Origin of the sequence: Stagnimonas aquatica (genome assembly GCF_003730135.1) — a bacterium.
Taxonomy (GTDB): Bacteria; Pseudomonadota; Gammaproteobacteria; order Nevskiales; family Nevskiaceae; genus Stagnimonas; species Stagnimonas aquatica.
The window spans coordinates 1-56507 of sequence record NZ_RJVO01000005.1 but is presented as its reverse complement, the minus strand read 5'-3'; the positions used below and the strand labels follow the sequence as shown (position 1 = coordinate 56507).

General features: G+C 69.2%; 47 protein-coding genes and 1 pseudogene (1 of these 48 running past the window's edge). 31 read left to right on the top strand and 17 right to left on the bottom strand.

Annotated features, from left to right (window positions below; genetic code table 11):
* The 5 genes from ED208_RS11570 to gshA form a co-directional block, all read right to left on the bottom strand.
* A protein-coding gene (locus ED208_RS11570) for a DUF3667 domain-containing protein (protein ID WP_158608529.1) crosses the window boundary here: on the bottom strand, positions 1-287 show its 5' portion. It extends 850 nt beyond the left edge of the window; the window shows 287 of its 1137 coding nt (coding positions 1-287); its start codon is at positions 285-287; its stop codon lies beyond the left edge, outside the window.
* Complete coding sequence (locus ED208_RS11565; RefSeq protein ID WP_123212065.1) at positions 284-853, bottom strand: YqgE/AlgH family protein; 570 nt, start codon at positions 851-853, stop codon at positions 284-286. The genes ED208_RS11570 and ED208_RS11565 overlap by 4 nt, the downstream gene beginning before the upstream one ends.
* Before the next feature lie 62 nt (positions 854-915).
* Positions 916-2346 carry a M20/M25/M40 family metallo-hydrolase gene (locus ED208_RS11560; protein WP_123212064.1) on the bottom strand — a complete coding sequence of 477 codons (1431 nt, stop codon included), beginning with the start codon at positions 2344-2346 and terminating at the stop codon, positions 916-918.
* Complete coding sequence (gene gshB / locus ED208_RS11555; RefSeq protein ID WP_199720602.1) at positions 2343-3302, bottom strand: glutathione synthase; 960 nt, start codon at positions 3300-3302, stop codon at positions 2343-2345. Before gshB ends, ED208_RS11560 begins: the two co-directional genes overlap by 4 nt.
* 10 nt (positions 3303-3312) lie before the next feature.
* Positions 3313-4668 carry a glutamate--cysteine ligase gene (gene gshA / locus ED208_RS11550; protein ID WP_123212063.1) on the bottom strand — a complete coding sequence of 452 codons (1356 nt, stop codon included), beginning with the start codon at positions 4666-4668 and terminating at the stop codon, positions 3313-3315.
* A 300-nt stretch (positions 4669-4968) separates the two neighbouring features.
* Here gshA and pilG point away from each other — a divergent pair, with 300 nt between their 5' ends.
* The 4 genes from pilG to ED208_RS11530 are packed head-to-tail and all read left to right on the top strand — an operon-like array spanning position 4969 to position 12574.
* A complete protein-coding gene (pilG, locus tag ED208_RS11545; RefSeq protein WP_123212236.1) occupies positions 4969-5328 on the top strand; it encodes a twitching motility response regulator PilG in 360 nt (119 codons plus the stop codon).
* A 7-nt stretch (positions 5329-5335) separates the two neighbouring features.
* Positions 5336-5884, top strand: coding sequence for a chemotaxis protein CheW (locus ED208_RS11540; protein ID WP_123212062.1), 549 nt, complete (start codon positions 5336-5338; stop codon positions 5882-5884).
* Positions 5871-12101, top strand: a complete 6231-nt coding sequence (locus ED208_RS11535) for an Hpt domain-containing protein (RefSeq protein ID WP_123212061.1) — start codon at positions 5871-5873, stop codon at positions 12099-12101. The genes ED208_RS11540 and ED208_RS11535 overlap by 14 nt, the downstream gene beginning before the upstream one ends.
* Positions 12098-12574, top strand: a complete 477-nt coding sequence (locus tag ED208_RS11530) for a chemotaxis protein CheW (RefSeq protein ID WP_123212060.1) — start codon at positions 12098-12100, stop codon at positions 12572-12574. The genes ED208_RS11535 and ED208_RS11530 overlap by 4 nt, the downstream gene beginning before the upstream one ends.
* 144 nt (positions 12575-12718) lie before the next feature.
* Here ED208_RS11530 and ED208_RS11525 read toward each other — a convergent pair whose 3' ends face one another.
* Entirely contained in the window at positions 12719-13300 is a 582-nt protein-coding gene (locus tag ED208_RS11525) for a uracil-DNA glycosylase family protein (protein WP_123212059.1), read from the bottom strand.
* 102 nt (positions 13301-13402) lie between these two features.
* Between ED208_RS11525 and ED208_RS11520 the strand changes: the two genes are divergently transcribed.
* From ED208_RS11520 to ED208_RS11465, 12 genes are all read left to right on the top strand, one after another.
* Positions 13403-14278 carry a helix-turn-helix transcriptional regulator gene (locus ED208_RS11520; protein WP_123212058.1) on the top strand — a complete coding sequence of 292 codons (876 nt, stop codon included), beginning with the start codon at positions 13403-13405 and terminating at the stop codon, positions 14276-14278.
* A gap of 118 nt (positions 14279-14396) precedes the next feature.
* On the top strand, positions 14397-15560 hold the full coding sequence (locus ED208_RS11515) for an OmpA family protein (protein ID WP_123212057.1): 1164 nt from the start codon (positions 14397-14399) through the stop codon (positions 15558-15560).
* A gap of 34 nt (positions 15561-15594) precedes the next feature.
* The gene (locus ED208_RS11510; protein ID WP_148044745.1) at positions 15595-16689 is read left to right on the top strand and encodes a hypothetical protein; all 1095 of its coding nucleotides are present in this window, start codon (positions 15595-15597) and stop codon (positions 16687-16689) included.
* A gap of 160 nt (positions 16690-16849) precedes the next feature.
* Positions 16850-17737, top strand: a complete 888-nt coding sequence (locus ED208_RS11505) for an ABC transporter ATP-binding protein (RefSeq protein ID WP_123212055.1) — start codon at positions 16850-16852, stop codon at positions 17735-17737.
* Positions 17734-18759: an ABC transporter permease gene (locus tag ED208_RS11500; protein ID WP_123212054.1), complete on the top strand. Its 1026-nt coding sequence runs from the start codon at positions 17734-17736 to the stop codon at positions 18757-18759. The genes ED208_RS11505 and ED208_RS11500 overlap by 4 nt, the downstream gene beginning before the upstream one ends.
* On the top strand, positions 18744-19151 hold the full coding sequence (locus tag ED208_RS11495) for a DUF4124 domain-containing protein (RefSeq protein ID WP_123212053.1): 408 nt from the start codon (positions 18744-18746) through the stop codon (positions 19149-19151). The genes ED208_RS11500 and ED208_RS11495 overlap by 16 nt, the downstream gene beginning before the upstream one ends.
* On the top strand, positions 19151-20218 hold the full coding sequence (locus ED208_RS11490; RefSeq protein ID WP_123212052.1) for an aminopeptidase: 1068 nt from the start codon (positions 19151-19153) through the stop codon (positions 20216-20218). Before ED208_RS11495 ends, ED208_RS11490 begins: the two co-directional genes overlap by 1 nt.
* Positions 20208-20729, top strand: a complete 522-nt coding sequence (locus tag ED208_RS11485; RefSeq protein WP_123212051.1) for a hypothetical protein — start codon at positions 20208-20210, stop codon at positions 20727-20729. Before ED208_RS11490 ends, ED208_RS11485 begins: the two co-directional genes overlap by 11 nt.
* 140 nt (positions 20730-20869) lie before the next feature.
* Positions 20870-21595, top strand: a complete 726-nt coding sequence (locus tag ED208_RS11480; protein ID WP_123212050.1) for a response regulator transcription factor — start codon at positions 20870-20872, stop codon at positions 21593-21595.
* Positions 21592-23079 carry a sensor histidine kinase gene (locus ED208_RS11475; RefSeq protein WP_123212049.1) on the top strand — a complete coding sequence of 496 codons (1488 nt, stop codon included), beginning with the start codon at positions 21592-21594 and terminating at the stop codon, positions 23077-23079. Before ED208_RS11480 ends, ED208_RS11475 begins: the two co-directional genes overlap by 4 nt.
* An 83-nt stretch (positions 23080-23162) precedes the next feature.
* Positions 23163-24491, top strand: coding sequence for a dihydroorotase (locus ED208_RS11470; RefSeq protein ID WP_199720601.1), 1329 nt, complete (start codon positions 23163-23165; stop codon positions 24489-24491).
* A gap of 42 nt (positions 24492-24533) precedes the next feature.
* Positions 24534-25130 (top strand): MarC family protein, encoded by a 597-nt coding sequence (locus ED208_RS11465; RefSeq protein ID WP_123212047.1) that lies wholly within the window; start codon positions 24534-24536, stop codon positions 25128-25130.
* Positions 25131-25425: 295 nt separating this feature from the next.
* Here ED208_RS11465 and ED208_RS11460 read toward each other — a convergent pair whose 3' ends face one another.
* Positions 25426-26412 (bottom strand): SDH family Clp fold serine proteinase, encoded by a 987-nt coding sequence (locus ED208_RS11460; protein WP_123212046.1) that lies wholly within the window; start codon positions 26410-26412, stop codon positions 25426-25428.
* A gap of 266 nt (positions 26413-26678) precedes the next feature.
* Entirely contained in the window at positions 26679-27383 is a 705-nt protein-coding gene (locus tag ED208_RS11455; RefSeq protein WP_123212045.1) for a response regulator transcription factor, read from the bottom strand.
* Positions 27384-27619: 236 nt separating this feature from the next.
* Here ED208_RS11455 and ED208_RS11450 point away from each other — a divergent pair, with 236 nt between their 5' ends.
* Positions 27620-28972, top strand: a complete 1353-nt coding sequence (locus tag ED208_RS11450) for a DcaP family trimeric outer membrane transporter (protein WP_233575054.1) — start codon at positions 27620-27622, stop codon at positions 28970-28972.
* Between the two features lie 144 nt (positions 28973-29116).
* Here the strand turns inward: ED208_RS11450 and ED208_RS11445 are convergent, their stop codons facing one another.
* Positions 29117-32278 carry a TonB-dependent receptor plug domain-containing protein gene (locus ED208_RS11445; protein WP_123212044.1) on the bottom strand — a complete coding sequence of 1054 codons (3162 nt, stop codon included), beginning with the start codon at positions 32276-32278 and terminating at the stop codon, positions 29117-29119.
* A 135-nt stretch (positions 32279-32413) separates the two neighbouring features.
* On the opposite strand from ED208_RS11445, the gene ED208_RS11440 reads away from it, so the two are divergent.
* On the top strand, positions 32414-33241 hold the full coding sequence (locus ED208_RS11440) for a 23S rRNA (adenine(2030)-N(6))-methyltransferase RlmJ (protein WP_123212043.1): 828 nt from the start codon (positions 32414-32416) through the stop codon (positions 33239-33241).
* Positions 33238-33762: an NUDIX hydrolase gene (locus tag ED208_RS11435; protein ID WP_123212042.1), complete on the top strand. Its 525-nt coding sequence runs from the start codon at positions 33238-33240 to the stop codon at positions 33760-33762. The genes ED208_RS11440 and ED208_RS11435 overlap by 4 nt, the downstream gene beginning before the upstream one ends.
* A 481-nt stretch (positions 33763-34243) precedes the next feature.
* On the opposite strand, the gene ED208_RS11430 is transcribed toward ED208_RS11435, so the two are convergent.
* The 5 genes from ED208_RS11430 to ED208_RS11410 form a co-directional block, all read right to left on the bottom strand.
* A complete protein-coding gene (locus tag ED208_RS11430; RefSeq protein WP_233575053.1) occupies positions 34244-35749 on the bottom strand; it encodes an Aq_1262 family (lipo)protein in 1506 nt (501 codons plus the stop codon).
* Positions 35750-36036: 287 nt separating this feature from the next.
* Positions 36037-36588, bottom strand: coding sequence for a hypothetical protein (locus tag ED208_RS11425; RefSeq protein ID WP_123212041.1), 552 nt, complete (start codon positions 36586-36588; stop codon positions 36037-36039).
* Entirely contained in the window at positions 36585-37718 is a 1134-nt protein-coding gene (locus ED208_RS11420; RefSeq protein ID WP_123212040.1) for an alkaline phosphatase family protein, read from the bottom strand. The genes ED208_RS11425 and ED208_RS11420 overlap by 4 nt, the downstream gene beginning before the upstream one ends.
* 38 nt (positions 37719-37756) lie before the next feature.
* Complete coding sequence (locus ED208_RS11415; RefSeq protein ID WP_123212039.1) at positions 37757-38281, bottom strand: DcrB-related protein; 525 nt, start codon at positions 38279-38281, stop codon at positions 37757-37759.
* On the bottom strand, positions 38282-39370 hold the full coding sequence (locus ED208_RS11410; protein WP_123212038.1) for a metallophosphoesterase: 1089 nt from the start codon (positions 39368-39370) through the stop codon (positions 38282-38284).
* Between the two features lie 286 nt (positions 39371-39656).
* Here ED208_RS11410 and thiC point away from each other — a divergent pair, with 286 nt between their 5' ends.
* The 3 genes from thiC (at position 39657) to ED208_RS11395 (ending at position 43830) form a co-directional block, all read left to right on the top strand.
* Complete coding sequence (gene thiC, locus ED208_RS11405) at positions 39657-41549, top strand: phosphomethylpyrimidine synthase ThiC (protein WP_123212037.1); 1893 nt, start codon at positions 39657-39659, stop codon at positions 41547-41549.
* Positions 41550-41716: 167 nt separating this feature from the next.
* Positions 41717-42778: an alpha/beta hydrolase family protein gene (locus tag ED208_RS11400; protein WP_158608528.1), complete on the top strand. Its 1062-nt coding sequence runs from the start codon at positions 41717-41719 to the stop codon at positions 42776-42778.
* Between the two features lie 146 nt (positions 42779-42924).
* Positions 42925-43830, top strand: coding sequence for an alpha/beta fold hydrolase (locus ED208_RS11395; protein ID WP_123212035.1), 906 nt, complete (start codon positions 42925-42927; stop codon positions 43828-43830).
* Between the two features lie 153 nt (positions 43831-43983).
* Here the strand turns inward: ED208_RS11395 and ED208_RS11390 are convergent, their stop codons facing one another.
* Positions 43984-46410 carry a TonB-dependent receptor gene (locus ED208_RS11390; protein WP_123212034.1) on the bottom strand — a complete coding sequence of 809 codons (2427 nt, stop codon included), beginning with the start codon at positions 46408-46410 and terminating at the stop codon, positions 43984-43986.
* The gene (locus ED208_RS11385) at positions 46407-47018 is read right to left on the bottom strand and encodes an ABC transporter substrate-binding protein (RefSeq protein ID WP_123212033.1); all 612 of its coding nucleotides are present in this window, start codon (positions 47016-47018) and stop codon (positions 46407-46409) included. Before ED208_RS11385 ends, ED208_RS11390 begins: the two co-directional genes overlap by 4 nt.
* Before the next feature lie 128 nt (positions 47019-47146).
* Between ED208_RS11385 and ED208_RS11380 the strand changes: the two genes are divergently transcribed.
* Both ED208_RS11380 and greB read left to right on the top strand, forming a co-directional pair.
* Complete coding sequence (locus ED208_RS11380; protein ID WP_123212032.1) at positions 47147-49738, top strand: MMPL family transporter; 2592 nt, start codon at positions 47147-47149, stop codon at positions 49736-49738.
* Positions 49735-50235: a transcription elongation factor GreB gene (gene greB / locus ED208_RS11375; protein ID WP_123212031.1), complete on the top strand. Its 501-nt coding sequence runs from the start codon at positions 49735-49737 to the stop codon at positions 50233-50235. The genes ED208_RS11380 and greB overlap by 4 nt, the downstream gene beginning before the upstream one ends.
* A gap of 12 nt (positions 50236-50247) precedes the next feature.
* Here the strand turns inward: greB and ED208_RS11370 are convergent, their stop codons facing one another.
* The gene (locus tag ED208_RS11370; RefSeq protein ID WP_123212030.1) at positions 50248-50613 is read right to left on the bottom strand and encodes a rhodanese-like domain-containing protein; all 366 of its coding nucleotides are present in this window, start codon (positions 50611-50613) and stop codon (positions 50248-50250) included.
* Between the two features lie 95 nt (positions 50614-50708).
* On the opposite strand from ED208_RS11370, the gene ED208_RS11365 reads away from it, so the two are divergent.
* The 7 genes and pseudogenes from ED208_RS11365 to ED208_RS17335 form a co-directional block, all read left to right on the top strand.
* Positions 50709-51500: an SDR family oxidoreductase gene (locus tag ED208_RS11365; protein ID WP_123212029.1), complete on the top strand. Its 792-nt coding sequence runs from the start codon at positions 50709-50711 to the stop codon at positions 51498-51500.
* A gap of 16 nt (positions 51501-51516) precedes the next feature.
* Positions 51517-52320 carry an alpha/beta hydrolase gene (locus tag ED208_RS11360; protein WP_123212028.1) on the top strand — a complete coding sequence of 268 codons (804 nt, stop codon included), beginning with the start codon at positions 51517-51519 and terminating at the stop codon, positions 52318-52320.
* A gap of 1 nt (position 52321) precedes the next feature.
* Positions 52322-53089: a DUF3450 domain-containing protein gene (locus tag ED208_RS11355; RefSeq protein WP_233575052.1), complete on the top strand. Its 768-nt coding sequence runs from the start codon at positions 52322-52324 to the stop codon at positions 53087-53089.
* Positions 53090-53340: 251 nt separating this feature from the next.
* A complete protein-coding gene (locus tag ED208_RS11350) occupies positions 53341-54711 on the top strand; it encodes a MotA/TolQ/ExbB proton channel family protein (protein WP_233575051.1) in 1371 nt (456 codons plus the stop codon).
* A complete protein-coding gene (locus tag ED208_RS11345; protein ID WP_123212026.1) occupies positions 54704-55240 on the top strand; it encodes a MotA/TolQ/ExbB proton channel family protein in 537 nt (178 codons plus the stop codon). The genes ED208_RS11350 and ED208_RS11345 overlap by 8 nt, the downstream gene beginning before the upstream one ends.
* Before the next feature lie 142 nt (positions 55241-55382).
* Positions 55383-55790 (top strand): ExbD/TolR family protein, encoded by a 408-nt coding sequence (locus tag ED208_RS11340; RefSeq protein ID WP_123212232.1) that lies wholly within the window; start codon positions 55383-55385, stop codon positions 55788-55790.
* A 172-nt stretch (positions 55791-55962) separates the two neighbouring features.
* Positions 55963-56507 (top strand): annotated as a pseudogene (locus tag ED208_RS17335) (hypothetical protein); the annotation flags it as partial.

Here is a 56507-nt window from a genome sequence, read left to right as displayed (position 1 = left end):
CTGCGTTCGCCCTCGATGTAGCGACGCGTGAGCTGTCCGGGCCGCCAGATCAGTTCCGGCAGCGTGCGCCAGACCTTGCCCTCGAAGTGAAAGACCCCGTGCAGGATGTCGTGACCGAGCCCGGCGAGACTGCGATGCAGATGTGCGGACTGGCCACAGGCGGCGCAGTAGGGGCCGGTCAGTGGCGCCTGGCAGTTGCGGCAGCGGGCGGCGGCAGGCTCTTCGCCGGCCGGCGAGGGCTCCGCTGGGATGGCGGCACCGGCCTGGTCGGTGGCGCTGTCGCTCAAGCGTGCCCGGCCTCGCCGCCCAGTTGGGTCACATCGACGCCGAGCAGGCGGGTCGCGAGCTTCCAGCGCTCGGAAGCCGGGGTGCGGAACAGGATCGCCGAATCCACCGGGGTGTTGAGCCAGGAGTTGGAGAGAATCTCGTTCTCCAGCTGGCCCGCGCTCCAGCCGGCATAGCCCAGCGCCACGAAGTAGTGCTTGGGGCCGCGCCCCTCGCCGATGGCCTTGAGGATGTCGCGCGAGGTGGTGATGTAGAGATTGCCGCCGACCGCCATGGTGGAGTCCCACTCGCCAGCGCCTTCGTGGATCACGAAGCCGCGCTCCGGCGCCACCGGCCCGCCCCAGTAGATGCTGCTGTCCTGGTCCAGCGCGCTACGCGGCAGGTCCATCTGGTCGAGCATCTCGGTGAGCTTGAGCTGCAGCGGGCGGTTGATGATGAGCCCCAGGGCGCCCTGGTCGCTGTGTTCGCAGAGCAGGGTGACGGAATGGTTGAAGTTCTCGTCCTCCAGCGCCGGCATGGCGATCAGGAACTGGTTGTTGAGGTATTCGGTGGTATCGGTCTCGGACATGCCGGCAGTATTCCGACCGCTTCCCAGCCCTGCAAGCTTGGCCGACGGCTTCTGACTGCCCATCAGGGCGCGGACGCCGGCAGTCGAGGCAGGGCCTCGCCCTCGGCCAGGGTGTAGGCGAGGGCGCTCAGCACCGCCGCGTTCTCGGCCAGATGGCGGGGATTGATCTTGTCCAGGGTGTCGGCTTCGGTGTGGTGGATGCGGAAGTAGTCGCGGCCATCGACCAGCGGCGCGAAGCCGGGCACGCCGGCCTTGGCCAGGGGGCCGATGTCGGCGCCGACGCCGTCCAGGCTGTGCTGCACCACCCCGGCGCCGATGCCGGCCAGCAGCTTGGCCAGCGGTGCCAGCATCGGCATGGCCTGCGGCGGTACCTGCGCCCGGAAGCCCATCGGGTGACCGGCGCCCATGTCCATCTCGATGGCGGCGACATGCTGACCCAGCTCGGCGGCGTGGGCGGCGGCATAGGCCTTGGCGCCGGCCAGGCCGTTCTCCTCGTTCATCCAGGCGATCACCCGCAGGGTGCGGCGCGGGACGAGGCCCAGGCGCTTCATGAGTTGCGCGGCCTGCATCGCCACCGCCACACCGCTGGCGTCGTCCTGGGCGCCGGTGCCGACATCCCAGGAGTCGAGATGGCCGGAGATCACCACCACCTCCTCGGGCCGCTCGCGGCCCTTGAGGTCGGCGACGACGTTGTAGCTGTCGGCATCGGGTAGGGTCCGGGGCGTCAGCTTCAGGCGAAGGCGCACCTCGCCCTGGGCGGCCAGGCGCTCGATCAGCATGGCGTCTTCGCTGCTCAGCGCCGCCGCCGGAATCTTCGCCACGCCTTCCGCGTACCTGAGGCTGCCGGTATGCGGCAGACGGTTGTCGCCCCAGCCGGCCGAGCGGTTGAGTGCGGCCACCGCGCCGAGTGCGGCGGCGCGGCTGGCGCCGTTGACCCGGTAGTCCACCGCGCCACCGTAGGCATTGCCGGCATAGCCGCCCTGATTGAGCGCCTCGTCGTAGGCGGCGGTGTAGAGCACGATGCGGCCGGCGACGCCGGCGCGGCCCAGGCGTTCCAGCTCGGCGTAATCGCGCACCGGCAGCACCGGTGCCACCAGGCCCTGGGCCGGGGTGGCGACGCTGCCGCCCAGGGTCAGCAGGGCCAGACGCTGTTCCAGGCCCTCGGGGCGGCCAGGCCAGGCGACCAGGGCGGCCTCCTCGGCGCCGCGCTGCCAGTGCGGCACTTTGACCGGCTCCAGGCGGGCCTCCAGGCCCAGGCGACGCAGTTCGGCGGCCACGTACTGCACCGCCGCTGCCGCGCCGGGCGAGCCGGACAGGCGGTGGCCGATGCCGTCGGCGAGCGCGGCGGTCTGCCGCCAGGCGTAGTCGGAGGCCAGCGCCGCTTCGACCAGGGCCTGCTGGGCCTCCGCCAGCGGCGGCGTGGCTGGCGCGTCGGCATGCGCGGCTGCGGCGCCGAGGGCCAGCGCGGAGAGCAGGAGCAGGGCGGGTTTCATGCGCGACGGGCGGCGAGGCGGGTCTGGATGGCCTCGATCAGCAGCCCGCCGATGTCGGTGCCGTAGGCGGCGTCGATCTCGCGGGCGCAGGTCGGGGAGGTGACATTGATCTCGGTGAGGCGGTCGCCGATCACGTCGAGGCCGACGAACAGCAGGCCGCGCTTCTTCAGCTCCGGCCCCACCACCCGGGCGATGTGTTGCTGCGCCGGGGTCAGCGGCCGGGGCTCGCCCTTGCCGCCGGCGGCCAGATTGCCGCGCGTCTCGCTGCCCTGCGGCACCCGCGCCAGGCCGTAGGGCACCGGCTCGCCATCGACCATCAGCACCCGGGTGTCGCCCTCGACGATGGCCGGCAGGTAGCGCTGCGCCATGATCGTGTGGCGGCCGTTCTGGGTCAGCGATTCGATCACGCTGCCGAGGTTGAGCGCGTCCTCGCGCACCCGGAAAATGCCGGTGCCACCCATGCCGTCGAGCGGCTTGTAGATCACGTCGCGCTGTTCGGCATGGAAGGCCTTGAGGCGCGCGAGGTCACGGCTGATCAGGGTCGGCGCGCACAGCTCCGCGAACCAGCTGATGAACACCTTCTCGTTGCAGTCGCGCAGCGAGGCCGGCCGGTTGACCACCAGGGCGCCGGCCTGCTCGGCGCGTTCCAGGATGTAGCTGGCGGTGATGTATTCGAGATCGAAGGGCGGGTCCTTGCGCATCAGGATCGCATCCAGCCGGCCCAGTTCCACTTCCTCGGGTTCGCCCAGCTCGAACCAGTGCTTCTTGTCGTCGAACACGGTGACCGGGGTGGCGCGGCCGTAGGCCACGCCGTCGCGCAGCCAGAGGTCGTGCATTTCCAGATAGCGCAGGGCGAAACCGCGCTTCTGGGCGGCGAGCATCAGCGCCAGGGTGGTGTCCTTGTATGGCTTGATGCCGGCGATGGGGTCCATCACCACGCCGAGGGTGTAGGTCATGGGGCTGGCCTCAGTTGGCGTCGCTGGCCAGTGCCGCCACGGTTTCCCGGGCGGCGGCCAGCAGGGCCAGGCGAGCCACCACGCCGTAGGCGTAGAAGCGGTTGGGTTCGGCGTCCGGCGCCTGGCTGGGCTCCGGGCAGTTGCAGGCGTTGTTGAACGCCAGCTGCCGGAACTGCGCACCCGGGGCGTTGAGGTTTTCGGTGTTGGAGCGGCCGGCGTGCACCCGGTAGAAGCCGCCCACCACGTAGTGGTCGATCATGTAAATCACTGGCTCCGCGACCATGTCGCTACGCTGCACCGGCTCTGTGGTCATCCCCTCTGTTTCGGGCGGCGCGTCGCGCCAAGTCTCGAAGGTGTAGACGCCCTCCTGGATGATCGCGCCGCTCACCTCGTTGCCCTCCTTGGCGCTGGCCATCTTCTTGCGGGCGTCGCGGTTCATGTTGCGGATCTCGTCGACCGATTTCACCGTCATCACGCCCATGCCGTAGGTGCCGGCATCGGCCTTGACGATCACGAAGGGTTCGTCGCTGACGCCGTACTCGGCGTACTTGGCCTTGATGTCCTCCAGCAGCAGTTCGACATTCGCGGCCAGGCATTCCTCGCCTTCGCGCTTGAGGAAGTTGATCTCGCCGCAGTTGCGGAACAAGGGGTTGACCAGCCAGGGGTCGATGCCGAACTGCTCGGCGAAGTCCTCGCAGACTTCTTGATAGATGGCGAAGTGCTGGGACTTCAGGCGGTCGCTCCAGCCCAGCTTGGGGTGCGGCACCACCGGTTGCTTCAGGCCTTCGAGGATCGCCGGCCGGCCGCCGGAGAGATCGTTGTGCAGCAGCACCACGCAGGGCTTGAAGCCCTCGACGTAGACGCGGTCGTCCTCGCGCTGGAGCGGCTCCAGCCGCAGGCTCTTGCCGGAGGGCAGGGCGATTTCCTGCGGCGCGGTCACCGCCGGGTTGATCGAGCCGATGCGTACCGCGTAGCCGGCCTTGGTGATGAGGTCACGCAGGGTGGCGACCGCTTCCAGGTAATACAGGTTGCGGGTGTGGTTTTCCGGCACCAGCACGACATTGCAGGCCGAGGGCATCAGCTTCTCGAACGCCGATTGCAGGGCGTGCACCGCCAGTGGCTCGAACACCGGATTGAGATTGTTGAAGCCGGCCGGGAACAGGTTGGTGTCGACCACCGCCAGCTTGTAGCCGGCGTTGCGCAGGTCCACCGAGCAGTAGAACGGCGCCGGGGTCTTGTGGAATTCGCGGCGGAACCAGCCCTCGATCTGCGGCGCTTTTTCCAGCAGCAGTTGTTCGAAGCGCAGCAGGGGCGCGCTGTGGGCGGTGGTCAGGTTGGGCACGGAAGGATGCCGGGCGTCGGGCATGAAGACCTCGGTTCGCAGCGGGGAGCGGGCGCCGTCTCGCGCCGGTTGGGGGCTGCGGGCGGATGCGACTTGGATGTGGTTGTAAAAGCCTATCTCAAGTGGGGCCCGGAGCCGGGCTTGCAAGAGGTGCGGCGGGCGCGGCGAGTGTGCTATTACTTCCTGGCAATTCAAGCCCGTAGTTGACCCCACATCGATTCGGCGCGCGCCCGGCGAGGTGCCCGCAACTCCCCGGAGACCCGCTCAGTGCCCACGGAAGCATCCCCCGCGACCGCGCAGGCGACCAAGGCCCTGGCCAAGGTCATGGTCATCGACGATTCCCAGACCATCCGCCGCACGGCCGAGACGCTGCTGGTCAAGGAGGGCTACGAGGTGGTGACCGCAGCGGATGGCTTCGAGGCGCTGGCGAAGATCGCCGACCAGAAGCCGGACCTGATCTTCATCGACATCATGATGCCGCGTCTGGACGGCTATCAGGCCTGCGCCCTGATCAAGGGCAACGCCAAGTACGCGGCGACGCCGGTGATCATGCTGTCGTCGAAGGACGGTCTGTTCGACCGCGCGCGCGGCCGTATCGTCGGCTCCGACGAATACCTGACCAAGCCTTTCACCAAGGACGAACTGCTCGGCGCGGTCAAGGCCTACCTGAAATCCGGCCAGTGATCCGCGCATGACGGTCGAGCTGCAAGCCCTGCGCGGTACGCCCTACGAGCTGCTGGCGGCCCTGGAGGCCCGGGTCCGCTCGGCGCGGCCGGACGTCGCCCAGCGGCGTTCGGAGTTCTGGCTCGGCCTCGGCTTCCGGGTGCGCGACCGCTGGTGCGTGGCCCCGCGCGACGACGTTCGCGAAATCATCACGCTGCCCTCGCTCACCCGCACGCCGGGCGCCAAGCCCTGGCTGCTGGGCGTGGCCAACGTCCGGGGCGGCATTCTGGCGGTGGCCGACGTGGCGCAGTTTCTGGGCCTGCCGCGCCGGGCCGAGTCGCCCGGCAGCCGGGTACTGGTGTTCAACTCCTTGCGGGTGCCTGTGGGCTTTCTGGTGGACGAGGTGGCCGGTCACCGGCAGTTCGCGCTTGCCGACCAGCGCCACGAGCTGATCGCCGGCGCCCCGGCATTCGCGCCGTATCTGCTCGGCGCCTTCGAACGCGACGCGCAGCCCTGGCTGGCGCTCAGCTTCAACAAGCTGGTCGCCAGCGCGGAGTTTGCCCATGCCGGCTGGTGAGCTGAGCCGACCGCCGTTCCTGATGGCCAACGGCCTGAAGTGGATGCGCGCCGAGATCGACGCCGCCCTGCACCGGGTGCGTCTGCTGCTCGACCAGCACCAGGAAGCGCCGCAGGAAGGCGATGCCCTGCTCGACGCCCTGGCCCTGCTGGTGCAGGTGCACGGTGCCCTGGCGATGGTGCGCAGTCTGGGCGCCGCCCAGCTCGCCGGCGAGCTGCGGGAGGCCACCGAGGACGTTCTGCACGACCGCGCCGCGCGGCCGGACGAAACCCTGGCGGCGGTCAGCGGCGCCACCCTGCAGCTGTCCGATTACCTCGATGGCCTGCTGCTCGGCCAGCCCGACCGCGCCGCCGTGCTGCAGCCGGTGATCGCCGAGCTGCGGCTGGCGCGCGGCCGCCCGGCGCTGACCGAGGCCGATCTGTTCGTCGCCCAGATGCTGGAACTGGCGCCGGAGCTGCCGGTGCCGGAGCAGCCGCCGCGCACGCCCGGCAACGCCGCCATCGTCGCCCGCAAGCTGTTGCAGCCGTTCCAGACCCTGCTGCTGCAATGGCTCAAGGGCCAGGACAGCGACGCCGCCCTGGCGCGGCTGTGCCGGGTCTGCGAGCAGGTCGCGGCGCAGGCGGTGGAGCCGGCGGTGTATCTGCTGTGGAGCGCCTGCGCCGCCGCCACCGACTCCCTGCGCGCCAAGCCGATGGCCGACTCCCTGGAGCTGAAGCGCTGGTTCGGGCGCATGGGCCAGCAGCTCAAGCTGCTGGCCGAGCAGGGTGAGACCGTGGCGGCGCGCCAGTCCGGCGAGACCGTCTGGCGGCTGATCGGCCATGCCGCCGCGCTCGACTACAGCGGTCCGCGCTGGCAGCCGCTATTTGAGGCGCTGCCGCTGATCGGCAGTGTGCCCGCCGAGCCGCAGCTGTCCGAGGCCCGTCGGCGTCTGCGTGGCCCCAACACCCGCCTGCTGGAAAAGGTCACCGAGGAAGTCCGCCGCGACCTGGCCCAGATCAAGGACGAGATCGACCTCGCCCGCCGCGCCAGCCAGCTACAGCCCGACACCTTCGCCGGCACCCGCGAGCGCACCCTGCGGGTGTCGCGCACCCTGGCCCTGCTCGGCCTCAGCCAGCTGGAGCAGGTGCTGGTCAACCAGGCCGCCGGCCTCGACGAACTCACCGCCAGCGCCGACAGCGAGGGCCGCTGGATCCGGCTTGCCACCGCGCTGCTGACGGTCGAGCACAGCATCGAGAACGCCCTTCTGCGGCCGCTGCGGCAGCTGCGCCCGGACGGCACGGCGACGCCGGAACTCGAAATCGAGGTTCCGCATTCCCGCGATCTGCACGAAGGCATCGCCGCGCTGCTGCGCGAGATGCTGGTCGACCTCGCCCGGCTCAAAGCCCTGCTCGACGGCTATGTGAAGGACGGCAGCCAGCCCGCCAGCGAGGAACCGGCGCAGCTGCTCAACGAGGTCGCCGCCGGCCTGGTGATGCTCGACCGCGAGCGTGCCGGCATTCTCGCCGCGCGTCTGGAGCAGTGGCTGCGGGTGGCCGCCTTCCCCAAGCTGCGCAGCGATCCCGAGGAGGCCGCGCGCTTCGCCGAGGCGATCACCGGGCTGGAAATCTACATCGAGGCCTTGCGCGACTCCCTGCCCAGCACCGAGCGCCTGCTCGACGAGCTGGGCCTGGCCATCGAGCGCCTCCGCTTCGACGCCCAGGAGGAGGCCCCGGAGTCCACCGACCGCGCCGAGGCCGAGCTGCTAGCGCTGGTGACGCAGACCGAGGCCGAGCTGACCAGCCCGCAGGCCGTCGAGCCGCCGGCGCCGCTGGTCGCGAGCCTTTCCGCCGCTGAGGAAGATCCGGAAATCCGCGCCATCTTCCTGGAAGAAGCCGAGGAGGTGCACGAGTTCCTGCTGCGCGCCCTGCCGGCGTTCCGGCGTGCGCCGCAGAACCGCGATGGCCTGGCCGACATCCGCCGGGCCTTCCACACCCTCAAGGGCAGCGGCCGCATGGTCGGCGCCGACCAGATCGGCGAACTGGGCTGGGCCCTGGAGCAATTGCTGAACCGCTGCCTGGAAGGCGCCCTGCCGACCAACCAGGCGGTGGTCGAGGCCGTCGAGCGGGCGGTGCAGCTGTTGCCGACACTGCTTGGCCGTTTCCGTCAGGGTGCCGAGCTGGCCAGCCAGCCGGAGGCCCAGGCGCTGATCGCCCACGCGCAGTTCCTGGCCAGCGGCCGGGCGCCGCAGATGATCGAGGACGAGGTGCTGAGCGTGTTCCGCGAGGACGCCCAGGATCGTCTCGCCTACCTGAGCCAGTGGCTGGACACCGAGGCGGTGCTGGACGTCGATCCGGAAGCGGTGCGCGCCCTGCATACCCTCAAGGGCAGCGCGGCGGTGGTCAACGCCAGCCCGCTGAGCGAACTGGCCGCCGCCTTCGAGGCCCTGCTGGAGGGCCTGCGCGAGTCGGAGCTGCCGATCCCGCCGGAATTGCGGGCGCTGTTGCAGGAGGCCCTGCCGGTGCTGCGCGAGTGGGTGGCGCGGGCCGGCACCGCCGAGCTGCCGCCGGCCGACGACTGGCTGGCGCGGATCGAGGCGGCGCGCGGCTTCCTGCCGCCGCCGGGCGAGGGCGGCGGCAGTCAGCGGCGCGAGGCCTTCGCCAACGCCGCCTTCGACCAATTGCAGGGCCTGGAGCAACAGCTGATCGCCTGGGCCGGCGCCGCCGGTGATGGCCGGCATGCCGACCACATGGCCAGCGCCGCTGCCGCGCTGCAAGGCCTGGCGCGCGAGGCCGGCTGCGGCGCGCTGACCGTCGCCGCTGGTGCCCTGGCCGAGCGTCTGGCGCGCCACGACGGCCTGGCGCCGGAGGCGCAATTCTTCCAGACCCTGGCCGAGGCGCTGGAACAGTTCTACCAGTACCTGGACCGCTTCCGCGAAGGCAGCCTGCGCGACAACGGTCGCGCCCTGGCCGAGCGCCTGAGCCGGCTGCCGGCGCGTGCCGAGCCCTTGCCGCCGGCCGGGGAGATCACGCTCGGCGCGACGCCCGAGGGTGAGCTGATCCAGGTGCTGGCGTTCAGCAGCGCCGAGGCGGCGTCGTCGGCGGCCGGAGCCAATTCCGAGGATGCCGGTTGGACCGAGCCGGAAATCGAGCCGGCGACACCGAGCGAGCCGGCGCCGGTCATCGAGCCGCCGGCGCAGCCGCTGGACCCGGAGCTGGCGGAGATCTTCCAGAGCGAGGCCGCCGAGCTGTTCGAGGAGCTGCGCGAAGGCCTCGCCGACTGGCGCCTGGCCGGTTTGCAGAACCCGCCGGAAGGTCTGCTGCGCGCCCTGCACACCCTCAAGGGCAGCGCGCGCATGGCCGGTCTGCTGTCACTGGGCGATGTCGCCCAGCAGCTGGAGAGCCGGCTCAGCCAGGTCGCCACCGGCCGCCAGGATGGCGCGCTCACCCACGCCGCGCTGCTGGCGGCGGTGCCGGCGATGGAGCAGGCGGTGGCGGAGGTGCCGGTGCAGGCCCTGGTCGAGGCGCCCGCCGCCGAAGCCGTGGCCGAGCTGCCGCCGGTGCTGTACCAGACGCTTTCCACACCGCCGCCGCAGCTCTCCACCGGCTTCGATCCGGCCGCGACCCTGGCCTCGGTGCCGGCCGGCGAGCTGCCGTCTCCCGGAGCCTGGGACTGGCCTGCCGCCCCCGCGCCCGAGCCGCTGGAGTCCGAGCAGGCCGGGGTGTTCGAGCAATTGCCCGAGCTGGAGGCGCGCAGCGCGCTCCCCGATCTCAACGAACATCCGGCGCTCAATGCCGAACCCGACGGCGAGTTCCTGGGCGCGCCGGTGGCGCGCCGCGAGAAGAAGACGGTGGTGGTCAGCGAGGGCGAGATCGACCCCGAGCTGGCCAACATCTTCGTCGCCGAAGCCACCGAAATGCTGGAGGCAATCGACTCCGGCCTGAATTCCTGGAGCCGCGACTACCGCGACGAGGAGGCGGTGCGCGAGCTGCAACGTGCGCTGCACACCCTCAAGGGCGGCGCGCGCATGACCGGCTTCAGCCACATGGGCGATCTCGCCCACAACCTGGAAACCGAGATCGGCGTGCTGGCCCTGCGCGGCACGCCGCCGAGCAGCGCCGAGCAGCAGTCCCTGCGCGAACAGCTGGAGACCATGGAGCATCTGCACGATGCCCTGGCGCGCGGCCACTACAGCGTCACCGTGCGCGAATCGGAAGCGCCGGCGGAGGTCGATTTCCCGGTCGAGATGGAGGCGCCGGCGACGATCACCGAACCGGCGCCCGTGGTCGCTCCGCTGCCGCTCTCCGGCGCGCCGCCGGGCTGGCGGCCGGAGCTGTACTGGCGACCGCAGGAGGAGGGCAATGCCCTGAGTGGCCGCCGCGAGCTGGCGCGGGTGCCGGTGGAAGCGCTGGACAGCATGCTCAACGAGGCCGGCGAGATCTCGATCTTCCGCTCGCGTCTGGAACAGCAGAACGCCGCCCTGCAAGCCCAGCTCAACGAAATGACCCAGACCGTGCTGCGCCTGCGCGAGCAGCTGCGCCTGCTCGATGTCGAGACCGAGGCGCAGATCGCCGCCCGTGGTCTGGGCGCCCAGGGCCCGGACCGCTACGCGCAGGACTTCGATCCGCTGGAAATGGACCGCTACTCGCGCATGCAGGAGCTGTCGCGCGCGCTCGCCGAGTCGGTCAACGACTTTGCCTCGGTGAAAACCTCGATGGAGCAGGCGGTCGACGAAGCGCAGGGGCTGCTGCAGCAGCAGGCGCGGGTCGGCGCGGCGGTGCAGCAGGGCCTGATGGCCACCCTCATGGTGCCGTTCTCTCGGCAGGTGGCGCGCTTGCAGCGCGTGGTGCGCCAGACCGCGCAAGAGGAGGGCAAGTACGCGGAAGTGGTGTTCAGCGGCGTCGAGAGCGAGCTGGACCGCAACGTGCTGGAGCGCATGACCGCGCCGCTGGAGCATCTGCTGCGCAACGCCGTGGTACACGGCCTGGAAACGCCCGAGCAGCGCGCGCTGGCGGAGAAGTCGCCGGTCGGCACGGTGATGGTCTCGCTCAAGCGCGAGGGCACCCAGCTGGCGATGGAGATCGCCGACGACGGTCGCGGCCTGGACTTCGCGGCGATCCGCCGCAAGGCCATCGAGAAGGGTCTGATGCCGGCCGACGCCAAGCTCGCCGACGAGGACGTGGCCCAGTTCATCTTCGAGTCCGGCTTCTCCACCGCCGGCAATCTCACCCAGAACGCCGGCCGTGGCGTCGGCACCGACGTGGTGGCCAGCGAGGTCAAGCAGCTGGGCGGCGCGCTGGAGCTGCGCTCGGTGCCCGGCAGGGGCACCCGCTTCATCATCCGCCTGCCGCTGAGTCTGGCGCTGTCGCAGGCGCTGATGGTGGCGGTGGGGCACGAGAGCTACGCGCTGCCGCTCACCGCCATCGACGGCATCGCCCGCATTCCGGTGAGCCTGCTGGCGCAGGCCAGCGTCGAGGGCGCGCTGTCGTTCTCCTACGGCGGCCACGACTACCGGGTCCGGCATCTCGCCGACCTCATCGACCTGCCGGTGACCGCGCCGCCGCCCGAGGCGCGCACGGTGCCGGCGGTGCTGGTGCGCCTGGGTGAGGGTCTCGGCGGCGGCGAGCGCCGCGCCGCGCTGATCGTCGACGGCCTGCTTGGCAACCGCGAAGTGGTGTCGAAGGCGGTGGGGCCGCAGCTGTCGTCGATCTCCGGCGTCGCCGGCGCCACCATCCTGCCCAACGGCCAGGTGGTGCTGATCCTCGACCCGGCGGCGCTGATCGTCGATCGCGCGCGCCGCAAGCTGATCGCCGAGGCCGCTGCCCGCGCCGCCGCCAATGCCGAACTCGACGAGGTGGATCGCGAGGGCGAGCTGATCCTGGTGGTCGATGACTCCATCACCATGCGCCGCGTCGCCGAGCGCCTGCTGTTGCGTCACGGCTTCCGGGTGCTGACCGCCAAGGACGGCCTCGACGCCATCGCCCTGCTGCAGACCGAAACCCCGTCGGCGATCCTGCTCGACATCGAGATGCCGCGCGCCGACGGCTTCGAGGTGGCCGGCTTCGTGCGCAACAGCGAGCGCATCGCCGGCGTGCCGATCCTGATGATCACCTCGCGCTCCGGCGAGAAGCACCGCGCCCGCGCCGCCAGCCTCGGCGTCAACCGCTACCTGATCAAGCCCTACCAGGAAGACCAGCTGATGACCGAGGTTCGCAGCGTGCTGGCGGAGCAGCGGGTATGAGCGAGGCCCTGCACGTCCCCGACCAGCTCTACTGCGTGCTGCTGTCGCTGCGCGACGACACCCTGGTGCTGCCCAATGCGCTGATCGCCGAGGCCCTGGCGCAGGACGCCCTGCGGCCGGTCGAGGAGGGATCGCGCTGGCTGGCCGGCCATCTGAGCTGGGCCAACCAGCGCCTGCCGGCGGTGAATTTCGAAGTGCTCAACGGCGGTCTGGCTGCGCCGCTCAACCGGCGTTCGCGGCTGGTGGTGCTGCACGCGCTGGGCGAGCGTCCCGAGGACCGGCCGTTCGCGCTGCTCTGCCAGGGCTACCCGCACCTGGTGACGCTCAGCCGCGCGGCGCTGGCGCCCCTGCCGCTGCGCGAGTCCGACCGCCCGGAATACGTGCTGGCACGGGTGCGGATCGGCAATTCCGAAGCGCTGATTCCCGACCTGGACCGGATCGCGGAACTGGTTCGGGCGCCAGAGGCCGGCTGAGTCAAGCCGGGCTGGGAGTGGCCTGGCCGCTCGATGGATCGCCCCGGCGACGGCAGGACGCCTTGCGTCGGCGCGGCCGCCAGCACCGCCGGCACCCGGCAACCGCGAGCCCTGAAGCTCCTCGGGCGGCCCGCCAGCGCCTGCTCAGGCCAGTGCCTGCGCCAAGGCCTCGCGCAAGGCCGGCACCACTTCCGCTTCAAACCACGGTCTCTGCCGCAGCCACAGGGTATTGCGCGGACTCGGATGCGGCAGCGGAAAGAATCCGCGCGGCAGGCAGTCCCGCCAGCGCCGCACGGTCTGCTCCAGACGCTCGCCGCGCGCCTCCAGGTAGTGCAGGTGGGCATAGCGGCCGACCAGCAGGGTCAGCCGCAGTTCCGGTAGCAGCGGCCGCACCCGCGGGTGCCAGAGCGGCGCGCACTCCGGTCGCGGCGGCAGATCGCCGCCACGACCCTTGCCGGGGTAGCACAGGCCCATTGCCATCACCCCGTAGTGGCGGGTGTCGTAGAAGGCGTCGCGGTCGAGCGCCATCCATTGCCGCAGGCGGTCGCCGCTCGGGTCGTCCCAGGGCAGGCCGCTGGCGTGGACGCGGGTGCCGGGCGCCTGGCCGGTGATCAAGACCCGCAGCCGCGCGTCCACCCGCAGGATCGGGCGTGGCCCCAGGGGCAACCGGTCGGCGCACAGCCGGCAGGCGCGGACTTCGGCGATGGTCTGTTCCAGGCTGGGCATGCCGCGATTGTGCCTGCACCGGTGTCGGCCGATTGCCTTCGTCGTGGCGATTTGCCACTGTGCGACTGGTCGTCACCACAGCCGCCGCCACCGATTCATCTCATGCAGTTCAACGATCCGCTGATCCAAAGCGTCTACGCCGCCGCTGCTGCGTCCGGCTGGCAGGCGGCCCGGCAGCGGGTGCTGGCGCTGCTCATCGAGCATCTGGGCGCCAGCAGCGGCGCCTGGCTCACCAGCGGGCCCTCGGGGCTGAGTGGCTGCTACACCGAGAGTCCGGACAGCGGTTTCAGCCGCAGCAGCTTGCAGGCCTTGCACTTTCAGGAAGGGCAGGCGCTGAGCGCTGAGGCGTCTGGACCGCCGCTGCGCATCCTGCGCCATGCCCATGCCGGCTCCCCCTTGCTGAGCCTGCTGGCGCTGCGCTGGCCGGCGCAGCCGGTGCGCCCGCCACCCGAGCAGGCCCTGCTCCAGCAGGCGGTGATGCACGGTGCCGAGGCGGCGGCGCTGGCGATGCGGCTGTTCGTGCTGCGCGACGAGTGGTTGCGCGAGATGGGCCGGCAGAATCGCGGCGCGGCGGCGCTGGTCGATGCCCGGGGCACGGTCCACGCCGCCAGTGAACGCTTCCTGGAACTCACCGGCGCCGCCGGCGCCCCGCGCAGTTTCGCGCTGCCGCAAGCCATGCTCGACCAGGGCGGTGCGTTTGTCCGCGATGGTCTGCACATCCGGGTGGAGGCGAGCGACGACCTCTACCTGCTGCACGTGCGGCCGCCGCTGGCGCTGGACATCCTGTCGCCCCGCGAGCAGCAGATCGCCCGTGGCCTGGGCGAGGGCAAGACCTTCAAGAGCATCGCCCGCAACTGCGGGATTGCGGTATCGACGGTCGCCAATCACGCCACTCGCATTTACCGCAAGCTCGGCGTCTACCGCCGGGAGGAACTGGTCGAGGCGATCCGCTCGTCCGGCCTGCGGCAAGGTTCTTGAATGGCGGACGGTAGGGCTACCCTCTTGCTGTGTCCCGGGGAGTTCCCCGGTGGCTGTTCATGCCGCTAGTCGTTGACGCGGTTCCGCTGTCTTGGAGCAGTTCATAAAAGGAGCGCCGATGCGCCATCTCGCCGTGTTTGCCGGTTTGTCCCTGTGTGCTGTCGTTCCCGCCGCGCTGGCCCAGGAGGCCGCGCCGGTGCCCATCCCGCCCACGGCTCCCGAGCCTGCCGCCGCAGCCACCGAGGTGGTCGCCGAAGAAGTGGTGGCGACGGTGGAGACCACGCCGGCCGAGGCGGCCACCGATCCCGGCCACTACTTCGGTGTGCTCGGCACCCTGGGCAAGCCGGACAGCGGCCGCGACAACAACGGCGCCGACATCAGCCATTCCTTCGGCGCGGCGTTCTACTACGGCTACCAGTGGGCCAACCAGTGGGGCGTCGAGGCGCAGGGCTTCACCGAGGTGCTGGAAACCGGCGCCGCGCGCCCGGTGGACTGGTATCGCTACGGGCTCAACCTCGATCTGGTCTACGCCTGGGGTGACCGCAGCCGGTTCACGCCCTTCGTCCTGATCGGCGTCGGCGGCAACCGCAACGACGTTTCGCCGCTGGACGACGGCATCGACCTGTTCGGCAATGTCGGTCTGGGCTTCGTCACCGGGCCGGTGTTCAAGACCAACGATGTCCGTGTCCGTGGCGAACTGCGCTACGTCTACGACAACTTCCAGGCCGGCTACGGCGATGCGCGGCTTGGTCTGGGTATCGAAGTGCCGATTTTTGGCAGTAAGGGCGTCAGCGCGCCAGCGGCGACGGTCGAGGCGGTGAAGATCGTCGAGGTGCAGACCGGCCTGCTGGACTCCGACGGCGACGGTGTGGTCGATAGCCAGGACCAGTGCCCCGACACCCCGGCCGGCAGCCGCGTGGACGGCAATGGCTGCCCGCTGCCCAAGGTGCTGAAGCTGCACGGTGTGACCTTCGAGCTGGAGAAGGCCCGCCTGCGGCCGGATGCCAAGACCATCCTCGGCGACATCGTGCTGCTGCTCAAGAAGTACCCGGACATGAAGGTGGAGATCGCCGGCCACACCGACAGCACCGGCAGCCAGGCCTACAACCAGAAGTTGTCGGAGGAGCGTGCCGCGGCGGTACGCGCCTTCCTGATCGAGTCCGGCATCCCGGAAGCCCAGGTCAGCTCGCGCGGCTATGGCGAACTCGAGCCGGTGGCGGACAATGCCAGCTACGAGGGTCGGGAACTGAACCGCCGCGTCGAACTGCGCATTCTGGATTGAAACCGCGCAGACCCATTTCAAGGAGAGATCAATGATGACCAGAAACACCAAACCCCAGGCACGTGCCCTGATCGCCAGCCTGCTGATGAGCGGCGCCCTGGCCCTGAGCGGCTGCGACGCGCAGAGCGGCGATGTCGGTAGTGGTGGGTCCAGCGGCGGCAGTGGTAGCGGGAGTGGCAGTGGCAGCAGTTCTTCGGGCAGCAGCTCCTCCGGCGGCACCAGTTCGTCCAGTGGCACCAGCTCCAGCGGCAGCGGCTCCTCCAGCGGTAGCACCTCGGGGGGCAGCACTTCCGGCAGCGGTTCCTCCGGCAGCGGCTCTTCGGGCAGTGGCTCCTCCGGCAGCGGTTCGTCCAGCGGCGGTACCTCCTCCTCCAGCGGCAGCTCGTCCGGCAGCACCTCGTCGTCCAGCGGCAGCGGCTCGGGTAGCTCTTCCAGCGGCGGCAGCTCCGGCGGCATCAGCAGCGGCGGCGCCGGCAACGAAGGTGGTCTGGTCAACGACGGCACCGTGCCCAGCACCGTCACCGAGGGTGGGACCGCGCTCGCCGGCAACTTCATCTGCACCGCCAGCGCGCTGGCCTACGGCAACCAGCCGACGACCTCGGTCGCGGTCAACGGTCTGGTTGGCGGTCCGGTGTCCTCGCTGCTCAACCTGCTGGGTGCAAGCAGCCTGACCCAGCTGCTGAACAGCATCAGCGCCAAGGAGCTGGCGGCCGACGGCAACCTCGACACCTACGCCACCTACAGCCTCACCGTTGGTCTGCTGGGCAACCTGATCAGCTCGGTCGAGCTGGTGGTGGCGCCCAACAGCGCGGTGCCTGCTGGCAAGTACGCGGTGGTGGGGCTGACCTTCCCGGTCGGCACGCTCGAGCTGTCGCTGCTGCAATCGGTGACGCTGACCACCTACCTCGGGACGGCCGAGCAGGAAAGTGTCGATGTCGATGTCAGCACCCTGGATCTGCTTGGCCAGCTGAGCATCGCCGACACCGCCCGCTTCCTGGGTCTGCGGGCCACCAAGCCCTACGACTCGGTGACCGTCAGCCTGAGCCCGACGCTGATCTCCGCCGACGTCGGCAAGGCGATGAACGTGCACGAGCTGTGCACCGACGGCCTGCTGGTGGCCGCGCCCTGAGCGAGGGTCACGGCGTTCGGCGCCACCCGGAAATCCCCGCGCTCGCGCGGGGATTTTTTTGCCCGTTGATCCGGCGGGGCGCGGAGGCGAGTCGCCCGGGCGCCACGAAAGCCGACTGGCGCGTGTCATCATGCGCGCCTGTCCGTTGGTTCCCCCTGGTATGGCCGCCCTTCTCGAAGCCCGCGCACTGGTCAAGCAGTACCCCAAGGTCCGCGCCGTCGATGGCGTCTCCTTCGAGGTGCCGGCGGGCATCTGCTTCGGTCTGCTCGGCCCCAATGGCGCCGGCAAGTCGACCACCGTGGAGATGCTCGAAGGCGTCGCCCAGCCCAGTGCTGGCGAGGTGCTGTTTCGCGGCGAGAGCATCCGCAGCCGCGCCGCCCGCTACCGCGAGAAGATCGGCATCCAGTTCCAGTCCACCGCCTTGCAGGACTTTCTCACCGTCCGCGAGAACCTGCGGTTGTTCCAGGCCCTGTACCCGAAGAAGCGGCCGCTCGACGAACTGATCGCGGTCTGCCGGCTGGAGGAGTTCCTCGACCGCGACAGCCACAAGCTCTCCGGCGGCCAGCGCCAGCGGGTGCTGCTGGCCATTGCCCTGGTCAACGATCCGGAAGTGGTGTTTCTCGACGAACCCACCACCGGGCTGGACCCGCAGGCGCGGCGCAACTTCTGGGAGCTGGTGCGCAGCATCAAGGCCGAGGGCAAGACCCTGGTGCTGACCACCCACTACATGGAAGAGGCCTACGAGCTCTGCGACGACATCGGCATCATGGATCACGGCCGGCTGATCGCCCGAGGCAGTCCGCAGCGCCTGCTCGCCGAGCACTTCGACGACTCGGTGCTGGAGCTGCCGGCCGCCGACGCCCTGCGCGCCGGTAGCGAGCTGCCCTTCGTGCTGCGCGGCGACTGGGCCGAGCTGTCCACCCGCGACATCGCCGGCGCGCTGGAAGTGCTGCGCCGGGCCGGCGCCCCGCTCGGGCAGCTGCGCATCCGCCCGCGCACGCTCGAGGATCTGTTCCTGGAGCTGACCGGCAAGGAGCTGCGGGCATGAACCTCGCCCACATCCTGGCCCTGAGCTGGGCGCGCAGCCTGGAGTTTCTGCGCGATCGTGGCACCGTGGCCTGGAACTTCGCGCTGCCGCTGTTGATGGTGGCTGGCTTCGCGGTGATCTTCTCCGGCCCGGGCAAGCCCTTGTTCACGGTGGCGGTGCTGGCGCCGGAAACCGTGCCGCTGAGCGCCGACACCCATCCCTTCCTGGGCACGCCGGCGGTGAATTTCTACCGCGAGGCCAGCCTGGAGAAGGCCCAGGCCAAGGTGCAGCGCCACCGCATCGACCTGGCGGTGGACCTGGTGCGCAAGCAGTACTGGGTCAACCCGGAGTCGCACAACGGCGCGGTGCTGGAGCAGCTGCTGCACGGCGTCGCTGGCGAGCCCTTGCGGCGCCAGGAAGTGCAGGGCGCGCGCATCCGCTACGTCGACTGGGCCGCGCCCGGCGTGCTCGGCATGAACCTGATGTTCTCCTGCCTGTTCGGCACCGGCTACGTGATCGTCCGCTACCGCAAATCCGGCTACCTCAAGCGCCTCAACGCCACGCCGCTGACCGCCGCCGAATTCATCGTCGCCCAGCTGCTGTCGCGGCTGCTGCTGGTGATCCTGGTGACGGTGGCGGTCTACCTGGGCTGCAATGCCTTCCTGAACTTCCGGCTGGAGGGCAGCGCCTGGACGCTGCTGCTGGTCACCCTGGTCGGTGCCTACGCGATGATCGCGCTGGGACTGCTGGTGGCGGCCAGGGTCACCTCGGAGGAATTCGCCGGCGGTCTGCTCAACATGCTGTCCTGGCCGATGATGGTGCTCTCCGGCGTGTTCTTCTCCATCGACGGCGCGCCGGCCTTCGTGCAGTGGCTGGCGCAATGGCTGCCGCTGACGCCGATGCTGGAGGCCGCCCGCGCGATCATGCTCGACGGCGCCGGCCTGCTCGACCCCAGCGTCCAGCAGCCGCTGTTGCAGCTGTCGGCGATGGCCCTGCTGTTCACCCTGCTCGGGGCCCTGGGGTTCAAATGGACGCAGGACTGAAGCCCGTCCTGGCCGGGCTGCTGTGGCTGGTGCTCGCCGCGCCGGCCCACGCCGATCTGTACCTGTGCAGCGATGCCGAAGGCCATCGGCGCATCCAGGACCGCCCCTGTGCCGCCGGCCAGCGCGCCGACGCCCATGTCCGCGACAAATCGGTCTCCGGCCAGCCGGCGGCGCCCGCGCAACCGCGCGCCAAGGCCGCAGTCACGCCAGCGGCGGCCGAGGTCGGCATCCGCCGCAACAAGGGTGTGATCTGCCAGCTGCTCGATGCCGAGAAGCGCGACGCCGAGGCGCAGATCCGTGGCGAGGCGCCGCCGCCGGTGGGCGAGAGCGCCAAGGACAATCTGGTGAAGATCGAGCGCCAGCGCAGCCGGGTCGGCTGCGAAGCCTCCTGATGCGCCGGCGCTGGCGCCTGCCGGCGCTGCTGCTGGCCGCCGCCGCCGGCCTGGCCAGTTGCTCCACGCTCAACTACTACGCCCACCTTGGGCGTGGTCAGTGGCAGGTGCTCAATGCCCGCGAGCCGATAGACCGCATCCTCGCCGACCCGCAGCGTGACCCCGAGCTGCGCCGCCGCCTGAGCCTGGCGCTGGCAGCGCGCGACTACGCCAGCCAGCGTCTGGGTCTGCCCGCCAATGGCAGCTACCGCCGCTATGCCGATCTCGGCCGGCCGTATGTGGTGTGGAATGTGTTCGCGGCCCCGGAGCTGTCCTTGCAGCCGCTGGAGCACTGCTTTCCGATTGCCGGCTGTGTCGCCTACCGGGGCTACTACAGCGAGGCCGAGGCGCGTGCCGAAGCGCTGCGTTTGCAGGCCCAGGGCTACGAGACCCATATCGGCGGCGTGCCGGCCTATTCCACCCTCGGCTGGTTCGACGATCCGCTGCTCAACACCATGCTGCGCTGGGACGACGACCGCCTGCTGGAAACCCTGTTCCACGAGCTGGCGCACCAGCAGGTCTATCTGCCCGGCGACACCGCTTTCAACGAGTCCTACGCCAGCTTCGTCGGTGAACAGGGCCTGCGCGAATGGCGCGCCGCGCGCGGGCAGCCCGCCGAGGGCTCGCTGGCCCTGCAACGCGAGGCCGGGTTCGTCGCCCTGCTCAGCGCCACCCGCGAGCGCCTGGAAGCCGGCTATGCCAGTGCCGCCGATGACGACGCACGTCGTGCCGCCAAGGCGGCGGCCTTCGCGCAACTGGCGCAGGACTACGCCGCGCTCAAGGCCGGCTGGAACGGCTGGGGTGGCTACGACCGCTTCTTCGCCACGCCGATGAACAACGCCAAGCTGCTGCCGTTCGCGCTCTACAACCAGCACCTCGCTGCCTTCGCCGCCTTGTTCGCCCGCGAGGGCGGCGACTGGCCGCGCTTCCATGCCGCCGTCGCGGCGCTGGCGGCGCAGCCGGCCGAGGCGCGCGGCCGTGCTCTGGCGGCGCTGACTGCCGCGCCGGGAGTCGCCGATGCGGGTTAGAGCGAGGTTTCTGCTGCTGGCGGCGCTGCCGCTGCTGCTGGCCTGGGGCAGCGATCCGAGCACCCAGGCGCGCCGCGAGGTGCGCAATTTCATCCTGGAAACCCTGCGCAAGCAGGAGGGCGCCACCTGGGAGCGGGTCGGGCAGTACCTGGCCTGGAGCTATGAATTCGACCGCAGCGGCTGCGAACTGCGGGTGAGCCGCCGCGCCGATTTGAGCGACCAGTTTCAGCAGAGCATCCCGCTGGCCGAGGCGCAGCCGGTGGGCGGCGAGGGCAGCGAGCTGCTGTTCCAGTGCCGGGGCCAGCGGCCCTGCATCGAGTACCGGGTCGCCAACCGCCAGCGCAGTGACACCGGCCTGCAGCCGCGCGGCCGCCTGCTGGTGATGGATCCGGACGATCTGCGTCCCCTGCAGAACGCCTTCGCCGAGCTGCATCAGCTCTGCCGCGATCCCTATGCGCCGCAGTGGCGGGCGCCGCCGGAATCCGCAGAGCGCTTCGTAAAGCCGGAGTAAATCCCACCGGCCGCGCCGGCGCCGCTGGGCAGGATGCGCGGGCCTTCCCTAAGCTGAGGCCCTGTGCCGCTTCCCCCGACCATGCTCCGACTCCCGGCCACGCCGTCGCGCTTGTTCCCGCCCGCAGGGGAGATGCGCCAGTGAGCGCCAGCGCTCCCGCACCGCACCCTGGCGCCCGTCTGCTGCTGGTGGAAGACGACCGCAAGCTCGCCCGCCTGCTCGCCGACTATCTGGGCAGCAACGGCCTGAGCGTGCACTGCGTCCACGACGGCGCCGAGGGTTATGCCCGGGCGCGCAGCGAGCCTTGGGATCTGGTGGTGCTCGACGTGATGCTGCCGGGCATGGACGGCCTGAGCATCCTCCAGCGTCTGCGCGAGGAGTCCAATCTGCCGATCCTGATGCTCACCGCGCGCGGCGGCGAGAGCGAACGCATCCACGGCCTCGAAGGCGGCGCCGACGACTACCTGCCTAAGACCGTCTCGGCGCGCGAGCTGCTGGCGCGGGTGCGCGCGCTGCTGCGCCGTGCCGGTAGCGCGCCGCTGGCAGAGGCGCCGAAGGCCCTGGAAGTGGGCGATCTGCGTCTCGATGTCGGCGCCCGCAGCGTCCAGCAGGCCGGCCAGCGGCTGGCGCTGACGCCGGTGGAATTCGACCTGCTGCTCGCCCTGGCGCAGCGGCGCGGCCGGGTGTGCAGCCGCGAGCAATTGCTGGAGCAGGCGCGCGACCGCAGCTTCGACGGCATCGACCGCTCCATCGACGTGCACATCGCCAGCCTGCGCCGCAAGCTCGGCGACGACCCCAAGCAGCCGCACTACATCCGCACCGTGCGTACCGCCGGCTACCTGCTGGTGGACCCGGAGGCGGCATGAGGCTCTACCCCAAGCTGCTGCTCTGGCTGGCGCTCAATCTGGCGCTGATCGCGGCCCTGTTCCTGGCGCTGCCGGGCCGCGCCGGCCTGGGCTGGAGCCTGCTGCTCACCGACAGCGCCCGCGAGCGCCTGCTGGATGTCGGCGACCGCCTGGCCGCCGAGCTGTCGCAGGCGCCCGAGGCCGACTGGCCGGCGATTCTGGAACACGCCGCTGCCGGCCAGAACCTGCGCTACCGCCTTGAAGGCGGGCCAATGGGGCGCGGCCAACCGCCGGGCGGCTTTCCGCAACCGCCACCGGGTGGGCTGGACCGCCCCGCTTCGCCGGGCGACGGCACCCTGGGCTTGCGGCCGCAGCCGCCACGTCTGGTTTCGCCCATCGACGCGCCGCCCTTGCCGTTGGGGCCACGGCCCTCGTTGGGGCCGGAGCCGCCCGCCGCGCCTGGCAACGGCCCGGACCGCGCCCGCCGCGCCGAGATGATCGAGCTGCGCCGCGCCCGCTGGTTTGGCGAGTACCGCATCCGCATTCCGGCCTGGCGCAGTGGCACGCCGGGCGGGCCGCTGACGCTGAGCGTGGAGCTGGCCGACCTGCGCAGTCTCCTGGGCTATCTCGGCGTCGGTGACTGGGCGCTGTTCGGTCTGCTCACCGTGCTGCTCTCGGCCCTGCTCTGGTGGCCCTTTATCTGGAGCATCACCCGCGCGGTGGTGGCGGTAACCCGCGCCACCGAGCGCATCGCCGACGGTCGCTTCGATGCCCGCGTGCAACTGCGCCGGCGTGACGAGCTGGGCCAGCTCGCCGAGGCGGTCAACCGCATGGCGGCGCGGCTGGACAACCAGTTGGCCGGGCAGAAGCAGTTCGTCGCCGACGTCGCCCACGAGGTGACCTCGCCGCTGGCGCGCCTGCGCATCGGCCTGGGCCTGCTGGAGCCGCGCCTGCCGGCCGCCGCCGCCGAGGCCTTCGCCGACATCCAGGACGACGCCCAGCAGATGTCCGAGCTGCTCGATGAGCTGCTGCTGTTCTCCCGCGCCGGCCTCACCCGCGACCCGGGCACCGCCGAGCGCCTGCCGCTGGCCGAGCTGGTCGCCGAGGCCCTGGAGCACGAGGACGCAGTGGACCGGGTGCAACTGGCGCTGCCGCCGGAGCTGGCGGTGCGCGGCCACCGGGCGCTGCTGCGGCGCGCGCTCGCCAACCTCGTCCGCAACGCCCTGCGCTACGGCCAGCCGCCGGTGGAACTGGCTGCCGCCGCCCGTGGCGACACCGTGCTGGTCTGGCTGCGCGACCGTGGCCCCGGCGTGCCGCCGGAAGCGCTGGCGCGCCTGGGCGAGCCCTTCTACCGGCCCGACGCCGCCCGCAGCCGCGACAGCGGCGGCACCGGCCTGGGCCTGGCCATCGTCCGCCGCTGCGTGGAGGCGGGCGAGGGCAGTGTGCAGTTCCGCAATCGCGAGGGCGGCGGCTTTGAGGTGGAGCTGCGGCTGCGCGCGGGCTGAGCGGCGACGGTTGTCGACGCGGCAAGCTGGCTAGGGCGGGGCGGGGGGACGATAATCGCGCACCCCAGGCCAGGAGCATCCCCGTGCTGATTACCAATGCCCGCATGATCAATGAAGGCCGCGAGCTCCACGGCGACCTGCTGATCGAGAACGGCCGCATCGCCAAGATCGCCGCCCAGATCACCGCGCCGGCCGGCGCCGAGGTGTTCGATGCCGGCGGCAAGCTGCTGATGCCCGGCATGATCGACGACCAGGTGCACTTCCGCGAACCCGGCCTCACCCACAAGGGCAATCTCGCCACCGAGAGCGCGGCGGCGGTGGCCGGCGGCATCACCAGCTTCTTCGAGATGCCCAACACCAACCCGACCACCACCACCCGCGAACGGCTCGACGCCAAGTACGCGCTGGCGGCCGGGCGCTGCCACGGCAACTACGCCTTCTACTTCGGCGGCGCCAACGACAATCTGGAGGAGATCAAGCGCCTGCCGCCCGGCATCAGCCCGGGCGTGAAGGTGTTCATGGGGGCGAGCACCGGCAACATGCTGGTGGACGATCCCGAGGTGCTCAACGGCATCTTCGCCCACGCCCAGGTGCCGATCATCACCCACTGCGAAGACACGCCCACCATCAAGCACAACGAGGATCTCGCACGTGCGCGCTGGGGCGAGGACGTGCCGTTTTCCGAGCACGGCCGCATCCGCTCCCGCGAGGCCTGCTACAAGTCCACCGAGCTGGCCGTGGGCCTGGCCAAGAAGCACGGCACCCGCCTGCACGTACTGCACCTGACCACCGCCGAGGAGATGGGCTTTTTCACCCCCGGGCCGATGGAGGGCAAGCAGATCACCGCCGAAGTCTGCGTGCACCACCTGTTCTTCACCGATGCCGACTACGAGCAGCGCGGCGCCTTCATCAAGTGCAACCCGGCGGTGAAGACCGCCGCCGACCGCGAGGCCCTGCTGGCGGCGGTGCGCGACGGCCGCATCGACATCATCGCCACCGACCACGCGCCGCACACCCTGGCCGAGAAGTCGGCGGGCTACTGGAAGGCGCCCTCCGGCCTGCCGCTGGTGCAGCACGCGCTGCCGACTCTCTTCAGCCTGGTGCGGCGCGGCGAGCTGGACCTGCACACCGTCATCCGCAAGGCCTGCCACGCGCCGGCGATCCGCTTCGGCGTGCAGGAGCGCGGCTTCCTACGCGAGGGCTACTGGGCCGACCTCACCCTGGTCGATCCCGAGGCCGAGCTGGCGGTGCGGCGCGAAGACGTGCTCTCGCTCTGTGGCTGGTCGCCCTTCGAGGGGCTGAATCTGGGCGCGAAGATCCTCAAGACCTGGGTCAACGGCGAGCTGGCCTGGGATGGCGAAAAGGTGCTGGCGCCGCGCGGTCGGCGCATCGACTTTGCCGGCGGCCGCTAGTGGCCTGTTCCCTCGTTGCCGTGTTGAGACAGTAGAGCCGCCATGAACTGGGCTGAAATCGCACCCGTCGCCATGACGCTGTTCCTGATCATGGACCCGCTCGGCAACGTGCCGGTGTTCAACGCCGTGCTCTCCAAGCTCGCACCCGAGCGGCGGGTGAAGGTGATCGTGCGCGAGCTGGTGGTGGCGCTGGTCATCCTCATGGCCTGCCTCTTGGCCGGCAACGGCATCCTCGCCTTCTTAGGACTCTCGCAGCCCTCGCTGAACATCGCCGGCGGCATCCTGCTGTTCATCATCTCGCTGCGGATGATCTTCCCCGGCGCCGAGCACGCCAGCGAGTTCGAGGTGGCCGATCCCTTCATCGTCCCCCTGGCCGTGCCGCTCACCGCCGGCCCCTCGACCATCGCCGTGCTGCTACTGCTCAGCTCCACCCGCCCGGAGCTGATCTTCGAGTGGAGCGTCGCCCTGGTGCTCGCCTGGCTAGGCACTACGGTGCTGCTGGTCTGCTCGCCCTGGCTGATCAAACTGATCGGCTCCCGTGGCTCCCGCGCCATGGAGCGCCTGATGGGCATGGTGCTGGTCATCCTCGCCACCCAGATGCTGCTCAACGGGATTCGGGATTTTGTGCGGAGTTTGTGAGGGGTGCTGAAGCCGGGGGATGTTGGGCGGCGGTTACGGCTTAAAGGTGGCGGCAAACTAACTTCAGTCCTCGTTCTTGAGACTTGTCAGAACTGAAAATCATGATCGTGACTGACCAAGTCCTGATCTACCTCGGCACCTCGAAAGGCCAAGGGAGGACTGGTGTGCGTCGAAGTTGGTGCTCCGGATCCTGCAGAGGTCTCAGTTGCGATTAGCGACCCGGTCGTGAGCCTGAAAACATTGCTCGCGTCGGCTTGTTCTACAAAGACACCCATTGCAGTGGTCTGACTGATGTTCATATTTTCCTCCAACCTTCAAAGCTCTTGCGGTCATTGATCGCGTCGGGAGGTTGAGGCAATCGAGTATAGGTTCCCTCGGTTAAGAAGCGATAACTGCCGCCATCGCAACTTTCAACCAGCCCGCGCACGTGGGTGTACTGCACTTGCTGTGCCACACCCAAAACGACATCTACAGATAATGGCTCAAGCAGTTGTAGTTCCGCTGTATAGCTGGCGTTAACGTCGCGTAGAAGCCGATAGAAGGACTCAGACGGTTTCCCTGTGGGGAGACCCAGTTCATGGGCCTCTCGGCGGTTGATTGTGTAGTCATGGCTACCCGAATCAGCGCAGAGAAAGTCAATAATTTTGTCCACTTTTTTGGCGTCTCTAATCTGCGGTGAAAGCAGCTTCTTTGCCAAATACCGAATTTGTTGACGAGAACGAAATATTTCGCCGAGCACTAGTGGATGAATCTTATTTGACAGGTCGATAAGCAAGCTCGCTCTTGCCGCCTCGTCAGTAATTTTCAGATCTTGTGTCGCGTGATCTAGGTAGCCTCTTACCGCTTCCACACTCGCAGGAACCCGCTGAACTTGGCCGGGAAATGGACCCGGAACGGTGGGGCTGAGCGCATGCACCAAGCTAGGGTCGATTGGCCCTAGGGCTGCTTGCTTCGTCATTATTATCTTGTCAGCACCGATCGAGATCAGCGTCCCAGAACTCAGTGCCTTCAGTGGGATTAGTACTTCCAGCTCGTCGCAGAATGTTCGGATTAGATTAATCAGCCGCCAAGCAGCAGAGGTGTGCCCGCCATTCGTGTGGAGAATCAGGGATATCTTCTTAGTTGGACCAATTTGATCCAAAAGATCGACAAAGAGTGGGATGCAGTCCGGAGCAATTTGCGTCTCCAACTGCGGTCGGTCACCGGTTACGAATGCGAGCACCTTTGACGAGCGAGCGCGCTCGATTCGCCGATAAATCTGCTGACGAGTCTGGTAGTTCATTAGATTTTCCCCCGCGTTCTAGTCGAAGTTCTGACGCGTTACGCGGATATTCTGGCACGGGTCGTCTGGCCAGGGCGAATTGAAACTTGGCATATTTCAAGGCAGGCAGGCGTAGGGTAGGCAAAGGCCGAAGGCCGAAGGCCGGGCCCACGCGCACTCGTTTGCGATTGTCGGCGTGGGCACGCTTCGCTTTGCCCACCCTACAAATCTCGTGGCGAGCCGGCGCTTTGAGGGGTGATCGCGCCGGTGAGTGAAGCTGCCTACAACTACCCCTCGTCATCCTCCCCACCCGTCGCAAAGCTGCTGACATCCAAAGGCACCGCCTCGGCCAGCAGCAGGCGCTGCGCCAACACGGCGGCCTGGGTGCGGCGGTAGAGGCCGAGCTTGCGGAGAATGGCGGTGACGTGGGCCTTGATGGTGGCTTCGGTCACTTCCAGGTCGTAGGCGATCTGCTTATTCAGGCGGCCGTCGGCCAGGTGCATCAGCACCTTCAACTGCTGTGGCGAGAGGCTGGCGACGCGGCGGGCGAGCTGGGCGTCGTCGCTGTCGGTGGTCGGCGGGGCTACTTCCGGCGGCGTCCACAGCTGGCCGTCGAGCACGGCGGTGATGGCAGTGGTGAGCACGTCCAGGCCGGCGGACTTGGGGATGAAGCCGGCGGCGCCGAAGTCCAGCGCGCGGTGGATGGTGGCGCTGTCTTCCTCCGCGGAGATCATCACCACCGGCACGCTGGGGTGCTCGGCGCGCAGCCAGACCAGCGAGGAATAGCCCTGCACGCCGGGCATGCGCAGGTCGAGCAGCACCAGGTCGGCGTCCGGCACCTTGCTGATGGCGTTGCGCAGCCCCTCGTAGCTGTCGGCCTCGGTGACCGCGACGCCGGGCAATACCCGCTCCACCGCCAGACGCAGAGCGGCGCGGAACAGGGGATGGTCGTCGGCGATCACCACAACGGGATGCGATTGGGCGCTGGGCATTTCTGGCGAGCTCATGCGGCGAGTGTTGGTCCTCGATCCGCATCCTGCCAGATCGTAAGGGCCTGCCACCAATTGGCGGCTTGCGGCCAGCAACGCGGCGACCCGCCAACGGGCGGCAGGCCCGTAAGACTTTGGTCGTAGCGGCTGGGTCTTACGACCTTCGGGGAATGTGACGGCGGCAGGGTGGGGATCAAGCTCGGCTCCGTTGTCACTAGAACAACTCCGAGGAGAAACCCATGCTGCCCAGCCGCTACCCCGCTAGTCCTTTCGCCCTGGCCGCCCGCGCGTTCTGCGCCGGCGCGCTGGCCCTGTCGCTGTCCGCTCCGGCGCTTGCCGCGCCGGATGCCGACACCGCCGCCGTCATCAAGGAGCTGCGCCAGCGGCTCGATGCGCTGGAGGCGCAGCTCGCAGCCGAGCGCGCCGCCCGTCCGATGCCGCCTCCGCCCCCGGTGGCGGCTGCCGCACCGGCCGCCAAGCCGGGCGAGACCAAGATCGGCGACACCAAGCTCACCTGGGGCGGCTATGTGAAGGCCGACGCCATGTACTCGCGCTTCAGCGAGGGCGAGGTGGCACAGAGCACCAGCCGCGACTTTTACGTGCCCGGCACCATCCCGGTCAGCACCGGCACCGGCGAGAGCCGCGACTTCTTCGACGCCCACGCCAAGGAAACCCGGCTGTTCCTCAAGACCGAAACGGCGCTGGACGGCCACAAGCTCGGCACCCATGTGGAGTTCGACTTCATCGTCAGCCAGGGCACTGGCAACGAGCTGGTCACCAATGCCTACAACCCTGGCCTGCGCCGCGCCTTCCTCACCTATGACAACTGGCTGATCGGCCAGGAGTGGAGCACCTTCCAGAACATGGGCGCGCTGCCGGAGACGCTGGACTTCGTCGCCTTCCCCAGCGATGGCACGGTGTTCATGCGCCAGCCTCAGGCGCGCTACACCCTGGGCAACTTCCAACTCGCGCTGGAAAACACCGAGACCTCGGTGCTGCCGGGCGGTGGTGGCACGGTGGCGGGTTCCGGCGACGGCCGCATCCCCGATGCGGTGGCGCGCTACAACTTCAAGCTCGGCGCCGCCGAGCTGAGCCTGGCCGGCCTGCTGCGCCAGCTGCATGTCGACAACCCGGCTGCGGGCGCCGTTGCCGCCGTCAGCGACAGCAGCACCGGTGGCGGCGTGAGCTTCTCCGGCCGCATCCCGCTGGGCAAGGACGATCTCAAGTTCATGCTCACCAGCGGCGAGGGCCTGGGTCGCTATCTGGCGCTGGGCACCTCGGCCGACGCGGTGCTGGCCAATGGCGAGCTGAGCAGCATCGGCATCACCGCCGGCTATCTCGCCTACAAGCACCAGTGGACGCCGACCCTGCGCTCCACCTTCACCGCCTCGACCTTCCAGGCCGACAACGACATCGCCCTCACCGGCGGTGCGGTGACCAAGAGCGTGACCAGCTTCAGCGGCAACCTGTTGTACTCGCCGGTCGCCAAGCTCACCTTCGGCGTCGAGTACCGCCACGCCAGTCGCGAGATCGAGAGCGGCGCCGACGGCGCGCTGGACCGCTTGCAGTTCTCCACCAAATACCTGTTCTGAACGTCTTCAAGAGGTGTCCCTCCTGGCCCCGCTCACGCGGGGCTTTTTTTTGGGGGCAGCTTTCCAGCGGGGCGGCCGCCATGCCGTCCCAAAACGCAACAAGGCCCCGCGTGCGGGGCCTTGTGCGTGCTTCCGGTGGCGGACTTAGAAGTCCTTCTTGATGCCGGCGTAGAAGAAGCGGCCGGGCACCCAGTAGCTGGGGTCGAAGCTGTTGGCGAAGGCCGAGTAGGCAATCGGCGGATCGCGGTCAAACAGGTTCTGCACACCCAGAGTGAACTGCGCGCGCTCGGCCTTGGCGTTGTAGCCCAGCTGTAGATCGGTCTTCCAGGCGTAGTGGACGCGGTTCTGCGGATCGGGGTTGCCGAAGCGGTCGCGGTTGTCCGGGTTGGAGCACAGCCCCAGATCGGACAGCGAGGGCGTGATGCCGTCGTCGCAGCCCTCGGTCACGCCCCAGATGATGCGGGTGTTGAGGCTGCCGCTGTAGGCGCCTTTCATCCACTGCAGCGAGGGGTTGATCTTCCAGCGCGGCAGGGTCAGCACGCCGGGGCGGGTCGAATCGTCGCGCTGCGGTCCGTCGGCGCTCGCCACCATCTGGGTGAAGCTGGACAGGAAGGTGGCGTTGGCGGCGATCTTGAAGCGCCCCAGCGCCGGCACCAGGTCCGGCAGCTGGTAGTTGAGGTTGAAGTCCACACCCGCCGTCTCCAGCGAGGGGAAGTTCTGGTAGCTGTTCAGCACGCTCAGCAGCTGGCCGTTGGATGGGTTGCGGCTGATGTACTCGCAGAAACCACGGCCGGTGGTGGTGTAGCACTGGTCGAGGATCAGCTGCGCGCCCGGCGGGGTGATGTAGTTGTCGACCTTGATGCGGAAGTAGTCGGCGCTGATGTCGAAGCCTTCCAGGAAACGCGGGTTGATCACCAGACCGGCGGTCAGCGAGTGCGAGGTTTCCGGTTGCAGATCGCGATTGCCGGTGAAGGGCGAGTAGTACTGGGCGACCGTCTGGGTGTAGGGGCTGACGCCGTCGGCGCTGCAATTGGTGGCGGTGACCGAGCCGTCTTCCGGCGCGGCGCAGGGGTCGGTGAGCGCCGGGTAGCTGCCGGCATTGGAGAGGAACAGCTCGCCCGGATTGGGCGCGCGGAACGAGGTCGAGAAGCTGCTGCGCAGCAAGAGGTCGTTCACCGGCTTCCAGCGACCGCCGATCTTGCCGTTCTGGGTGGTGCCGAAGCTGTCGTAGTCCGACACCCGGCCGGCGAGGTTCAGGCTCAGATCCTGGGCCAGCGGCAGCTGCTTGAGCAGCGGCAGGTCGAGTTCGACAAAGGCCTCGCGGGCAATGACGACGCCCTCGGTGGACTGCGCCGGCAGGCCGCTGGTGGTGCCATTGATCTGGTAGATCGAGGGGTTGTCGCTGTAGTGGCTGTAGCGGCGTTCCACGCCCAAGGCGACGCCGAGGTCGTCGGCCAGCAGCGGCACCGGCAGGGTGGTGGAGAGGTTGAGGTAGAGGTCGCCCTGCGACTGCCGGGTGTTGCTGTGCTCGTCGATGCGGATGAATGCCAGCATCTCGGGCGTGATGCTGCCCGGGCCACCAAAGAAGTTGATCGGCACGCAGGGGGCCACGCAGAGCGGCACGTTGTAGGGGTTGTCGTCGTTGGCGCCACGGTTGCCCACCACCGCCTGCTGCAGGCGGTCCATGGCGTAGTTGTTGTAGAGGTTCTGCGACTGGCTGCTGACGCCGTAGCTGTAGCCCAGCTCCCAGTCGATGACTTGCTGGAGCAGGCTGAAGCTGCCTTCGAAGCCGGCGCGGCCGAAGCGCGTCGGCACGTTCTGCTCCTGGATGCGCGGGCCGCCCTCGACCATGCGCCGCAATACCGCGCCGGTGTAGTTCAGCCCCAGGAACGCCGGGTTGCTCGGATCGTTGGTCGGATCGTTGGGGTCGAGGTGGCCGATGTACTGGCCGAGCTGGCCATTGACCGAGGTCGGGTTGAAGCTGTGACCCGGCGTGACGTAGGTGGCCTGGTTGTAGGACAGCAGCGAGCCCGGCATCAGGCCGCCGATCACCGGCGCGATGTCACCAAAGGCGATGGGCTGGGGCGCCAGCTGCTGCTTGGACTGCCGGAGGCTGTAAAGGCCCTGCGCAGTGAAGCGCAGGTTGTCCATGAACTCGTGCTGCAGGCTGAGATAGGCGTTGTAGGTGCGCAGCGGCGTGGCCAGGTAGTTGGTCAGCGCGTAGTTGTAGGGGTCGTTGATCGGGTCAAACGGCCGGTAGTTGGCCGCCCCGCCAGTGGGGGCGCCGGTGACGTGGGTGATGTCGCAGAGATTCACGCCGGCAGGCAGTTGCGAGAGCTGGCCGGGCAGGGTGATCGGCACGCCGTTGTCATCGAGCAGGCCTTGGGCGATGCCGCCGGCAAGGCCGGGACAGCTGTCAGCGCCAAATCGTGGGGTGGTGGTGGGCGAGCCGACGAACAGGAAGCGGCCCTCGGGCGTAAAGCTGGAGCCTCGAGTGAGGCCGGTGTTGACCTTGGGCAGGCGCGAAATCTCGCGGTCGCCGGCAAAGATGTCGGCCTGGTTCTGTACGCTCAGGCTGGCGGCAATGGAGGTGCTCTGGCCGCCGAACAGGCCGTCGAACACGGTGCCGCCGGTCAGCGACAGCAGTCCGTTTTCACCGTCGCCCTGCTCGTAGACGCCCTGCTGGGCACTGAGGTTGAGGCCACGGAATTTCTTGCGGGTGATGATGTTGACCACGCCGGTGACGGCGTCGGAGCCGTAAGCCGCCGAGGCGCCGTCCTGCAACACGTCGACGCGGTCGACGATGGCAAACGGCACGGTGTTGAGGTCCACCGAGTTGGTCGACAGCGCGCGCAGGCCGGAGATCCAGCGGTGGCCGTCCACCAGCACCAGCACGCGGTTGGAGCCGAGATTGCGGAGGTCCACCTCGGTGGCGCCGGTGCCGCCGTTGTTGAAGGTGGTGTTGAGCGCCGCGCCGGCGGCGGGGAGGGCCTGGAGAATCTCGCCGACGCTGTTCGAGCCGCTGCGCTCCAGATCCTTTCGACTCAGCCGGACCACCGGCTGGGAGGTCTCCGAGTCGGTGCGCTTGATACGCGAGCCGGTCACTTCGACCGCCTGCAGCTTGACCGCAGGGCCGGTCGATTTTTCCTTGGCGGCCGGCGAGCTGTCCTGCTCTGGCAGGCTCTGGACGGCGATGGTGGCGGTGTCGGCGGCGCCGGCTTCCGTCTCCTGCGCAGACGCGAGTGCGGGCAGGGCCAGCAGGCCGAAGAGGGCGGTGTGCAGCGCGATGCGGGCGCGGTGGGTCATGGGCGGCGGTGTCAGTCCCGGGGGGCAGGCGCACAACAACGTCCCGGCCGCTTTTGGGATGACGACGACCTCAGGTTTTCTCGCGCCAAGCTGCCGACCCGCTCGGGGCCGACGGGCTTGGCCGATAATGGGCCGATGCACTACCGCCACGACTTCCACGCCGGCAACTTCGCCGACGTGCACAAACACGTCCTGCTCTGCGGCCTGGCCCAGGCCATGGCGCGCAAGGACAAGCCCTACGCCTATCTCGATACCCATGCCGGCAGCGGCGGCTACGACTTGACCGGCGCCGCCGCCACCCGCACCGGCGAGGCGGCCGAGGGCGCGCTGCTGTTGCAGGGCTTGAAGGATGCCCCTGAGCCGCTGGCGAGCTGGCAGCGCATCGTCAGCGCCGCCAACAGCGGTGGCGCCTGGCGCCGCTACCCCGGCTCGCCGGCGTTCGTGAAGGCGCTGGCGCGCGAGGCTGACCGGCTGCTGCTCTGCGAATCGGTGCCGGAAGTGGCCGAGGCGCTGCGCACGCAGCTGTTCGACGCCACCGTCCACGTCCGCGACGGCTACGAGGCGGCAAGCCTGCTGCCGCCGGTCGAGAAGCGCGGCCTGGTGCTGGTGGACCCGCCGTTCGAGCGCCGCGACGAGTTCGCGGCGATGACCGACTTCCTGCAACGCGCGCAGGCGCGCTTCGCCGGCGGCGTCTACGCCTTCTGGTATCCGCTCAAGAACAGCCATGAGGTGGAGCGCTTCTGCCGCCGCGCGGCGACGCTCAGCAGCAAGCCGGTGGTGGACTTCCGCTTCGACACTGGCGCCAAGGCCGAGGGCCAGATGCGTGGCAGCGGCTTGCTGGTGGTGAATCCGCCCTACCGCTTTGCCGAGGACATGGCGCCGGCGCTGGACATCCTCGCCCGCGAACTCGCCCACGGCAGCCGCGCTGCCTCCCACATCACCTGGCTGAAGACCGAAGCATGATCCGCACGCTGCACAAAGGGGAGTTCCTCGAACTCAAGCGCGACCGTCACTGGGAATACGTCAGCCGCGTCAACGCCCGTGGCGCGGTGGTCATCATCGCGGTGACGCCGGCACGCGAGCTGGTGCTGGTGGAGCAGACCCGCATCCCGCAGCAGTGCAAGACCATCGAGCTGCCGGCCGGCATCGTCGGCGATGCCGACAGCCCCGAGGGCGAGAGCTTTGAGGACGCCGCGCTGCGCGAGATGCTGGAAGAGACCGGCTTTCGCGGTAGTGAGGCGTTTCTGCTCACCCAGGGGCCGACCGCCGCCGGGCTCACCTCCGAACAACTGACCCTGGTCGGCATCCGTGGCCTGGTGCGCGAGCACGCCGGCGGCGGCGTCGGCGACGAGGACATCAGCGTGCATCTGGTGCCGCTCGACGGCGCGCACGACTGGCTGGAGCGCAAGCGCGCCGAGGGCCTGCGGGTGGAGCCGCGTGTCTACGCCGGGCTCTACTTCGCCAACGGCGCGCAGTTCGCCTGAAGGCGGTGGAGCGGCTGGAGGCAGAGTGGTTGGAGCGGCAACTGTCGCCCGCTGCTCAAGTCGGCGGCGCGGCGGGCTAAATCCTCGCCGCAGCCGGTTGTGTCTCCCCTGCGGCAGTAGGGGAGATGTCACGCAGTGACAGAGGGGTTGCCGACGGTCGGCTCCAGGCTTGACGAGAACGGCGGACCCCTCCGTCGCCTGTCGGCGCCACCTCCCCTGCTGGGGCAGGGGAGGCAGGCCTAGCCGATCTGACTGCTTGGCTGGGGATGGCGGTGGCTAGGCAGAAAGCTGCGCACCAGCCCTGACCTTTGCACTGTTCGCGAACCGGCGCTGCCGACCTGTGTCGCCCCTACGCCAGTAGGGGAGATGTCACGCAGTGACAGAGGGGTTGCCGACGATGGGTTCCAGGCCTGACGAGAACAGCGGACCCCTCCGTCGCCTACCGGCGACACCCCCCGTGCCAGCGCAGGGGAGGCAGATCCTAGTCGCCCCAGTCCAGCCAGATGCGGCCGTCGGAATAGACCCGCTCCTCGGCGCGCAGGCCGGTGTCGCCATTGTCGATGCGGCGATGCACCTGCTCCGGCGGGCGCAGGAAGGGTTCGCGGCCGTGGATGAAATCCTGCTCGCGCACCAGGGCCCAATAGGCCTTGTTGAGCGCCAGCGCGCGCTCGCGGCTGGGCACGATCAGCCAGCGCAGGTCGCGGTCGCCGCCCGGCGCGGCGCGCAGCACGGCGGTGCGGTCGAGCAGGCCGCCGGGGAAGAAGCGCGCCAGCACCTCGTCGTTGCTGCGGAAGGCGTCGCCGCCGCCGGCGCGCTGGAACCAGGTGAGCACCTCCGGTTCGGCGTGGCCGGCCATCGGCACGTCGCGGAGGCCCTCCAGCGTCTGCCAGCCCCAGCCTCTCTCGCCCGGCGCCTTGCGCGGAAAGCCGAAGGAGGAATCGGCGGTGATGCCCAGGCCGCCGTGGCAGCCCATGCAGTGGTAGTGCTCCTCCAGGGTTTGCAAACGCAGTGCGCCCTTGGCGTCCTCGATCCAGCCCTGATAGCTCCAGCCGAAGGCGTTCATCAGCCCCAGCTCCGGGTTGCCGCGATAGCGCGGCGCCAGGCCGGCGGCCTTCTCGTCGCGCTCCTCGCGGTAGGCGCCCTTGAGCGCGCTGTCGTCGAGGTCCAGGCGCTTGATGCTGTAGCGCAGCTCCTTGAGTCGGGGCGAGAGCAGATTGGGCTGGTCGGGATCGACGTAGCGCAGGCTGTGCAGAAACTCGGTGCCCTGTGGGTAGCTCCAGCGCCGTACCGGCTCGTTCGCCGCCGCGCCGGCGTAACGCTTAGGCAGACCCTGGACATGGCGGGCCGTGGCGAGCTTGCCGTCGCCATCGAGATCGACGCCGACGAGGGTCTCTGACACCGGCTCGATGGCGCGCCTTAGCTCGGCCTCGGGCACGGTGTCTGCGACCGTCATCGCCGCTTCCAGAATCGCGAGATTGGCGCTGTAGACGGCCCGCGACTCGCGGCCCTGGGCGTCCTGGCGAAAGCGCGCGGGCAGGCGGATCAGCACATCGTCGCTGGCGCCATTGGTGGGCCAGAAGCCGCCGGGAAGGGGCTTGTAGCGGAAGGCCCGCCAGCCGGAGCCGTCGCGCGCCCAGCCCTGGGCGTCGAAGCCCTGGCGGTAGTCGAGATCGGGCCGGTAGCCGGGCGGGTTGCCGCCGCGCTGGGCGGCCGCGTAGATCGGCTGGTAGTTGTCCTGGCGGATGTAGGTCAGCACCTCGGCGTCGCTGATGGCGGCGATGGCCGGGCGGCGGTCGGTGAAGACGTTGCGCCAATGGTTGTCCATCGCCGCCGGCGAGAAGGCGTACTGCTCCTGCAACTCCCAGTCGCCCTTGTCGTTGCGGCCGTTGCGGGTGGTGTGACAGGTCCAGCAGGGATTCGCCTGGCCCTCGGTCCGGGTGTAGCACTGCGGCGGCACGCCCGGCTCGGGATTGCTGAAGGCGACCAAGGCCTCGCGGGTCTGGTAGGCAGTCGCAGTTGCGGTAGCCGTGGCAGCGGCGGCCGGCTTGGCCGGTTCAGCCGGTTTGCCGCAGGCCGCAAGCGCCCAGGCCAGCAATACCCCGCAAGCCAGTTCCCTCCCCCGCTTGCGGGGGAGGGCTAGGGTGGGGGCGGTTTGCGGTTTGCGTACGACCCGATGACGGCCAAGGCCCCCATCCCGTCGAAAGCCTTCGGCTTCCGACTCCCCCGCGAGCGGGGCAAGGAGACCGGCTTGGTCGTGCTCGAGCCTCACGCGCCCTAACTCCGCTTCGGCGGCTGGTAGTCCGGCCCGTCGTGGCGCTGCGGACGCAGGCTCTCGACGATCTGCCGCAACTCCCGGCGGCGCAGTTCGAAGTGCGCCGGATCGGCGCTGAGCAGGGCGCTGGCCCAGCGGCCCTCGCCGGCGACGGTGAGCAGGTAGGCGCTCAGCTCGCGCTCACCCAGGCGGTAGCGCAGCACGTATTCGTAGGCGGGCAGGCCGTCGAGTTGCAGGCGGTGCTCCTCCAACTGCTCGAAGGCCGTGGCCTTCTCGGCCAGGGCGCGCAGGCGGCGCTGGGTCTGGCCGTCGAGGCAGCTCGCGGGGTCGTCCAGGCGCTGGCTGTTCACCGCCAGGGCCACGCCCTCCCAGCCCGGTGCGGTGGCGCGCGCGTAGAGCGGCACCTCGGTGGCGTTGCGGCGCAAGTCCCAGCCGGCCGGCAGTTGCAGCGCGTAGCCAGGGCCGGTGACCGGCGTCATCGCTGGTTCCGCGCCGACAGCCTGGGCGGCGACGCCGAGCAGCAGGCCGAGCAGCGCGCGAACCGGTTGTCTCATGCGCCCGGCAGATTGCTGTAGACGTCGGTGCCGAACGGCGCCAGCCCCGCCTGACCGGCGTGGCCCAGATAGGGCAGGCCGAACAGGTCCTCGATGCTCTTGAGCATGGAGTAGTGGTTGTAGGGCACCTCGGACAGCGTGCCCGGCTTGATGAAGGGCGAAATCAGCACCGCGCCGATGCGGCCGCCGCCGGGGCCGAACAGGCCGGGCAGCACGCTGTTGGGGCCGCGCGGCTCGTTGCAGCAGGCGGCAGCGTCCTCGGTGTTGGCGCCGAGATTGGCCTCGTCGAAGGTGACCAGGATCAGGCCATCTTTCTGGTAGGCCGGCGAGGCCATGATTCTCGGCACCCATTCCTTGAGGAAGTCGTCGATGCCGACCAGACCGCCCGGATCGCCGTTGGCGCAGCCGCTGTCGTGGCCGTCGGCGCAGAGGTTGGGGGTGATGAAGGCGTAGCGGGGCGTGGTCGCCTCCTTCAGCAGATCGGCCTTAAGCGCCGCCAGCTCGACCACATGGGCGTCGCAGTTGGCCTGGTCGTCGATGATGCTGTGGAAGTACATGAAGGGGTTGTGGCGGGTCGCGTACTGATCGCTCGCGGTCGCCGACTGGGTGCCGTCCTGTGCATTGAGCTTGGGGTGCGAGCAGGTCGCCGAGCCGTCGCGCGCGAGGTCGAAGCCCATGTCCTGCATATAGCCCTTCCAGCTCAGTCCCTTGTCCTGCAACTGGTTGGCGATGGTCTTGATCGCCGGCGGGTAGACGCAGCCAAAGCCGGTGACCTGGCCGTTGGCGTCCGGCGTGGTGGTGCCGACCCAGTCGAGATAGGCGAGGCAGTCGGTGGCGGTCGCGGTGTTCGGCGACTGGCCGCCGACCATGCTGATGTAGTTGTCGAGGCTGACGTGGCCGGTGCCGTGGTACTGGCTCAGCAGCACGCCCAGCTTGGGTAGCTCGCTGGCCAGATACGGCGCGGCGCTGTCGGCCCCGGCGCCGAAGGTGTCGGCGTAGCTCTTGTTCTCTAGCACGATGATGAACACGTGGCCGGGCTTGCTGGCCTTGCTGCCGGCGCCAGTGGCGGGCTCGCTGCCACCGCAGGCGGCGAGGCCGAGGATCAACAGCAGGGGCAGCAGGGCTTTCATCGGTGGACCTCGGTGGTGCGGGCCTTGCGGCAGGGCGCTCAGCGCGCGGTCGGGCGCAGGCTGTCGGCGATACGCCGGAACAGCGCGCGCTGGAATTCGAAGCGCGCCGGCTCGCTGGTCAGGCTCAGCACGATCATTTCCTTCTCGGTGGCGAGCACCATGAGATAGGCATGCAGATGACGCGGGCCTTCGCGGTAGTCCAGTTCCAGGCGGCTTGCGACCGCGCCGCCCAGCTCCAGCGGCTGCTCGGAAACCACCTGGAAATCCTCGGCCAGATGGCCCATGTCGCGCAGCTTGCGCAGCACGAAGCCGTCCAGGCAGGTGCGGCGCGGGTCGTAGGGCTCGCGGGTGAGGATCAACTGATCCTGCGCCCAGCCGGCGCTATCGCTCTTCGGCGGGCGCGCCACCAGTTCGGCGCCCATCAGGCCCTTCTGCTGGCTCCATTGCGCGGGCAGTTCCAGACTCCAGCCGGGGCCGCGCAGGGTCTGCAAGTCGGTCGCGCCGGCCGGCAGCGCCCAGGCCAGCAGCAGTGCCGCCAGGGCTCCGGCTAACCGGCGAGGCATTTACTTGCTCAGGCTTCTGACGAAGGCCGGCTTGGGCTTGCCGGCGGTATCCAGCGGCAGCGCCAGGTTCTCCAGCGTGTAGACCTCGCCGGTGAGCTGGCTCTCGCTGACCTCGAACCAGAAGAAGCCCGGGGTGAGATCCTGCTGCCAGTAGCTGGGGTTGCGCGCGGCGTCGCCGAAGTCGCGGGTGTCGGAGCCACCGCCGGAGAGCACGAACTCGGTCTTGCTGTTGCAGGTGGAGACCGGCTTGAGCCATTGCAGGTCGTGGTCGTGGCCGTAGAGCATCAGGTCCAGGCCGCCGTTGTACTGGCTGTCGCAGATGCTGGCGTCGAGAAAGTTCTTCCACTGGGTGCCGCTGACCGTGCCGGGCACCAGCACGTTGGTGCCATCGAAGCTGCCGGCATTGCCGTGGTGGCCGTTGGAGATGTAGGGGTGGTGGGCGAAGGCGAAGGTCCACTTGGCCTTGCTCGCCGCCAGCCCGGCCTGGAACCACTGCAACTGGGTGTTGGCGTAGGTGATGAAGTTGTATTTGGTATTGAGCAGGTCGGGGATGGTCGCCGCCATCGGGTTGGAGTCCAGGCAGAAGAACTCGGCGATGGGCGCCTCGCCGGCCGCGAGCAGGCTCGGCGCGGTGAAGGAGTGGTAGCGGGCTGGCAGCGTCCACTTGCCCGAGCTGCCTTCCGAGGTCGTGTACTGCACCTGGTAGTCGCCCTTGTTGTTGGCGGCGCCTTCGCCCAGCGAGCTGCCGGAGTTGTCGTGGTTGCCGAGGGTGGCGTAGACCGGGATGTTGAGATCCTTGTACGGCAGCTCGAACTTGGTCTGGAACTGCTCGTCGGTCACCGAACTCACGCCGCTGTCGTAGAAGTTGTCGCCCAGCTCCAGCGCAAAGTCGCAGCCCTTGAGCGCGCAAAGCTGCGCCATCGCGGCACCGACCGCGTTCTGGTTGTCGTTGGCGCGGCCGGCGTCGCCGAAGGCGATGAATTTCACCGTCTTCTTGGCGGCCGGGGGCGGCGTGCCGCCATTGTCCGGGGCCTGGCTGGTTCCGCAGGCGGCGAGCGAGAGGGCGAGGGTGAGAGGCAGCAGACGCATGGCGCGAAATTCCGTAAGGCAAGCGGCCTATTCTGCCTAAGGCTTGTGATGCCGGGATGACATGGGGGCGGATTTGCTGTTCTTCGGGGCCGGCAGGGCGGTGCCTTGTGCCGGCGGGTGACTGGGCCTACCCTGCGCGCCATAGCCGGGGGTGCCCCAAGCAGCGCGGGGCTGAGATCACACCCTTGGAACCTGACCGACCCAGACGTGGGGCCGGTGAGGGAAGGCTAGGGCAGGCACCACGGTGCCGCGCCCGGCGTTCCCGATCCGCCCCGGAGCAACGCCCATGAGTGCCCTGCCGAACGATTTCCTGCACGACGCCACCCGCCTTACCGAGGACGCGACGCGGCCGTTCCCGGCCAGTCGCAAGATCTACGTCGAGGGCTCGCGGCCGGACATCCGGGTGCCGATGCGCGAGATCAGCCTGACCCCGACCAAGACCCGCGACGGCATCGAGCCGAACGCGCCGGTCACCGTCTACGACACCAGTGGCCCCTACACCGACCCGGCTGCGCACATCAATCTGCTCAAGGGCCTGCCGGCCCTGCGTGCCGGCTGGATCGCCGAGCGCGGCGACAGCGAGCCGCTCAAGGGGCTTTCCAGCATCTACGGCCGCATCCGCGCCGCCGACGACAAGACCGCCCACCTGCGCTTCGAGCACATCCGCCAGCCGCGCCGGGCCAAGGCCGGCGCCAATGTCAGCCAGATGCACTACGCCCGGCGCGGCCTGATCACGCCGGAGATGGAATACATCGCCATCCGCGAGAACGCCCGCCTTCAGGAGTTGCGCGAAAGCTACGAGCAGGCCGGCTATCTGCGCCGCATGCACGCCGGGCAGTCCTTCGGCGCGATGCTGCCGAAGGAAGTGACGCCGCAATTCGTAGCACAAGAGGTCGCGCGCGGCCGCGCCATCATCCCCGCCAACATCAACCACCCGGAACTGGAGCCGATGATCATCGGCCGCAACTTCCGGGTGAAGATCAACGCCAACATCGGCAACAGCGCGGTGTCCTCTTCCATCGCCGAAGAGGTTGAGAAGATGGTGTGGTCGACCCGCTGGGGCGGCGACACGGTGATGGACCTCTCGACCGGCAAGAACATTCACGAGACCCGCGAGTGGATCATCCGCAACTCGCCGGTGCCCATCGGCACGGTGCCGATCTACCAGGCGCTGGAGAAGGTGGGCGGCAAGGCCGAGGAACTCACCTGGGAGATCTACCGCGACACCCTGATCGAACAGGCCGAGCAGGGCGTGGACTACTTCACCATCCACGCCGGCGTGCTGCTGCGCTACATCCCGTGGACGGCGAATCGCATGACCGGCATCGTCTCGCGCGGCGGCTCGATCCTCGCCAAGTGGTGCCTGGCGCACCACCAGGAGAATTTCCTCTACACGCACTTCGAGGAAATCTGCGAAATCATGAAGGCTTACGACGTCAGCTTCTCGCTCGGCGACGGCCTGCGTCCGGGCAGCATTGCCGACGCCAACGACGAGGCCCAGTTCGGCGAGCTGCACACGCTCGGCGAGCTGACCGAGAAGGCCTGGAAGCACGACGTGCAGGTGATGATCGAAGGCCCGGGCCACGTCCCGATGCATCTCATCAAGGAGAACATGGACGAGCAGCTCAAGCACTGCTTCGAGGCGCCGTTCTACACGCTCGGCCCGCTCACTACCGACATCGCGCCCGGCTACGACCACATCACCAGCGGCATCGGCGCCGCCAACATCGGCTGGTACGGCACCGCGATGCTCTGCTACGTGACGCCCAAGGAGCACCTGGGCCTGCCGGACAAGGACGATGTCCGCGAGGGCATCATCACCTACAAGCTCGCCGCCCACGCCGCCGACCTGGCCAAGGGCTGGCCGGGCGCGCAGGTGCGCGACAACGCGTTGTCGAAGGCGCGCTTCGAGTTTCGCTGGGAGGATCAGTTCAACCTCGGCCTCGATCCCGACAAGGCCAAGGAATTCCACGACGAGACCCTGCCGCAGGAGGGCGCCAAGCTCGCCCACTTCTGCTCGATGTGCGGCCCGCACTTCTGCTCGATGAAGATCACCCAGGACGTGCGCGACTACGCCGCCCAGGTCGGTGCCGACGAGCAGACGGCACTGGAGCAGGGCATGGCCGAGAAGTCGGCCGAGTTCAAGCAGCAGGGCGCCGAGGTCTATCGCAAGGCCTAAAAAATCGCCGCCGGAAACTGGACTGAACTCTCCATCAGGTCGATGATGCCGTCTTGTGCGAGGAGCCCGTCGAGGCTCCCGACGGTGCCGGATTCTGGTTTGGAGGAGAGCAAATGTCGCAGTGCTTGGCCGGGGCCAGTGCCTCGTGGTGTCGGTGGATCGTGGCCGTGGTGATCGCAGCCGGCGTGCAGGGTCTGGTGGCTTGTGGCGGCAGCGCGCCGCCAGCGGGCGGTAGCCTTACCTCGATCCCCAAGGGCCAGGAGATTCCCTGCGAGCTGCACAGCGACCCACGCCTGGCCGAGATGAGCGATGCCGGCATCGGTCTGGCCAGTGCACTCGGTCTGCCGCCGGGGCGCTACGCCCTGCCGGCATCGGCGGCACCGACCCAGCTGGTGGTGATGTTCCATGGCCACGGCAACGACAGCTGCTCCTGGCGCCGGCACTTGCAGAGTGTCGCCGCGCTTGGCGCGGTGGCGGTGGCCATGGACTACAGCGGGCAGGCGCAGACCCCGATCGAGAACTACGGCTGGTGCGTGCGCGCCGGTGTCGCCGATTCGATTGTCGCCGCCCGCTACTTCCTCAACCGCTATCCCTCGATCCAGCAGGTCTACGCCTTCTCGATCAGCATGGGCGCCAATGTCGCCGGCTATGCCCTGTATTCGCCGCTGGCGACGCGCGCCGACGGCTCGCCGCTGTTCGACCACTGGGTGGCGGCCGAAGGCGTGCACAACCTCGCCGAGCAGTATCTGCTGGCGCGCGCCATCGCGCCGGTGGTGCCGGACGGGGCGGTGGCGCAGCAGGAAATCGAGATCGAGAACGGCGGCAGCATCGAGCAGGCGCCGCAGGCCTACACCGAGATCAGCCCGGTGCTGCACGCGCAGAAACTGGCCTACCTCAAGAGCGCGGTGCTGATCCACGGCATCGACGACGGTCTGGTGCCCACCACCCAGAGCCGGGAGATGTTCCTGGGCCTGGCTGCGGCGGGAGTGCCGACGCGCCTCTACACCGTCGGAGCGACCGGCACTGGCGAGACCGGGACCACCGCCACCTCCATCGCGCTGGGGCCGCTGGCCGGCGCGGTCGGACAGAACTACCAGAGCCCGCTGGCCGGCCACGGCTGGGAAGGCAGCGAGACCCAGCTGGTGATCCGTACCGCGCTCGACCAGCTCTACGCCCTGCTCGGCGGCGCCAGCGTCTCCACCGGCGAAACCCCGGTGCCCGGACTCTGAGCCGCAGGCCGGCGGTGGCCGCCTCCGGCAAGGCGCTGGCCGCCGTCCATCGCCTGTCATAAAAAACCGCCGTACAGCCGGGGAACTGGCTGGTAATTTGCGCGTCCTTTGTCACCAATCGGTCATCAAAAGGACACGCAACGGCAATGAAACTGTGTTGGTCCGCTGGCAGCGTCGGCGTCAATGGCCTGCAAATCGCCTGGGAACAGGCCGGTCCGGACCACGGCGAACCGCTGCTGCTGGTGATGGGCCTGGGCGGCCAGCTGATCCACTGGCCGGAGGCGTTCTGCGAACGCCTGGTGGAGCAGGGCTTCCGGGTGATCCGCTACGACAACCGCGATGCCGGCCTGTCCTCGGACGCCGACCGCGGTCTGCCGACGCGCATCCCGCAGGACTGGCTGCGCAGCCGCTTCGGCCTGCCGGCGCAGTCCAACTACGACCTCCACGACCTCGCCGATGACGCGCTCGGCCTGCTCGATGCGCTGGGTATCGCCCGCGCGCACCTGGTCGGCGCCTCGATGGGCGGGATGGTCTGCCAGATCCTTGCCGCCCGGCAGCCGCAGCGGGTGCTGAGTCTGAGTTCGATCATGTCCAGCACCAATCATCCCCGGCTGCCGGCGGCGCGGCTGGACGTGCTCTGGCGCATGGCCGGCCTCGGCCCCAAGCCGCGCACCCGCGAGCAGGTGATCCGCCGCGCCACCGCGATGCTGCGGCGGGTGGGTAGCCCGGGTTTTCCCACGCCCTACGAATATCGTGCGCGGCTTGCCGGGCAGGCCTACGACCGCGCCTTCCGGCCGGCGGGCGTGGCGCGGCAGGCGCAGGCGGTGCTCGCTACCGGCAGCTTCGAGCCGCTGCTGGCGCAGGTCCGCGCGCCCACCCAGGTCATCCACGGGCTCGCCGATCCGCTGCTGCGCCCGGCCTGTGGCCAGCGCAGCGCCCAGCTGATCCGCGGCGCGCGCCTGGAGCTGATCGAGGGCATGGGGCATGACCTCGCGCCCAGCCTGATGCCGCGCTGGGCGGAGCTGATCGCCGGCAACGCTGCCCGGGCTTGAGCCGGCGTCCGTTGCCAGCAGGGCGGCGTATGCCATGCAAGCGGCGCTCCGAACGCTTGTCCAAGCCGCTCGGTTCCCATGCCGATACCCCCGCCTTCGCTGCGCAGCGGCTCGCGTCCGCCGTGGTGTCGCGCGCCACCGTACCGGCGGCGGTCAGAACGAGAAGCTGATGCTCTGGGTGAACATCCGGGGTTCGTTGATGCCGGCCGCCGCCAGATTTCCCGGCGCCAGCGGCTGGGAGATGATCTGGTCGTAGTAGCGGGCGTCGCTGATGTTGCGGATGCCGAGGTTCACCGCCCAGCGCTGGCTGGCGTCGGTAATCACCAGGAAGGCGTTGAACTGGTCGGTGGAGCCCTGCAACTTGCGCGGGTCGAGATCGACGTCGAGGAAGCGCGAGCTGCGGTAGATCCAGTCAATGCCCAGCGAGCCGCGCAGGCCGTTGCCGAGCGGGAAGAAGAAGTTGGGCGAGACCGCGCCGGTCCAGCGCGGCGCATAGGGCAGGCGCTTGCCGGACAGGTCCTGCGAGGCGCAGTCGTTGCTGCCCTGGTTCTTCGGGCAGTCGGGCGGATCGTTGGGGGTGCAGCCGGGTGCGGCATCGCCGTAGCAGGGGCCGTTCGGGTAGCTCTTGTAGCGGGCGTCGGCGTAGCCGATGGAGCCACGGAACAGCAGATAGGGCACCGCCTCCGGCAGCCACTGGAAGTCGATCTCGCCACCGCGCGACTCGGCGGTGCCGGCGTTGAGCACGATGAAGCGGTTGTTCTGGAAGGTGGAGACCTGCAGATCCTTGAAGTCGGTGAAGAAGGCCGAGCCGCCGACCCGCATGCGGCCCTTGAACAGCCGCGCCTTGGTGCCGAACTCGTAGCTGGACGCCCGCTCCGGGCCGTACTCGTTGTTCTCGCTGGTCAGCGGCAGGCCGTTGAAGCCGCCGCTCTTGTAGCCGCGCGCCCAGGTGAAGTAGTGCGACACCTGGCGGCTGGGCGAAAAGCGGATGCCGGCCTTGGGCGAGTAGTCGCCCTCGCTGCGGGTGATGGTCTCGGCGTGGTTCTCGGAGCCGGCGATCTGCTGGACGATGGGGCTGGAGGCCAGCGCCGAGAGCTCGCCGGTCTTGCTCTGGCTGCCGTAGCGCAGGCCGCCGATCAATGCCCACTTGGGCAGGAAGGCGTACTCGAACTGGCCGAAGCCGGCGTAGGTGGTCTCTTCCTGGTAGAGCCGGGTCTGGACGTTCTGGTTGCTGATGCCGGTGGGCTCCAGCAGCGGCAGCAACTGGCTGACCAGGGGACCGAGATTGGCGCCGATCAGGCCCAGGCCGCCGGGGATGCCGTCGACGCAGTTGGAGGTGCCGGCATTGGCCGCCAGGCAATAGGCGAGGGCGCCGCCGAGGTCTTCCAGCGAGAACAGGTCGGAGGCACCGTAGCTGGAACTCAGCAGATAGACGCCGGCGATGAAGCTGACGCCGTCGCCCTGGCGGAAGATGTCGCGGCCGCCGCCGGTGAAGCGCAGCTCCTGCGAGATCTGCCGGTAGCGCGAGGGCTCGATCAGGCGGTCGCTGATGAAGGGGATGGGCGTGAAGTCGGCGTCGATGTCGCGGTTCTTGGCCAGGGACTGCGCCCAGGCCGAGATCGAGGTGAGGCGCAGGTTTTCCATGCCGCCGAAGTCCGGCAGTGGCAGCTCCAGCGTCAGCGCATAGCTCTCGATGGTGGACTTCTCGGCGGAGGCGAAGTCGGTGGAGTTCTTGCGGTGGTCGAGGTTGTCGTCGTAGTCGGGGTCGTACTGGCGGATGGTGTTCTCCATAGCCTGGCTGATCTCGACCAACTGGAAGTTGGAGTTGTTCTGCCGCAGCTCGGCGCGCAGCAGGCTGAGGTCGGCCACCAGGCCGCTGTCGCCGACGTAGCGCGCCCTCACGCGATAGCTGGCCTGCTCCTCGTTTTCTTCCGGCCGCTTGAGCTTGGTGTTGTAGAGGGTGTTGCGGTCGCCGTTGACGAAGGCGCCGGAGAAGCGCAGGCCGAAGTTCTCGTTCACCGGCACCGTCAGCGCCGGGCGGATGGCGAGATCGCCATAGCCGCGCGCCAGCATCTCGCCGTCGAGCTTCCATTCGCTGCCCGGCTTGTTGGTGACGACGTTGAACAGGCCGGCGGTGGAGTTCTTGCCGAACAGCGTGCCCTGCGGCCCACGCAGCACCTCGTAGCGGTCGAGGTCGTTGAAGAAGGCGGAGAGGAAGTTGGCGCGGCCGTAGTAGACGCCGTCCACCACCGTGCCCACCGAGGGATCGAAGCCCAGATTGGTGTCGGGGGTGCCGAGGCCGCGGATCACGAACTGACCGGCCGAGCCGGAGACGTTCATGGTCACGTTGGGCGTGTAGTCGGACAGCTCCTGGAAGCCGCTCACCGCGCGCTCGCGGGCAAACTCGGCGCCAATCGAGGTGATCGAGGCGGGCGCGCGTTCCAGGCTCTGCACCACCTTGTTGGCGGTGACGGTGACCTGTTCCAGTTCGCGGGGCGCGGTGCCGTCCTGAGCGCAGGCGAGGGCGGGGATCAACAGCAGCAACGCCGTCAGCGGCGCGAGTCGGGAGCGTGGGGTCATTTGCAGCGGCTGAGCAATTGCTGGGTCTGGCTGTCGAGCCGGGCGAGCAGGGCGGGCAGGCCGTCCTTCTTCACCAGGCCATCGTATTGGCTGGCGCGCAGGGCCAGGTCGCTGACGCCGTCGGCCAGCACATTGACCACCTGCCAGCGCTCGCCGCGCGGCTTCAGCAGGTAATCGAGGCTGACGGCGGCATCGTCCTTGGGCTTGAGGCTGGCGCGCACCAGGGCGTCGCCATTGCTCTGTGCCTCGGTGTTGCCGGTGCTGAAGCTCACCGAGCCCGGGGTGGCGAACTCGGTGGCATAGGTGGCGACCACGGAGGTCCGCAAGGCGGCGGTGAACTGCTGGCGCTGGCTCTCGTCCAGCGTCTTCCAGTGCCGGCGCAGGCTGCGCTCGGCGATGAACGGCAGATCGAAGGCGGCATCCACGGCCGGGCCGAGCTTGGCGATGCGGCCCTCACAACCGAGCTTGGCCGAACGCGCCATGCTGTCGCTGAGCGCCTGGTGGAAGGCCGAGACGGTGTCGGCCGGGGTGCTGGCGGCTCGCGCGTTTGGCGGCGTCGCCAGCAAGAAGCAGAGCGCGGCCAGCGGCGCCAGTACGGTGCGGAACATGGCGGGTAACAACCCCGGGAGACGGACGAAATGGGGGCGAAAGGGTAGCACGCGGCTCCGGGCCTCCCGACTGGCCCGGCGGCGCCGGCATCCGTAAGCTCGCGGCTCCCACACCGCAATCCCGGCCGATGAACACACGCCTCAGCTCCCTGCTGCACCGCTGGATCCTGCTGGTGCAGGCACAGCCGCGTCCGGTGCTGATGGCGGCGCTGGTGCTGGCGCTGTTCGCCGGCGTGCTCGCCGCCACCCGGCTGTCGGTGGATACCAACCCGGCCAACATGCTTTCGGCCGAGCTGCCCTGGCGCAAGGCCGAACAGGCGCTGGACGCCGCCTTCCCGAATACCGAAGCCGGTCTGGTGCTGGTGGTCGAGAGCGCCGACGCCGACCGCAGCGCCGCCGCCGTCGAGGCCCTGGTGCAGACCCTGCAGGCGCGGGTGGAGCTGTTCACCGCCGTGCGCTCGCCGGAACTGGAGCCCTACTTCCGCCGCAACGGTCTGCTCTACCTCGACGCCGAGGCCTTGCAGAACTTTGCCGATGGCGTACTGCGCGCCCAGCCGTTTCTCGGCGCACTCAGCCGCGAGCCCAGCCTGTCCGGCGTTTCCGGCCTGCTGGCGCGGGCGCTGGAGGCACCGGACGACAGTTTCGATCTGGCTCCTGCCCTGAACGCCTTCGCCGACGCGGTGGACGCCGCCGCGCGCGGGGAGCAGCGGCCGCTGGCCTGGTCCAGCCTGATGGCCACGCCCGAGGGCATGACGCCGTCCAGCCGCAAGTTCATCGAGCTGGTGCCGGTGTTGGACTACGGCCGCCTGCAACCGGCCAGCGCGCCGGTGGCGGCGATCCGCGAGGCGATTGCCGCCTTGCCGGCGCGTGGCCTCGGTGAAGTGCGGGTGCGGCTCACCGGCAGCAAGGCGCTGGAGCACGAGGAGATCGGCATGGCCTTCTCCGGCGCGCTGCTGGCCTTTGGTGTTGCCCTGGTGCTGGCGACGCTGCTGCTGTTCGTCGCCCTGCGCGCCGGGCGGCTGGTGGGAGCGACGGTGCTGACGCTGCTGTTCGGGCTGACGCTCACCGCCGGCTTTGCGGCGCTGGCGGTGGGGCAGCTCAATCTCATCTCCATGGCCTTCGGCGTGCTTTATGTCGGCCTGGGACTGGACTACGCCCTGTACCTCGCCATGCGCTACCGCGAGCTGCGCCTGGCCGGCGTCGCCCACGCGGCGGCGATCCCGCGTGCCGCCACCGATGTCGGCGGCTTCCTGCTGGTCTGTGCGGCCACCACCTCGCTGGGTTTTCTTGCCTTCGTACCGACCAGCTTCACCGGCATCGCCGGCCTGGGGCTGATCTCCGGTGCCGGCATGTTCATCAGCCTGCTCGCCAGCCTGAGCGTACTGCCGGCGCTGCTGGCGCTGTGGCCGGCCGCCGAGATGCGCGCGCCGGCGCCCTCGCCGAGGCTGGAGCGCCTGCTGGAACTGCCCTACCTCCACGCCCGCGCGATCTGGATCGGCATGGCGCTGCTGCTGGCCGGCGCCGCGCTGCTGGCACCCAAGGCCTATTTCGACTTCGACCCCCTGCACCTGCGCGACCCCGAGGCGGAGTCGGTGGCGACCTTCCGCGACCTGCTGCGCGACCCCAGCATCCCGACCCTGACCCTGTCGGCGGTGGTCGCCAGCGACGCCGAGGCGCAGGCCCTGACCGCCCGGCTGGCGCAGCGGCCCACGGTGCGCCGCGCCATGAGCGTGCTCGACCTGGTGCCCTCCGATCAGGACGAGAAGCTCGCCATCCTCGACGACCTGCGCCTGAGTCTCGGCCCCGCGATTGCCGGCGACGGCGAGCTGAAGGTGCAGGCGCGACCGGAAGATGCGGCCTCGCTCGACCGCTTGCAGGAGGCGATGAGCCGCGCTGCCCAGCTCTGGCAGGGCGAGCGCGCCGCTGCCGCCCGGCGGCTGGCCGAGGCCCTGTCGCGCCTGCAGGCGGCGCCACAGCCGGACGCCCGCATCGCCGTGCTGCGCGGCAACCTGCTCGACGGCCTGCCGCGCCAGATCGGCCAGTTGCGCGAGTTGCTGCAGGCCGGCCCGGTCACCGAGGCCGACCTACCGGCCTGGCTGCGTGCCCGCTGGCGCGCCAGCGACGGCCGGCCACGCGTCGAGGTCTGGCCCAAGGAAGTGCTGGACGAGAACGCCGCCACCGCCCGCTTCGTCGCCGACGTGCGCGCCGCCGCGCCGGAAGTCACCGGCGGCCCGGTGGGCATGATCGAAGCCGGCCACGCGGTGGTGGAGGCCTTCCGCCAGGCCTTCCTCTACTCGGTGCTGGCGATCAGCCTGCTGCTGCTGGTGCTGCTGCGCAGTCTGCGCGACACCGGGCTGGTGCTGCTGCCGCTGATCGCGGCGGGCTTGCTGACGCTCGCCGGCTCGGTGCTGTTCGACACCCCCTTCAACTTCGCCAACGTCATCGCCCTGCCGCTGCTGCTCGGTGTCGGTGTGGACTACGGCGTCTACCTGGTGCAGCAGGGCCGCCAACTGCCGGCCGACACCAATCTGCTGAAGACCGGCGCCACCCGCGCGGTGCTGTTCGGCGCCCTGGTCACGCTCGCCAACTTCGGCGACCTGATGCTGGCGCGGCATCCGGGCATGGTCAGCATGGGCCTGCTGCTGACTGTTGGTCTGAGCATGATCCTGCTCTGCACCCTGGTGCTGCTGCCGGGGCTGATCCGGAAATTCCACGCGTGAGCCGCTGGCGCCCGCCCAATCCCGAGGTTGCCTCGGTACACATCACCCGCGCCGGCTACGACAAGCTCAAGGCCGAGTACGAGCACCTCTGGCGCGAGCGCCGGCCGGAGGTGGTGCGCGCGCTGGCCGCCGCCGCCGCCGAGGGCGACCGCTCGGAGAACGCCGAGTACATCTACCGCAAGAAGGAGCTGCGCGAGATCGACCGCCGGGTCGGCTATCTGCAACGGCGATTGCCGGACTTGAAGATCGTCGAGAGCCAGCCGACCGACCGCAGCCGCATCTACTTCGGCGCGCTGGTGGAACTGGTGGACGAGGACGGCGCCGAGCGTGTCTACCGCATCGTCGGTGGCGACGAGACCGACGCCGCCACCGGCGCCATCAGCATCGACTCGCCGCTCGCCAAGGCGCTGCTCAAGAAGCAGGAAGGCGAGGTGGTGCGGGTGCAGTTGCCGGGCGGCGAGGTGGAGCTGGAGATCGTGGCGGTGCGGTATCCCTGAGCCACCTTGCGATCACTCGGTCGGCAGCAGGCCCTTCAACTCCCGCCAGCCGCCATCCACCGACACCACCTCGCTGTAGCCCATCTGCTGCAAGGCGTCGGCGGCGAGTGCGGAGCGGAAGCCGCCGCCGCAGTAGAGGTAGAGCGGGGTGCTCTTGTCCGGGTGCTTGGCCTCGATGTCGCGCTCGATCACGCCCTTGCCGATCCACTCCGCGCCACGCACATGGCCGGCGGCGTACTCGCTCTCTTCGCGGGTGTCGATCAGGCGGATCGCCGGATTTTTCTGGAGTAGCGCCGGTAGCTCGGCGGCGCCGACTTCCTTGATGCGCGACTTGGCGCTGTTGACCAGGGCAAGAAAGCCGGGGGCGTGGGCGGACATGGAAGCTCTCTGGAGGCAGACAAGATTTTGGTAGCCCAATTGTAGGGCGATGCTCTACAGTCGGCGCAGGAGAAAGTTTCGAAGAATTATTCGCCATGGCTGGCCGTCAGTCCCCTGCAAAATCCGTCTTCATCACTGGGGCCGCCGCCGGCATTGGCCGCGCCGCTGCCCTGCGCTTCGCCGCTCAGGGCTGGTTCGTCGGCCTCTACGATGTGAACGCCGCCGCCGTGGGCGCGCTGGCCGCCGAGCTGGGCCCGGACCGGGCGCTGGCGGGTGCTCTGGATGTGAGCGATGCCCAGGCCTTCGCCCAGGCGGTCAGCGAGTTCGTCGGCGCCGCCGGCCGGCTTGATCTGCTCATCAACAATGCCGGCGTGCTGCTGACCGGTGACTTCGAAAGCCATGGTCCCGAGCGTTACCAATGGCTGATCGACATCAACACCCGTGGCGTCGTGAACGGCTGTCTGGCCGCCTCGCCGCACCTCAAGCCGGGCTCCCGGGTCATCAATATGTGCTCGGCTTCGGCTCTCTACGGCACGCCGGCCTTCGCGGTGTATTCGGCCAGCAAGTTCTTCGTGCGCGGGCTCACCGAGGCACTCAACATCGAGTGGCAGCGGCGCGGCATTCTGGTGATGGACCTGATGCCGCTGTTCGTCGCCACGCCGATGGTGGCGGGCGTCAGCGACAAGCCCAAGAGCATTGATCGCCTGGGCGTGCGGCTCTCCGCCGAAGACGTGGCGGCGACGCTCTACAGCGCCGCCACCCGCAGCGCGGCGCTATGTCCGGTGCACTGGCCGGTGGGCTTGCAGACCCAGGCGGTGGCGCTGCTGCAGAAGCTGACGCCAAGCCGGCTCTACCGCTGGTCCCAGAAACTCATCACCGGCTACTAGGCCTGTCCACCACCTCATGGGTTATCCCCTCGTACTCATCCACGGCATGTGGTGCACCGCCGAGCATCTGGCGAAAGTCGATGAACTGCTCAGCGCCCGCGGCTACGACTGCCACCGTCTGACCCTGCCGGCACATACGCCCGGCCCGCAGCAGGCCGAGCAGGTGGCGGCACTCTCCATCCGCGACTACGTGCGCGCCACCTGCGAGTTCGTGCGCGCGCAGAATTTTTCCCAGCCGCCGGTGCTGCTGGGCCATTCCATGGGCGGTCTGATTGCCCAGTTGGCGGCGCCGGAACTGAACGCCGCCGCCCTGGTGCTGCTGACGCCGGCGGCGCCGGCCGGCATCAACTCGCTGGTGCCGGAGGTGCTGCCGGTGGGCCTGCCGATCTTCAGCCGCTGGGGTTTCTGGAAGAAGCCGCACCGGTTGAGTCCGGAAGGCCTGCGCCGCTACGCCACCAATGGCCTGCACTTCAGCTACCAGGACAAGCTGGTCAACAGTCTGGTCCACGAGTCCGGGCGGGCGATCAGCGAAATCGTGTTCTGGTGGGCGGACGGCGGCAAGGCCACCCGCGTGCCGGCCGGCGCGGTGCGCTGCCCGGTGTACGTGGTCAGCGCCGGGGCCGACAAGCTCACCCCGGCCTCGGTGGTGCGCAAGGTCGCCGCGCGCTATCCGGGCGCGACCCACCGACACTGGCCCGGGCGCTCGCACTGGGTGATTGATGATCTCGATACGGAAGACATGGTTCATGAAATCGACGGCTGGCTACGTCCCATCCTCCGCCGCGCGACGCGCGCGCCCGGCAAGGTCGCGCGGGTCTGACATGGCGCGTGCACTCCTGTTCAGCGCCGCGCTGGGGCTGGTGGCGCTCGGGGCTTCGGCCCAGCAGAGCGACAAGATCAACCAGGCCATCGAGGCCACGGTACAGAGCAACCGCGCGGCGGTGGCCAGCCAGAGCCGCATCAATGGCGTCGATGACAGCACCAAGGCCATGCTGGAGCGCTACCGCGCCGCCACCTGGCAGGCGCAGCAGCTCAACGTCTACGCCAAGCAACTGGAGCAGTTGCAGGGCGCGCAGGCGGCGGAGAAGGCCTCGCTGGCGCAGCAGTTGGTGGAGATCGAACGCACCGAACGCGAGCTGACGCCGCTGATGCTGCGCATGCTCGACAGCCTCGACAAGTTCGTCAGCCTCGACCTGCCATTTTTGAAGCAGGAGCGGCGCGAGCGCGTCGATAACCTCAAGCGGCTGATGGCCGATCCCGAGGCGACGGTCGCCGAGCGTTACCGGCGGGTGCTGGAGGCCTACCAGATCGAGATCGACTACGGCCGCTCGATGGGTGTCGAGCGCGCGGTGGTCGCCGACCGCGAGGTGGACGTACTGCGGGTCGGTCGCATCGGCCTGTATTACCTGAGCCTGGACGGTGCGGAAGCCGGCCGCTGGGACGCCGCCGCCAAGGCCTGGCAGCCGCTGGACGACGACTACCTCGCCAGCCTGAGAAAGGGCCTGCGCATCGCCCGCGAGATCAGCGCGCCGGACACCCTGGTGCTGCCCATGCCGGTGCCGGCGGCCTTGGCGGGAGGTGCAAAGTGATGCGCGCGCTGCTGGTGTGGATGAGCGCGCTTCAAAGCAAGCGCGCACTTCCCCTCTCCCCTCGTGGGAGAGGGGCAGGGGAGAGGGGGGACTTTTGCTTCCGCGCGGAGCGGGCGTGGTGGAGTGCGCGCCCCCTCTCCCCCAACCCTGCCGGCCATTGCCCCATGCATGGGCAATGGCGTTCGGCGGGGCGAAGCGGTGCTTCGCCATTTTCCGCCTCACCCCCCACCAGGGGAGAGGGGAGCAGACTCTTGCTGGCGGTTACGAGTGCTCTTCTAATCGTCACCAGCCCCGCCCAGGCCCAGACCGCCGCAAAGCCTAGCGGCCTAGACCAGTTGCTCAAGCAGGTGCAGGAAAGCGCCCAGCAGAGCAGCAAGCTCAACCAGGAGCGCGAGGCGCGTTTCCTCAAGAACAAGAACGAGCAGGCAGCGCTGCTGGCCAAGGCCGAGGCCGAACTCGCCGCCGTCGAGGCGCGGGTCAACGGCGTCAAGGGCCGCTTCGACGCCGGCCAGCGCGAGATCGCCGAGTTGAAGAAGCAGCTCGGCGAGCGTGCCGGCGACTACACCCAGGTCTACGCGGCGGCGCGACAGTCGGCCGGCGATCTGCGCACCGTGCTCGCCGACTCCTACATCAACCCGCAGTACCCCAAGCGCCTGGAGCTGCTCGACGGCATCGCCAAGGGTGCTGCGCTGCCCAGCATCAACCAGTTGGAAAGCCTGTGGCTCACTTTGCAGCAGGAGATGACCGAGCAGGGCAAGTCGGCGCGCTTCAAGGCCGAGGTCATTGACCCGCTGGGCGCCAAGGCCGAGGCCGAGGTGGTGCGCGTCGGTGCCTTCACCGCCTTCGCCGACGGCGACTACCTGGCGATCCCGCAGGGCAGCGGCGAGCTGCGCGCGCTGTCGCGCCAGCCCGGCCACGGCGCGCGCGGCCTGGCCAAGGATTTCGCCGAGGAAGACGAGGAGCCGATCGCGCCGATCCTGATCGACCCCACGCGCGGCTCGCTGCTGGCCTTGCAGGTGGACCGCCCCTCGCTCAGCGAGCGCATTCACCAGGGCGGCTGGCCGGGCTACGTGATCATCGTCGTCGGCCTCTGCGGGTTTCTGTTGGCGATCTACCAGTTGCAATACCTGTTGCGGGTGGATGCCAGCGTCCGTGCCCAGCTGGTCGATCCGCGCAATCCCCGGCCCGACAACCCGCTTGGCCGGGTGCTCAGCGTGTTCAAGGGCGACAACGAGAAGCACGATCCCGAGGTGCTGGAGCTGCGCCTGTCGGAAGCGGTGCTGAAAGAAACCCCGGCCATCGAGCGCGGCCAGCAACTGATCCGGCTGGTGATCGCCGCCGGCCCCTTGCTCGGCCTGCTCGGCACTGTCGCCGGCATGATCGAAACCTTCCAGGTCATCATGGAAGCCGGCGCCGGCGATCCCAAGCTGATGGCCGGCGGCATCTCCAAGGCGATGATCGCCACCGTGCTGGGCTTGGGCATCGCCATCCCGCTGCTGTTCATCAACGCGGTGCTGGCCTCGCGCTCGCGGGCGCTGATCCAGATCCTCGACGAGCAGTCGGCCGGTCTGCTGGCCGAGCGCATCGAGCAGCAGCAGAGCGGAGCCTTCGTCCGTGCTTGAGGCGCTGCTGACGCCGTTCGCCGGCATCAACGAGTTCGTCGATGCCGGCGGCTGGGTGGTGTGGTGGATCCTGGCGGTGGCGCTGACCATGTGGACGCTGATCATCGAGCGCGCCTGGTGGTTTGCCCGTGTCTATCCGCAGGCGCGCGCCGCCGCCGCCGCCCGCTGGCAGGCGCGGCCGGAACGCGCGTCCTGGACCGCGCGGCGCATCCGCACCGCGATGATCGGCGAGCTGTCGGTGGCGATGGGCGGCACCCTGCCGCTGCTGCGCGCGCTGATCCCGATCTGCCCGCTGCTGGGCCTGCTCGGCACCGTCGGCGGCATGCTGGAAGTGTTCGACGTGATGGCGATCAAGGGCCAGTCGGAGCCGCGTGCGATGGCCAGCGGTGTCTCGCAGGCGATGATCGCCACGCTGTCCGGCCTGGCGGTGGCGCTGTCCGGCATGTACTTCAGTCACCACTACACGGCCAAGGCGCGCCGCGAGACCGAGGAACTCAACTCGGTCCTGGCCCTGGAGGATGCGCGGTGAAACCCTCGCAAAGCGGCTGCGCTCGGCATCTCGCGCCCCGGCGGTGCTCGCAATGCTCATGGAGCACCCAGTCAACTGCGCTTGCTGCGCTCCGGCGGTGCGCGACGTGCCCGCGCTCGCGACGCTTTTCGAGGGTTTCCCCATGAGATTCCGCCGCCACAATCCCCCGGTGGAAGAAACCGGCATCGACCTCGCACCGATGCTGGATTTCTTCCTCAACCTGCTGATCTTTTTCATCATCAGCGCCGCCTTCGTGTCGGAGTCCGGCATCAAGGTCAACCGGCCCACCGCGAAGACCGCAGTGAAGGAGGAGAAGGCGAGCATCTTCGTCGCTATCTCCGCCAACAACGAGGTCTACATCGACAAGCAGCGCGTCGACATCCGCTCGGTGCGCGGCATCGTCGCCAAGATGCACGCCGAGCACCCGGAAGCCGCAGTAATCATCCAGGCTGACAAGGACGCGCGTGCCGGCCTGATGGTGGAAGCCATGGATCAGGCCCGGCTCGCCGGCGTCGAGAACGTGGCGGTGGCGGCGACGCCGGAGCGATGAGGCCTCGCTGGCAGCGCCTCGCGCTCACGGTCCCTCCCCCCGCCTGCGGGGGGAGGCCAGGAGGGGGGCGTTTGCGCCCCCGCGATGCAGGGACCTGGAGTCTGGGTGCGCCACGGCTTCCACCCCAACCCTTCCCCGCAAGCGGGGCAGAGAGCATGCGCGGCGGGGTGCCATGAAGCGCTGGTTACTTGCTCCTTTGGGCGGCTTGCTCGCGGTGCTGCTGCTGTTCGCCTTCCTGCGCTGGGCGATCACGCCGGCCGATCACGGCGGCTACGCCGAGGGGCCGAAGGTGGAGGGTGTGGCCATGGTGAAGGTGCGGCCGGAAGCCGAGCCGCCGCCGCCCGATCCTTTGAGCGCGCCGGAGAAGGCGCCGCCACCGCCGCCGGACGCACCGCCCTCGCTGACCACCACCGCGCTGCCCAGCATCTCGGCGCCGGCGCTGGCCAATGTCGCGATGGACGCCGGGCCGGTGAACGTCGCGGTCAACATTGACACCACCGGCCTGGGCATCGGCACCGGGGCCTTCGGGGGCTTCCTGCGCGGCGGCGCCGGGGGCGGGGCGGGCGGCGGCGGCACTGGCGGTGGTGGCGGCGCCGGCTATGCCGCCGGCAAGAGCTTCAAGGGCCGAGACCTCATTCCGCTCTCCACCGCGCGTCCGCAGATGCCGGAATGGGCCTGCAAGCAGAAGATCAAGGGCTGGGTGGAGGTGGTGTTCAC

Excerpts from the sequence above, each read along its gene's own strand:
- ED208_RS11565 (WP_123212065.1), bottom strand. The coding sequence starts at position 853 with ATGTCCGAGACCGATACCACCGAATACCTCAACAACCAGTTCCTGATC.
- ED208_RS11560 (WP_123212064.1), bottom strand. The coding sequence starts at position 2,346 with ATGAAACCCGCCCTGCTCCTGCTCTCCGCGCTGGCCCTCGGCGCCGCA.
- gshB (WP_199720602.1), bottom strand. The coding sequence starts at position 3,302 with ATGACCTACACCCTCGGCGTGGTGATGGACCCCATCGCCGGCATCAAG.
- gshA (WP_123212063.1), bottom strand. The coding sequence starts at position 4,668 with ATGCCCGACGCCCGGCATCCTTCCGTGCCCAACCTGACCACCGCCCAC.
- pilG (WP_123212236.1), top strand. The coding sequence starts at position 4,969 with ATGGTCATCGACGATTCCCAGACCATCCGCCGCACGGCCGAGACGCTG.
- ED208_RS11540 (WP_123212062.1), top strand. The coding sequence starts at position 5,336 with ATGACGGTCGAGCTGCAAGCCCTGCGCGGTACGCCCTACGAGCTGCTG.
- ED208_RS11535 (WP_123212061.1), top strand. The coding sequence starts at position 5,871 with ATGCCGGCTGGTGAGCTGAGCCGACCGCCGTTCCTGATGGCCAACGGC.
- ED208_RS11530 (WP_123212060.1), top strand. The coding sequence starts at position 12,098 with ATGAGCGAGGCCCTGCACGTCCCCGACCAGCTCTACTGCGTGCTGCTG.
- ED208_RS11525 (WP_123212059.1), bottom strand. The coding sequence starts at position 13,300 with ATGCCCAGCCTGGAACAGACCATCGCCGAAGTCCGCGCCTGCCGGCTG.
- ED208_RS11520 (WP_123212058.1), top strand. The coding sequence starts at position 13,403 with ATGCAGTTCAACGATCCGCTGATCCAAAGCGTCTACGCCGCCGCTGCT.
- ED208_RS11515 (WP_123212057.1), top strand. The coding sequence starts at position 14,397 with ATGCGCCATCTCGCCGTGTTTGCCGGTTTGTCCCTGTGTGCTGTCGTT.
- ED208_RS11510 (WP_148044745.1), top strand. The coding sequence starts at position 15,595 with ATGACCAGAAACACCAAACCCCAGGCACGTGCCCTGATCGCCAGCCTG.
- ED208_RS11505 (WP_123212055.1), top strand. The coding sequence starts at position 16,850 with ATGGCCGCCCTTCTCGAAGCCCGCGCACTGGTCAAGCAGTACCCCAAG.
- ED208_RS11500 (WP_123212054.1), top strand. The coding sequence starts at position 17,734 with ATGAACCTCGCCCACATCCTGGCCCTGAGCTGGGCGCGCAGCCTGGAG.
- ED208_RS11495 (WP_123212053.1), top strand. The coding sequence starts at position 18,744 with ATGGACGCAGGACTGAAGCCCGTCCTGGCCGGGCTGCTGTGGCTGGTG.
- ED208_RS11490 (WP_123212052.1), top strand. The coding sequence starts at position 19,151 with ATGCGCCGGCGCTGGCGCCTGCCGGCGCTGCTGCTGGCCGCCGCCGCC.
- ED208_RS11485 (WP_123212051.1), top strand. The coding sequence starts at position 20,208 with ATGCGGGTTAGAGCGAGGTTTCTGCTGCTGGCGGCGCTGCCGCTGCTG.
- ED208_RS11475 (WP_123212049.1), top strand. The coding sequence starts at position 21,592 with ATGAGGCTCTACCCCAAGCTGCTGCTCTGGCTGGCGCTCAATCTGGCG.
- ED208_RS11465 (WP_123212047.1), top strand. The coding sequence starts at position 24,534 with ATGAACTGGGCTGAAATCGCACCCGTCGCCATGACGCTGTTCCTGATC.
- ED208_RS11460 (WP_123212046.1), bottom strand. The coding sequence starts at position 26,412 with ATGAACTACCAGACTCGTCAGCAGATTTATCGGCGAATCGAGCGCGCT.
- ED208_RS11455 (WP_123212045.1), bottom strand. The coding sequence starts at position 27,383 with ATGCCCAGCGCCCAATCGCATCCCGTTGTGGTGATCGCCGACGACCAT.
- ED208_RS11450 (WP_233575054.1), top strand. The coding sequence starts at position 27,620 with ATGCTGCCCAGCCGCTACCCCGCTAGTCCTTTCGCCCTGGCCGCCCGC.
- ED208_RS11445 (WP_123212044.1), bottom strand. The coding sequence starts at position 32,278 with ATGACCCACCGCGCCCGCATCGCGCTGCACACCGCCCTCTTCGGCCTG.
- ED208_RS11440 (WP_123212043.1), top strand. The coding sequence starts at position 32,414 with ATGCACTACCGCCACGACTTCCACGCCGGCAACTTCGCCGACGTGCAC.
- ED208_RS11435 (WP_123212042.1), top strand. The coding sequence starts at position 33,238 with ATGATCCGCACGCTGCACAAAGGGGAGTTCCTCGAACTCAAGCGCGAC.
- ED208_RS11425 (WP_123212041.1), bottom strand. The coding sequence starts at position 36,588 with ATGAGACAACCGGTTCGCGCGCTGCTCGGCCTGCTGCTCGGCGTCGCC.
- ED208_RS11420 (WP_123212040.1), bottom strand. The coding sequence starts at position 37,718 with ATGAAAGCCCTGCTGCCCCTGCTGTTGATCCTCGGCCTCGCCGCCTGC.
- ED208_RS11415 (WP_123212039.1), bottom strand. The coding sequence starts at position 38,281 with ATGCCTCGCCGGTTAGCCGGAGCCCTGGCGGCACTGCTGCTGGCCTGG.
- ED208_RS11410 (WP_123212038.1), bottom strand. The coding sequence starts at position 39,370 with ATGCGTCTGCTGCCTCTCACCCTCGCCCTCTCGCTCGCCGCCTGCGGA.
- thiC (WP_123212037.1), top strand. The coding sequence starts at position 39,657 with ATGAGTGCCCTGCCGAACGATTTCCTGCACGACGCCACCCGCCTTACC.
- ED208_RS11395 (WP_123212035.1), top strand. The coding sequence starts at position 42,925 with ATGAAACTGTGTTGGTCCGCTGGCAGCGTCGGCGTCAATGGCCTGCAA.
- ED208_RS11390 (WP_123212034.1), bottom strand. The coding sequence starts at position 46,410 with ATGACCCCACGCTCCCGACTCGCGCCGCTGACGGCGTTGCTGCTGTTG.
- ED208_RS11385 (WP_123212033.1), bottom strand. The coding sequence starts at position 47,018 with ATGTTCCGCACCGTACTGGCGCCGCTGGCCGCGCTCTGCTTCTTGCTG.
- ED208_RS11380 (WP_123212032.1), top strand. The coding sequence starts at position 47,147 with ATGAACACACGCCTCAGCTCCCTGCTGCACCGCTGGATCCTGCTGGTG.
- ED208_RS11370 (WP_123212030.1), bottom strand. The coding sequence starts at position 50,613 with ATGTCCGCCCACGCCCCCGGCTTTCTTGCCCTGGTCAACAGCGCCAAG.
- ED208_RS11365 (WP_123212029.1), top strand. The coding sequence starts at position 50,709 with ATGGCTGGCCGTCAGTCCCCTGCAAAATCCGTCTTCATCACTGGGGCC.
- ED208_RS11360 (WP_123212028.1), top strand. The coding sequence starts at position 51,517 with ATGGGTTATCCCCTCGTACTCATCCACGGCATGTGGTGCACCGCCGAG.
- ED208_RS11355 (WP_233575052.1), top strand. The coding sequence starts at position 52,322 with ATGGCGCGTGCACTCCTGTTCAGCGCCGCGCTGGGGCTGGTGGCGCTC.
- ED208_RS11340 (WP_123212232.1), top strand. The coding sequence starts at position 55,383 with ATGAGATTCCGCCGCCACAATCCCCCGGTGGAAGAAACCGGCATCGAC.